The 57,280-nt window shown below is 73.1% G+C and carries 50 protein-coding genes (1 of these 50 cut by a window edge); 26 read left to right on the top strand and 24 right to left on the bottom strand.

Translation table 11 applies throughout. From position 1 onward, the window contains the following. The 3 genes from AC1C2V_RS17810 to AC1C2V_RS17800 all read left to right on the top strand — a co-directional run. A protein-coding gene (locus tag AC1C2V_RS17810; protein WP_495390977.1) for a DUF4192 domain-containing protein crosses the window boundary here: on the top strand, positions 1-338 show its 3' portion. Its footprint begins 904 nt before the window's first position; 338 of the gene's 1,242 nt are visible here — the last part of the coding sequence; its start codon lies beyond the left edge, outside the window; its stop codon occupies positions 336-338. A 9-nt stretch (positions 339-347) separates the two neighbouring features. Then, positions 348-722, top strand: a complete 375-nt coding sequence (locus AC1C2V_RS17805; protein WP_495390976.1) for a universal stress protein — start codon at positions 348-350, stop codon at positions 720-722. 333 nt (positions 723-1,055) lie between these two features. After that, complete coding sequence (locus AC1C2V_RS17800) at positions 1,056-2,633, top strand: RNA polymerase sigma factor (protein ID WP_495390975.1); 1,578 nt, start codon at positions 1,056-1,058, stop codon at positions 2,631-2,633. A gap of 79 nt (positions 2,634-2,712) precedes the next feature. Here AC1C2V_RS17800 and AC1C2V_RS17795 read toward each other — a convergent pair whose 3' ends face one another. Both AC1C2V_RS17795 and AC1C2V_RS17790 read right to left on the bottom strand, forming a co-directional pair. Beyond that, entirely contained in the window at positions 2,713-4,128 is a 1,416-nt protein-coding gene (locus AC1C2V_RS17795) for an FAD-binding oxidoreductase (protein WP_495390974.1), read from the bottom strand. A 189-nt stretch (positions 4,129-4,317) separates the two neighbouring features. After that, positions 4,318-4,566, bottom strand: coding sequence for a DUF7455 domain-containing protein (locus AC1C2V_RS17790; protein WP_495390973.1), 249 nt, complete (start codon positions 4,564-4,566; stop codon positions 4,318-4,320). 81 nt (positions 4,567-4,647) lie between these two features. Between AC1C2V_RS17790 and AC1C2V_RS17785 the strand changes: the two genes are divergently transcribed. From AC1C2V_RS17785 to AC1C2V_RS17735, 11 genes are all read left to right on the top strand, one after another. After that, entirely contained in the window at positions 4,648-6,774 is a 2,127-nt protein-coding gene (locus AC1C2V_RS17785) for a DNA gyrase/topoisomerase IV subunit B (RefSeq protein WP_495390972.1), read from the top strand. Between the two features lie 95 nt (positions 6,775-6,869). Beyond that, positions 6,870-7,289, top strand: coding sequence for a DUF4430 domain-containing protein (locus AC1C2V_RS17780; protein ID WP_495390971.1), 420 nt, complete (start codon positions 6,870-6,872; stop codon positions 7,287-7,289). Beyond that, a complete protein-coding gene (locus AC1C2V_RS17775) occupies positions 7,286-7,930 on the top strand; it encodes a DUF6580 family putative transport protein (RefSeq protein ID WP_495390970.1) in 645 nt (214 codons plus the stop codon). Before AC1C2V_RS17780 ends, AC1C2V_RS17775 begins: the two co-directional genes overlap by 4 nt. A 134-nt stretch (positions 7,931-8,064) precedes the next feature. Beyond that, a complete protein-coding gene (locus AC1C2V_RS17770; protein ID WP_495390969.1) occupies positions 8,065-8,361 on the top strand; it encodes a WXG100 family type VII secretion target in 297 nt (98 codons plus the stop codon). Positions 8,362-8,365: 4 nt separating this feature from the next. After that, on the top strand, positions 8,366-8,653 hold the full coding sequence (locus tag AC1C2V_RS17765) for a hypothetical protein (RefSeq protein ID WP_495390968.1): 288 nt from the start codon (positions 8,366-8,368) through the stop codon (positions 8,651-8,653). Positions 8,654-8,700: 47 nt separating this feature from the next. Continuing rightward, positions 8,701-10,128 (top strand): NfeD family protein, encoded by a 1,428-nt coding sequence (locus AC1C2V_RS17760; RefSeq protein ID WP_495390967.1) that lies wholly within the window; start codon positions 8,701-8,703, stop codon positions 10,126-10,128. A 71-nt stretch (positions 10,129-10,199) separates the two neighbouring features. Beyond that, the gene (locus tag AC1C2V_RS17755; protein WP_495390966.1) at positions 10,200-10,787 is read left to right on the top strand and encodes a hypothetical protein; all 588 of its coding nucleotides are present in this window, start codon (positions 10,200-10,202) and stop codon (positions 10,785-10,787) included. Beyond that, the gene (locus AC1C2V_RS17750; protein ID WP_495390965.1) at positions 10,784-11,494 is read left to right on the top strand and encodes a hypothetical protein; all 711 of its coding nucleotides are present in this window, start codon (positions 10,784-10,786) and stop codon (positions 11,492-11,494) included. The genes AC1C2V_RS17755 and AC1C2V_RS17750 overlap by 4 nt, the downstream gene beginning before the upstream one ends. An 84-nt stretch (positions 11,495-11,578) precedes the next feature. Then, on the top strand, positions 11,579-13,228 hold the full coding sequence (locus tag AC1C2V_RS17745; protein ID WP_495390964.1) for a hypothetical protein: 1,650 nt from the start codon (positions 11,579-11,581) through the stop codon (positions 13,226-13,228). Between the two features lies 1 nt (position 13,229). Further along, positions 13,230-17,597 (top strand): FtsK/SpoIIIE domain-containing protein, encoded by a 4,368-nt coding sequence (locus tag AC1C2V_RS17740; RefSeq protein WP_495390963.1) that lies wholly within the window; start codon positions 13,230-13,232, stop codon positions 17,595-17,597. Positions 17,598-17,606: 9 nt separating this feature from the next. Continuing rightward, positions 17,607-17,966, top strand: a complete 360-nt coding sequence (locus tag AC1C2V_RS17735; protein ID WP_495390962.1) for a DUF2200 domain-containing protein — start codon at positions 17,607-17,609, stop codon at positions 17,964-17,966. A gap of 26 nt (positions 17,967-17,992) precedes the next feature. On the opposite strand, the gene AC1C2V_RS17730 is transcribed toward AC1C2V_RS17735, so the two are convergent. The 10 genes from AC1C2V_RS17730 to AC1C2V_RS17685 form a co-directional block, all read right to left on the bottom strand. Beyond that, positions 17,993-18,868 (bottom strand): MurR/RpiR family transcriptional regulator, encoded by an 876-nt coding sequence (locus AC1C2V_RS17730; RefSeq protein WP_495390961.1) that lies wholly within the window; start codon positions 18,866-18,868, stop codon positions 17,993-17,995. 11 nt (positions 18,869-18,879) lie between these two features. Then, positions 18,880-19,812: an N-acetylmuramic acid 6-phosphate etherase gene (gene murQ, locus AC1C2V_RS17725; protein WP_495390960.1), complete on the bottom strand. Its 933-nt coding sequence runs from the start codon at positions 19,810-19,812 to the stop codon at positions 18,880-18,882. Beyond that, positions 19,809-20,681, bottom strand: a complete 873-nt coding sequence (locus AC1C2V_RS17720; RefSeq protein ID WP_495390959.1) for an ABC transporter ATP-binding protein — start codon at positions 20,679-20,681, stop codon at positions 19,809-19,811. Before AC1C2V_RS17720 ends, murQ begins: the two co-directional genes overlap by 4 nt. Beyond that, positions 20,678-22,504: a dipeptide/oligopeptide/nickel ABC transporter permease/ATP-binding protein gene (locus AC1C2V_RS17715; RefSeq protein WP_495390958.1), complete on the bottom strand. Its 1,827-nt coding sequence runs from the start codon at positions 22,502-22,504 to the stop codon at positions 20,678-20,680. Before AC1C2V_RS17715 ends, AC1C2V_RS17720 begins: the two co-directional genes overlap by 4 nt. A gap of 3 nt (positions 22,505-22,507) precedes the next feature. After that, positions 22,508-23,485, bottom strand: coding sequence for an ABC transporter permease (locus tag AC1C2V_RS17710; protein ID WP_495390957.1), 978 nt, complete (start codon positions 23,483-23,485; stop codon positions 22,508-22,510). 91 nt (positions 23,486-23,576) lie between these two features. Further along, complete coding sequence (locus tag AC1C2V_RS17705) at positions 23,577-25,235, bottom strand: ABC transporter substrate-binding protein (RefSeq protein WP_495390956.1); 1,659 nt, start codon at positions 25,233-25,235, stop codon at positions 23,577-23,579. A 34-nt stretch (positions 25,236-25,269) separates the two neighbouring features. Further along, a complete protein-coding gene (locus tag AC1C2V_RS17700; protein ID WP_495390955.1) occupies positions 25,270-26,232 on the bottom strand; it encodes a GNAT family N-acetyltransferase in 963 nt (320 codons plus the stop codon). Further along, on the bottom strand, positions 26,229-26,927 hold the full coding sequence (locus AC1C2V_RS17695; RefSeq protein ID WP_495390954.1) for a PIG-L deacetylase family protein: 699 nt from the start codon (positions 26,925-26,927) through the stop codon (positions 26,229-26,231). The genes AC1C2V_RS17700 and AC1C2V_RS17695 overlap by 4 nt, the downstream gene beginning before the upstream one ends. Beyond that, a complete protein-coding gene (locus AC1C2V_RS17690) occupies positions 26,924-28,108 on the bottom strand; it encodes an exo-beta-N-acetylmuramidase NamZ family protein (RefSeq protein ID WP_495390953.1) in 1,185 nt (394 codons plus the stop codon). Before AC1C2V_RS17690 ends, AC1C2V_RS17695 begins: the two co-directional genes overlap by 4 nt. A 146-nt stretch (positions 28,109-28,254) precedes the next feature. Further along, a complete protein-coding gene (locus tag AC1C2V_RS17685) occupies positions 28,255-28,938 on the bottom strand; it encodes a GNAT family N-acetyltransferase (RefSeq protein ID WP_495390952.1) in 684 nt (227 codons plus the stop codon). A 110-nt stretch (positions 28,939-29,048) separates the two neighbouring features. Between AC1C2V_RS17685 and AC1C2V_RS17680 the strand changes: the two genes are divergently transcribed. After that, positions 29,049-29,618, top strand: a complete 570-nt coding sequence (locus tag AC1C2V_RS17680; RefSeq protein ID WP_495390951.1) for a 3'-5' exonuclease — start codon at positions 29,049-29,051, stop codon at positions 29,616-29,618. 42 nt (positions 29,619-29,660) lie between these two features. Here AC1C2V_RS17680 and AC1C2V_RS17675 read toward each other — a convergent pair whose 3' ends face one another. From AC1C2V_RS17675 to AC1C2V_RS17650, 6 genes are all read right to left on the bottom strand, one after another. Further along, positions 29,661-30,122, bottom strand: a complete 462-nt coding sequence (locus AC1C2V_RS17675) for a hypothetical protein (RefSeq protein ID WP_495390950.1) — start codon at positions 30,120-30,122, stop codon at positions 29,661-29,663. 147 nt (positions 30,123-30,269) lie between these two features. Then, positions 30,270-30,929 carry a response regulator gene (locus tag AC1C2V_RS17670; RefSeq protein ID WP_495390949.1) on the bottom strand — a complete coding sequence of 220 codons (660 nt, stop codon included), beginning with the start codon at positions 30,927-30,929 and terminating at the stop codon, positions 30,270-30,272. After that, on the bottom strand, positions 30,926-32,137 hold the full coding sequence (locus AC1C2V_RS17665) for a sensor histidine kinase (RefSeq protein ID WP_495390948.1): 1,212 nt from the start codon (positions 32,135-32,137) through the stop codon (positions 30,926-30,928). Before AC1C2V_RS17665 ends, AC1C2V_RS17670 begins: the two co-directional genes overlap by 4 nt. Then, positions 32,134-32,973, bottom strand: coding sequence for a CPBP family intramembrane glutamic endopeptidase (locus AC1C2V_RS17660; protein WP_495390947.1), 840 nt, complete (start codon positions 32,971-32,973; stop codon positions 32,134-32,136). The genes AC1C2V_RS17665 and AC1C2V_RS17660 overlap by 4 nt, the downstream gene beginning before the upstream one ends. A 127-nt stretch (positions 32,974-33,100) precedes the next feature. Then, positions 33,101-33,769 (bottom strand): response regulator, encoded by a 669-nt coding sequence (locus tag AC1C2V_RS17655; RefSeq protein WP_495390946.1) that lies wholly within the window; start codon positions 33,767-33,769, stop codon positions 33,101-33,103. Continuing rightward, positions 33,766-35,001 (bottom strand): sensor histidine kinase, encoded by a 1,236-nt coding sequence (locus AC1C2V_RS17650; protein WP_495390945.1) that lies wholly within the window; start codon positions 34,999-35,001, stop codon positions 33,766-33,768. The genes AC1C2V_RS17655 and AC1C2V_RS17650 overlap by 4 nt, the downstream gene beginning before the upstream one ends. A gap of 215 nt (positions 35,002-35,216) precedes the next feature. Here AC1C2V_RS17650 and AC1C2V_RS17645 point away from each other — a divergent pair, with 215 nt between their 5' ends. Continuing rightward, positions 35,217-36,425: a serine hydrolase domain-containing protein gene (locus AC1C2V_RS17645; RefSeq protein ID WP_495390944.1), complete on the top strand. Its 1,209-nt coding sequence runs from the start codon at positions 35,217-35,219 to the stop codon at positions 36,423-36,425. 383 nt (positions 36,426-36,808) lie between these two features. Here AC1C2V_RS17645 and metH read toward each other — a convergent pair whose 3' ends face one another. Next, complete coding sequence (metH, locus tag AC1C2V_RS17640; RefSeq protein ID WP_495390943.1) at positions 36,809-40,381, bottom strand: methionine synthase; 3,573 nt, start codon at positions 40,379-40,381, stop codon at positions 36,809-36,811. A 75-nt stretch (positions 40,382-40,456) separates the two neighbouring features. Next, positions 40,457-41,350, bottom strand: a complete 894-nt coding sequence (locus AC1C2V_RS17635) for an SMP-30/gluconolactonase/LRE family protein (RefSeq protein WP_495390942.1) — start codon at positions 41,348-41,350, stop codon at positions 40,457-40,459. A 195-nt stretch (positions 41,351-41,545) separates the two neighbouring features. On the opposite strand from AC1C2V_RS17635, the gene AC1C2V_RS17630 reads away from it, so the two are divergent. After that, positions 41,546-42,688: a GNAT family N-acetyltransferase gene (locus AC1C2V_RS17630; protein WP_495390941.1), complete on the top strand. Its 1,143-nt coding sequence runs from the start codon at positions 41,546-41,548 to the stop codon at positions 42,686-42,688. A gap of 67 nt (positions 42,689-42,755) precedes the next feature. Further along, complete coding sequence (locus AC1C2V_RS17625) at positions 42,756-43,457, top strand: lysoplasmalogenase family protein (RefSeq protein ID WP_495390940.1); 702 nt, start codon at positions 42,756-42,758, stop codon at positions 43,455-43,457. A 9-nt stretch (positions 43,458-43,466) separates the two neighbouring features. Here AC1C2V_RS17625 and AC1C2V_RS17620 read toward each other — a convergent pair whose 3' ends face one another. Beyond that, positions 43,467-43,922: a GNAT family N-acetyltransferase gene (locus AC1C2V_RS17620; protein WP_495390939.1), complete on the bottom strand. Its 456-nt coding sequence runs from the start codon at positions 43,920-43,922 to the stop codon at positions 43,467-43,469. 83 nt (positions 43,923-44,005) lie between these two features. Between AC1C2V_RS17620 and AC1C2V_RS17615 the strand changes: the two genes are divergently transcribed. Beyond that, on the top strand, positions 44,006-44,707 hold the full coding sequence (locus AC1C2V_RS17615) for an alpha/beta fold hydrolase (protein ID WP_495390938.1): 702 nt from the start codon (positions 44,006-44,008) through the stop codon (positions 44,705-44,707). A 22-nt stretch (positions 44,708-44,729) separates the two neighbouring features. Here the strand turns inward: AC1C2V_RS17615 and sigJ are convergent, their stop codons facing one another. Next, positions 44,730-45,674, bottom strand: coding sequence for an RNA polymerase sigma factor SigJ (sigJ, locus tag AC1C2V_RS17610; RefSeq protein ID WP_495390937.1), 945 nt, complete (start codon positions 45,672-45,674; stop codon positions 44,730-44,732). A 242-nt stretch (positions 45,675-45,916) separates the two neighbouring features. On the opposite strand from sigJ, the gene AC1C2V_RS17605 reads away from it, so the two are divergent. After that, a complete protein-coding gene (locus tag AC1C2V_RS17605; protein WP_495390936.1) occupies positions 45,917-46,285 on the top strand; it encodes a DoxX family protein in 369 nt (122 codons plus the stop codon). Between the two features lie 15 nt (positions 46,286-46,300). On the opposite strand, the gene AC1C2V_RS17600 is transcribed toward AC1C2V_RS17605, so the two are convergent. Further along, entirely contained in the window at positions 46,301-48,784 is a 2,484-nt protein-coding gene (locus AC1C2V_RS17600; protein ID WP_495390935.1) for a DNA gyrase/topoisomerase IV subunit A, read from the bottom strand. A gap of 152 nt (positions 48,785-48,936) precedes the next feature. Here AC1C2V_RS17600 and AC1C2V_RS17595 point away from each other — a divergent pair, with 152 nt between their 5' ends. From AC1C2V_RS17595 to AC1C2V_RS17575, 5 genes are all read left to right on the top strand, one after another. Next, a complete protein-coding gene (locus AC1C2V_RS17595) occupies positions 48,937-51,708 on the top strand; it encodes a GNAT family N-acetyltransferase (protein WP_495390934.1) in 2,772 nt (923 codons plus the stop codon). An 82-nt stretch (positions 51,709-51,790) separates the two neighbouring features. Then, entirely contained in the window at positions 51,791-52,390 is a 600-nt protein-coding gene (locus tag AC1C2V_RS17590) for a DUF5998 family protein (protein WP_495390933.1), read from the top strand. Continuing rightward, the gene (locus AC1C2V_RS17585) at positions 52,387-53,607 is read left to right on the top strand and encodes an alkaline phosphatase family protein (protein WP_495390932.1); all 1,221 of its coding nucleotides are present in this window, start codon (positions 52,387-52,389) and stop codon (positions 53,605-53,607) included. The genes AC1C2V_RS17590 and AC1C2V_RS17585 overlap by 4 nt, the downstream gene beginning before the upstream one ends. A 53-nt stretch (positions 53,608-53,660) precedes the next feature. Continuing rightward, positions 53,661-54,296: a DinB family protein gene (locus tag AC1C2V_RS17580; protein WP_495390931.1), complete on the top strand. Its 636-nt coding sequence runs from the start codon at positions 53,661-53,663 to the stop codon at positions 54,294-54,296. Between the two features lie 66 nt (positions 54,297-54,362). Next, entirely contained in the window at positions 54,363-55,037 is a 675-nt protein-coding gene (locus AC1C2V_RS17575; protein ID WP_495390930.1) for a thymidine kinase, read from the top strand. Positions 55,038-55,183: 146 nt separating this feature from the next. On the opposite strand, the gene sepH is transcribed toward AC1C2V_RS17575, so the two are convergent. Beyond that, a complete protein-coding gene (gene sepH / locus AC1C2V_RS17570) occupies positions 55,184-56,422 on the bottom strand; it encodes a septation protein SepH (protein ID WP_495390929.1) in 1,239 nt (412 codons plus the stop codon). Between the two features lie 161 nt (positions 56,423-56,583). On the opposite strand from sepH, the gene AC1C2V_RS17565 reads away from it, so the two are divergent. After that, the gene (locus tag AC1C2V_RS17565; RefSeq protein WP_495390928.1) at positions 56,584-57,246 is read left to right on the top strand and encodes a trimeric intracellular cation channel family protein; all 663 of its coding nucleotides are present in this window, start codon (positions 56,584-56,586) and stop codon (positions 57,244-57,246) included. Positions 57,247-57,280: the final 34 nt, after the last annotated feature.

The raw sequence follows: 57,280 nt of genomic DNA, 5'->3' as shown, positions 1-57,280 counted from the left end.
CGACGGCCCGGGCGATCGCACGGGTCGTCGACCCCCGGGTCGCGGTGCCGCCGGAGGCCGCGACCGCGGAGGCCGCGCGGCTGGTGCTGGAGCAGGTGGTCGGTCACGTGCCACGTCGCCTGCACGCCCCGCCGCTGGCGCTGCTCGGGTTCCTAGCGTGGTGGCTGGGCGACGGCGGCCGCGCCGCGCGACGGGTGCGGGACGCGGCCCGGCAGGACCCGGAGCACCGGCTCGCCGCGCTGCTGGACGGCGTGCTCCGGGCCGCCGTGCCACCCGGCTGGGTCCGCGCCGGGGGCGTCCCGGAACCGGCCTCTGTGCCCGCCCGCGCGGTCGGGTAGCGTGCCCCCATGACGATCGTCGTCGGACTCCTGAGCACGGCCGAAGGACAGGCGGCGCTGGCCGCAGCGAAGCGCGAGGCGCAGGAGCGGTCCGTCCCGCTCACCGTCGTCGTGACCAGGGACGACGGAGGGGCCGGGAGGCAGGGCGTCGAGCAGGACCTGACCGCCGCAGGCATCACGTTCTCCGTCGTCGGGGGCACCGGCGACCTCGCCGATGACCTGGTGAGCACCGCGCGCGACGCCGGGGCCGAGCTGATCGTGGTCGGGCTGCGCCGGCGCAGCCCGGTCGGCAAGCTCATCCTCGGGTCGGGGGCGCAGCGCATCCTGCTCGAGGCGCCCTGTCCGGTGCTGGCGGTCAAACCGGTGCTGGCGGTCAAACCGTGACGTCGACGGCGCCGCATTCGCCCTGGTCCGTCGCGTCGAGTCCGACCGTCGTGCGACGCGCCCGGGTGGTGTGACGCTCGTGACCCCCGATCGCCCCCGTCGGTGCGGGGCGTCGTGCCCGCCGGAACGGCGCTGCGGCGCGGGACGACGGGAATCTTCCTGGCGCCCGGTGCGTTGTGCCAGCGTCGGTGAACGGACGACGCGGGTGCAGGGAACGGGCGCGGAAGCTTGTGGTGCCCCTCCGTCGCGGGTGTCGCCGTTACAATAGAGGTGTCCGCTTGAGCCACGACAGTCCGCGTCGGAGGCCTTGACGGCGGTGCACCGTCCCCTCGAATGCCGAAAGGTCGGTTTGTGGCGTCCACTGCGCAGAACCCCGCTCTTCCCCGCGAGTTCGAGCACCCCGCTCTCCAGGGGCTGCTCGCTCGAGGCACTGCCGACCGCCGGGTCGACGCCGAGAGCTTCCGCGCCGCCTGCGAGGATGCGGCGGTCGCTGACCCGAAGCGCCTGAAGGCCGTCCTGCGGGCGTTCGCGACCGCCGGCGTCGAGATCGGCGTGCCCACGGCCACCAAGGTCGCGGCCGCCTCGGCCGGCCGCAGCACCGCGACCCGTGCCAAGGCCCCTGCGACGCGATCGGCGTCCCCGGTGAAGACCTCGACGGTGAAGCCCGCCGAGGCGCCCGCGGACGACGCGGCGGAGTCCACGACCTCGTCGACCGCCAAGAAGGCCGCGACCAAGACCCCCGCGACCAAGAGCGCGGCGAAGCCGGCTCGTGGCCGCAAGGCCGCGGCGAAGGACGATCCCACGCCCGACGGCGTCGAGGAGCCCGAGGACGACGACGATGCCGAGGGCACCGGGCGCTCGGCCACCCGCCGGGGCCTGAAGGCCGGTGCGGGCAAGGACGACGAGCAGTCCGGCTTCGTCGTGTCCGACACCGACGACGACGACCAGCCCGCGCAGCAGGTCATCACGGCCGGCGCCACCGCGGACCCGGTCAAGGACTACCTGAAGCAGATCGGCAAGGTTGCGCTGCTGAACGCGGAGCAGGAGGTCGAGCTCGCCAAGCGCATCGAAGCCGGCCTGTTCGCGGAGGAGCGGCTCTCCAAGAACTACGCCGACTGGGACAAGACCAAGGCGAACGCCGACGGGCGCCGCATGTACCGCGACCTGCGGTGGATCGCGCACGACGGCAAGCGCGCCAAGAACCACCTGCTCGAGGCGAACCTGCGTCTCGTCGTCTCGCTCGCCAAGCGCTACACCGGCCGCGGCATGCTGTTCCTGGACCTGATCCAGGAGGGCAACCTCGGCCTGATCCGCGCGGTCGAGAAGTTCGACTACACCAAGGGCTACAAGTTCTCGACGTACGCCACCTGGTGGATCCGGCAGGCGATCACCCGCGCGATGGCCGACCAGGCCCGCACCATCCGTATCCCGGTGCACATGGTCGAGGTCATCAACAAGCTCGCCCGCGTGCAGCGCCAGATGCTCCAGGACCTGGGCCGCGAGCCCACGCCGGAGGAGCTGGCCAAGGAGCTAGACATGACGCCCGAGAAGGTCGTCGAGGTCCAGAAGTACGGCCGCGAGCCCATCTCGCTGCACACCCCGCTGGGCGAGGACGGCGACAGCGAGTTCGGCGACCTCATCGAGGACTCCGAGGCCGTCGTGCCCGCGGACGCCGTGTCGTTCACCCTGCTCCAGGAGCAGCTGCACCAGGTGCTCGACACCCTGTCCGAGCGCGAGGCCGGCGTGGTGTCCATGCGGTTCGGCCTGCAGGACGGTCAGCCCAAGACGCTGGACGAGATCGGCAAGGTCTACGGCGTCACACGCGAGCGGATCCGGCAGATCGAGTCCAAGACGATGTCGAAGCTGCGCCACCCGTCCCGTTCGCAGGTGCTCCGCGACTACCTCGACTGACCTCGCCTGACGGGAGAGCCCCGGTACCGGAGATCCGGTACCGGGGCTCTCGCGCGTCCGGGGGCGCTCGGCGGCGCGGTCAGGCGACGGGCACGCCGTCCACCACCGACCACCGGGCGGACGGGTCGAGCACGCCGCCCGGGTCGAGCCGCCGACGCAACGCCACCAGGCGGTCGTACGTCGCCGGGCCGAAGGCCTGGCTCACGAGGGACGCGGAGACCGCGTCGCGCGGCCCGGCGAAGTTGATCATCGCGCCGCCGGTGCTCCACGGCGCCAGCGCGTCGCACACCCGCTGGAGCTCGTCGGCGACGTTCGGTGGGCCGACGGGCGCGCCCAGGAACACCGTGTAGGCGGCATCCCTGCCGCCGGCGGCGTTCGGCACCACCGCCGGCCGGGCGACGGCGCCGCCCAGGAGGCGGATCTCGGCGGCGAGCAAGGGGGAGTCCGGCGGCACGGCGCCGAGGAACGTGTCGACAGTTTCTTCGGTGAGCTCGCGGAGCAGGCTGCCGCGGTCGACGAAGGGAATCGGTTCGTCCGGGTCGGCGTGGACCTCGCCGATCCGCGTGTACGGCAGGTCGCCGACGGTGTCCAGGACGGGCGTCGCCACCTGGCGCAGCGTCTCGACCAGCGGGTCCGGCGCGGCGAGGTCGCCGTGGCGCACGTAGCGGACGGCGAGCAAGGCACGGCCGCGCAGCGGCTCCGGCAACGTCGGAAGCGGCGGCAGGTTCAGCCGGGCCACGGAGGTCGAGATCTCCTCGGGGAGGTGCCCGGTCTCGACGCGCCACCGGTGCAGCACGGCAGGTGCGTCGTCGACGTCGAACCAGAGCGTGCCCGCCCGCACGGTACGCAGCGGGAACAGGTCGAAGGTCATCGCCACCACGACGCCGAACGCTCCGCCACCGCCGCGCAGCGCCCAGAAGAGCTCCTCGTGCTGCGTCGGCGTCGCGGTGACGAGCTCCCCGTCGGGAGTGACGACGTCGATCGCGCGGACGTGGTCGGCGGCGAGGCCGAAGGTGCGGGCCAGCGGGCCGAGGCCGCCGCCGAGGGTGTAGCCCACCACCCCGACGTGGGGCGACGACCCGCACAGGCCGCCGAGGCCGTGGGGTGCACCGGACGCGAGCACCGCCTGCCACGGCACGCCCGGCCCGACGGTCGCGGTACGTGCGACGGGGTCGATGTCGAGGCGGTCGAGGGCGGACACGTCGAGCAGTACGTCGCCGGCCCCCGTGGGGGCGGCGCTGTGGCCCGTCGAGCGGACGCCGACGCCGAACCCGTGCTCCGCGGCGGCGCGGACCGTGGCGACGACGTCCGCGGCGGACCGGGCGTGCACGACGAGCGCCGGCCGGTGGGCCACCGCGAGGTTGAAGCCGTGGAGCGCAGCGTCGTACGCCGGGTCCGGGGGCAGAGCCGCTCCACCATCGAGCGCGAGGGCGAGCCGGGCCGCGAACCCGGTAGCCCTCGCGAGGTCGTTGTCGGAGGGGATGGTGCTGGACATTGGGGTCTCCCTGGGTTTGCTTGGTGGTGCCGAGAAGAGGGAGGCGTGTGCGGGTCCTTTGTGACGCGCCGGCGGCGTCGACTTTGAGTGAGGCCGGGCGAGCGCCCGGGCGTCGACGCGCGAGAGCCCCGCACCGGACGGTGCGGGGCTCTCGTGTGGATTGTCGGTCGGGCCGAGGAGGTCGGAGCCTCAGCGGGCTCCGTGCTCGGCGTGGAGCCGGTCCGTCTCGTCCTGGACGTGGACGGCGACACCTTCGTAGGCGCCTGCGTGCGCACGTGCGTGGTGCCCGCAGAAGAGGAGCTCTCCGACGGGCAGGACCACTCGCACGTACGCCTGGGCGCCGCAGCGGTCGCAGCGGTCGGCGGCGGTCAGCGGCTGGGTGGGTTCGGCTGTCGTGGTGCTCACGTCTCTATCCAACCATCCCCCGCGGGGAAGCATCCCGGCAGGGCGCCGGGTTCGCTCCCGGCATAGCGGCGTGGGCCACATGAACATCCGTTCGAGTCGTCTACCCTCGTTCCCGTGACAGCCACTTCCGAGTCCGGGTACACCGCGCGCCATCTGACGGTCCTCGAGGGCCTCGAGGCGGTGCGCAAGCGCCCCGGGATGTACATCGGGTCGACGGACTCGCGCGGCCTCATGCACTGCCTGTGGGAGATCATCGACAACTCGGTCGACGAGGCCCTGGGCGGCCACGCGACCGCGATCCGGGTCGTGCTGCACGCCGACTCGTCGGTGACGGTCGAGGACGACGGACGCGGCATCCCGGTGGACAAGGAGCCCAAGACGGGGCTCTCGGGCGTCGAGGTGGTCTTCACCAAGCTGCACGCGGGCGGGAAGTTCGGCGGCGGCTCGTACACGGCCTCGGGCGGCCTGCACGGCGTGGGCGCCTCCGTCGTCAACGCGCTCTCCGCCCGCCTCGACGTCGACGTCGACCTCGGTGGCAAGACGCACCGCATGACGTTCCACCGCGGCGAGCCGGGCGTGTTCTCCGACTCGGCGGCCGGCCCGTCGCCGGAATCGCCGTTCGCGCCGTTCACCGACCACAGCGAGCTCACCGTGGTCGGCAAGGTCAAGCGGGGCGTCACGGGCACCCGCGTGCGGTACTGGGCGGACCGACAGGTCTTCCCGAAGACGGCGGTGTTCAGCTACGACGAGCTGGTCACGCGCGCCCGCCAGACGACGTTCCTCGTGCCGGGCCTGAAGCTCACGGTGCGCGACGAGCGGGGCCTGCCGGGGACGCCGGGGGAGACGGGGCCGCACGAGGAGGTCTTCCAGCACGACGGCGGGGCGGTCGACTTCGTCGAGTTCCTCGCCCCGGACACCCCGGTGACGGCGACCTGGCAGCTCCGCGGGAGCGGCCACTTCACCGAGACGGTGCCCGTGCTCGACTCGCGGGGGCACATGTCGCCCCAGGAGGTGCAGCGCGACTGCGAGGTCGACATCGCCCTGCGCTGGGGTGGCGGCTACGACACCGAGCTGCGCACGTTCGTCAACATCATCGCGACGCCCAAGGGCGGGGCGCATTTGTCCGGGTTCGAGCAGGGCCTGCTCAAGACGGTGCGCAAACAGATCGAGGCGAACGCGCGGCGGCTGAAGGTCTCGATGAAGGACGCAGCGGAGCGCATCGAGAAGGACGACGTCCTGGCCGGCCTGACCGCCGTGGTCACGGTGCGGTTCGCCGAGCCCCAGTTCGAGGGCCAGACCAAGGAGGTGCTGGGCACCGCGCCCGTGCGGGGCATCGTCTCCCGTGTCGTCGAGAAGGAGCTCGGCGCCCTGCTGACCTCGTCGAAGCGCGACGAGAAGGCGCAGGCGGCGCTGCTGCTCGACAAGGTGGTGGCCGAGATGCGCGCCCGCGTCACGGCGCGCAAGCAGAAGGAGATCTCCCGGCGCAAGAACGCCCTCGAGACGTCGTCGCTGCCGGCCAAGCTCGCCGACTGCCGCAGCGACGACGTGACCCGCAGCGAGCTCTTCATCGTCGAGGGCGACAGCGCGCTCGGCACGGCCAAGCTCGCGCGCTCGTCGGACTTTCAGGCGCTGCTGCCCATCCGCGGCAAGATCCTCAACGTCCAGAAGGCGTCGATCAGCGACATGCTGCGCAACGCCGAGTGCGCGGCGATCATCCAGGTGCTCGGCGCGGGCTCGGGCCGGTCCTTCGAGCTCGAGGCGGCGCGCTACGGCAAGGTCGTGCTCATGACCGACGCCGACGTCGACGGCGCGCACATCCGCACGCTCCTGCTCACGTTGTTCTACCGATACATGCGCCCGCTGGTCGAGGCGGGCCGGGTGTTCGCGGCCGTGCCGCCGCTGCACCGGGTCGAGGTGCTGGGCAGCGGCCGGCGCAAGAACGAGTACGTCTACACGTACTCGGAGGCGGAGCTGACCGCGACGCTGAAGCGGCTGGATCGCGCGGGCCGGCGCTACAAGGAGGACATCCAGCGCTACAAGGGCTTGGGCGAGATGGACGCCGACCAGCTCGCGGAGACCACGATGGACCCGCGGCACCGCACCCTGCGCCGCGTCACGGTGGAGGGCGCCGAGGCGGCGGAGCGGGTCTTCGAGCTGCTCATGGGCAGCGACGTCGCGCCCCGCAAGGAGTTCATCGTGGCGGGGGCCGGCACGCTGGACCAGTCGCGGATCGACGCCTGACGACGGCGATACCCCGGTCGGGCCGGTCGGGGTGGTCGCCGCCCGCATCCTGGCCCGTCGCGCGCGGCCGCGCCGCCTCTGGTTACCCTCGGGCGGTGAAGACCGCACCGCGCCCGAGCGCGCCCCGACTGCTCGCCCTCCTGCCCGCGGTGGCCCTGGCCGTCGGGCTCGTCGCCGGGTGCTCGGACGGCGGCTCGCCGGACGCAGGCGCGACCGCCTCCGCCTCCGCGTCGGTGGACCCCACCGAGCATGTGGCGGAGAACCTCAGCGAGTTCTCCTACGATGGCGAGGACGGCAGGACCGCCCTCGAGCTCCTCGTCGAGAAGGACCCGGACGCGGTCGTCCAGGGCGAGGGGGAGAACGCGTTCGTCACCAGCATCGGCGGGCGCGAGGCCGACCAGGGCAACGAGTTCTGGGGCCTGTACGTCGACGGCGAGGCGGCCCAGGTGGGCGCCGGGACGCTCGAGACCAAGGACGGCCAGACCATCACGTGGAAGCTCGAGGAGATCAAGTGACCGCGACATCCGCCGCCGCGCCGCGCGTGCAGCGGCCGCTGCCCGCCCGCGAGCTCGTGTACCGCTGGTGGCGCCCGGCACTCGCGGTGCTGCTCGTGGTCGGCGCCGTCGCGTGGCGGCTGGTGAAGAACGACCTCGGCGCGCCGCAGAACCTCGAGCTCTCGACCGCCGCGGCGTTCGCCGCGGCGGGCCTGCTGCGCCACCGCCTCGCGATGCTCGCGCCCCTGGCGGTCGTCGCGGCGAGCGACGTGCTGCTCGGCAATTCTTCGGTGCTGGTGTTCACCTGGACGGCGTGGGCCGTCGTCGGCGTCGGCGCCTGGTGGGCGGGCCGCGTGCGTGGCGGCGCCCGCTGGCTCAGCGCGCTCGGCTTCGGCGTCGCCGGCTCGCTGTTCTTCTACCTGTGGACCAACGCCGGCGTGTGGTGGATCGGCCGGGGCACGTTCTACCCCCAGGGTCTCGACGGACTGCTGGCGAGCTATGCCGCCGGCCTGCCGTTCCTGCGCACGATGCTGCTGGGCAACCTCGTGCTCGTCCCGCTCGCGGCCGGCGTCGTGGCGGTCGCAGAGCGCCTGGAGCGGCTGCCGCGCGACGCGTCTCGATCCGCCGATCTGGTCGGACGCCCTGCCGCCCCGGGAGCCTGACCTGCGGGGACGCACGTCGGCCAATTTTCCCGACGTTTCCGCGGATGCCGCCGCACGTTTGGTCCGGTTCGCGTTGATTGTCTAGAGGTCGTGTAGCCTCGATTGCTTCCACAGGCAACCGAGAGGACTGACCCATGGCCAACATCAAGGTGACCTTCCAGGAGATGGAAGATGCTTCGCAGCGGATGAAGCAGGAGTCGGACGACATGCGCGGGAAGCTCGACCAGCTGCGCTCGATGGTCGAGGCGCTGGTCCAGGACGGGTACGTCACGGACAAGTCGTCCAAGCGGTTCGACGAGTCGTACAAGGAGCTCGACAAGGGCGGCAAGCAGGTCCTCGAGGGCCTGACGGGCATCGGCGAATACCTGAAGCAGGCCGCCGAGGCGCTGCGCAAGACGGACGAAGAGCTCGCCAACGCGCTGAACAAGTAGTTCCGTGCCTGACCTCAAGGTCAGCTCGGTCGCAGTCGACGACGCCGCCACTCAGCTCAAGTCCATCCTGGAAGAGCTCAAGGGCATGGACGAGATGTGGGACGGCGGCGATATCTGGGGCCACGGGACGGTGAAGGGCGCGATGGACGACTTCATCAGCAGCTGGTGGGTCAAGCGGGAGAAGCTCGAGGAGAACCTCGAGGACCTGCAGAAGAAGATGGAGCAGGCCGCGGAGACCTGGAACAACACCGAGATCGAGCTGGCGAAGTCGCTGGAGGGCGACGAAGGCTGAGCCGGCGGGGCCTGAGGGCCCGGCGAGCACGAGCTAGAGGAGACTGGATGAGCGCCGCCCGCGTGGGTGAGTGGCACCTGCTGGACCACGACGACGACCCGGTGCCGGCCGAGGCGTCCGGCCTGGACGCGGTGATCAAGCACTACACGGAGATCGCCGACATGATGACCACGCAGGCGGCGCTCCTCAAGAAGATCGGCGCAGGCGACGAGACCCTGCTCAAGGGGCAGTCCGCGGACGCCATGCGTAAGCGCGCCGGCGAGAGCCACGAGCATCTGAGTGCTGCGGCGGGTCGGTACGAGGACGTGAAGGCGGCGTTGCTGGCGTACCAACCGGCCCTGGAGTCAGCGCGCTCGGAAACTGGAGTGGCTCTGGCTGCCGCGGAGAACGCCGCGGCCGCGCAGAAGGGTGCTGAGCGAATGCCCGACCCGGTGAATGCGGACCGGGCGGATGACGCGCCGCCCCTGAGCGAGAGCGACAAGCAGGATTCGCAGGACCGGTCGAGCAAGATCGAAGGCGCGAAGGCCGATCTGAACACGGCCAAGCGTAAGTGCCAGGCGGCGCTGGACGCTCTGGCCGCCGCGGCCGACCGGGCAGCGGCCAAGATCAAGGAGAACTGGGGCGACGACGGCCTGAAGCACACGGGCTGGGAAGCATTCATCCACAAGGCCCTCAAGATCTTCGTCGAGGTCCTCGGCTGGATCGGGATGGCGCTCGCGATCGTGGCGATGATCATCCCCGGGGTCGGGTTCATCGCGATGGCCGCGCTCGTTGTCGCCGTGATCGCGTTGGTCGGTAGCTTGACCCTTGCCATTACGGGTGAGTCGAGCTGGGTCAACGTCATCTTCGCCGTGCTCGGTGTGCTGACGCTCGGCGCGGGCGCCCTCGCGATGAGGCTCGCCAAGGCGGGCGAGGGGCTCATGAATCTGGTGAAGAACTTCATGAAGTTCGTTCCCCAGTTCGCCAAGGGGTTCGGTGCGGGACTTCGCGGACTGCCTGGACTCGCCAAGGCGCTGACCAACCTCAATATCGGGAAGTTCTTGCAGGGCTTCAAGCCGCAGTTCGTCCTCGGCGCAGGCCCTGGCGGGTTGCCTGCCATCACGACCAAAATCGGGTCTACCAACTGGGGGGCGTTCTTCGGGAAGATCTTCAAACCAGGGACGTGGTTCAGCCCGGGGAACCTGCAGATCCTGAAGAACCCGATTTCGTCCTGGAAGCTCACGAACATGGTTGGTCTTCCGGACCTGGCGGTCCTCAAGAACCTGAGCATCTTCGGACGACTCGGGCTTCCAGGGGGTGCGGCCATCAAGCCGTTCGTCTGGATCGCCGGCCCCCTGAACTTCTTCTGGGGCTTCGCGTCGGCCGCAATTCCATTGATCATGGCGCCGTCGGACACCTTCGCCGACACCGATTCGCGCGGTGACTGGGCCTGGGCGGAATGGGACTACCTCCACAACTACACGGAAGGTGTCTAGTGGGGCTACGTGCCGCCGGCGTCGGCGGAACAGACTGGAACTGGACCATCGACCCGCCCGAGGGGTGGCTGGTGGTGCCCGCGGCCGCCACCGAGACCCCGGACGCGATCAGTACGTGGGAGGAGGCGGTCACTGAGGCACTCGGCGCATCGTTCGAGCAGCAGGCGCCTGAGGGCGTCGACCTGTCGGACGACGACCGGGCGGCGATTCTCGAGACCGTCACAGCCTCGATAGCGAACCTCCGAGTTCTCGCGGACGGGGCGGCGGGCGACGGCGAGCGGGTAGTGGCAGCGTTCGGCGTCGCCGACCGAGCCCCGGTGCCCGTGCTCGTGGCGGTGGGTATGAGCGATCCGGGAGAGCCGGACGATGCGCTTCTCGACGCGCTCGGCGCCAAGGGCGGTGGTGCCCCCCTTTCGCCGCCGACAGTCGACTACCTCGACCTCCCTGACGGTGATGGAGTGCGGGTCAACCGGGTCGACATCGCCGAGGACGGTGGCGCTTGGATGAGCGTCGGGCTCGGGCGGCGAACTGAGTTCCCGGATTCCGTGGTCGACACGGTGCTTTTCTGGCGTAGCCAGGACCTCTTCGTGGCACCGCTCATGATGGAGCGGCTCGACGAACTGCTGCCGACCATCACGATCACACGGAGCGATTCATGAGCGAGGTATCCACCACGTCGTCGGGAGTGGACAGCAAGCAGGTGGGTGGTAGGGCGACCGACGCCTGGGCCATCCTCCTGCCACCCGGATGGGCACGGTTCCCCACGGGTGACGGGCGTGAACGGGAGTTGGACGACGCAATCGAGCAGGTGGTCGCCCGCGCTCTGCCGGACTCGATGCCCCGCGACAAGGCCGAGCCGTTTCGGCGCATGCTGCGCGATGAGCTGCACCAGACCCTCGCCGAGGCGCGCGACGCCGGCACCGGTGCGGTGTATCTCCCGACCGAGCCGATGGAAGGTGTGTTTGTCCCGGCGACCATCGCGGAGGTGGAGATCGTCAGCGATGTGGGTCAGGACCCGATGCGGGTCGTGACCAGCATTCTGTCCGACGATTACGAGCAGAGCGATCTGGTCGAGCTTGATGACCGTCCCGCGGTGCGCGTCGTGAGTACGCGGCACCAGATGCAGCGCCGCCCCGACTGGCCCGAGGTGTCGACTCGGCAGGTCCTGTATGTGGTCTCTCGCGACGAGGCAGTGGGGGAGTGGCTGGTCATCTCCTTCAGCACCCTCTGGAACAGCGAGAGGACCGAGCTGCTCGCCGAGGCACTGGTTCTCTTCTTCGACGCGGTCATGTCCACCTTTCGCTGGACTGGCCCCGGCACGAGCCTCGTGAACTTTCCGGAGCGGACGGTTCCCGGCTCCGCCTGAGCATTGGAACTCGCGGGCCACCCGGCCGCCACGAACCAGCCACGCCACGAACTATCTGGCACGACATCTGAAGACGGAGCAACAGTGCACCTCGCCCATCGCACCGCCGCCGCGTTCGCCGCGGTGGCCCTGTCCATCACCGCAACAGCGGGACTCTCGGCCGCCACAGTGGCTCCCGCGGCGGCCGAGCCCGTCCGGGCTGTCGTGGCAGCCACCCCCAGCACGGCGCTGAGCGGCGACACCACCGACAAGGGCGAGGACGTCAAGTACTACGTTGTCCAGGCCGCGGCGGACGGCTCGCCCGAATTCCTCTTCGAGCTGGCCGAGCGCTTCCTGGGCGACGGCAACCGGTACCTGGAGATCTTCGAGCTGAACGAGGGTCACCAGCAGGCCGACGGCAACACCGTGACGAAGCCGGAGATCCTGGCCCCGGGCTGGGTGTTGCAGATGCCCGACGACGCCGAGGGCGAGGGGATCGAGGTCGGCCCGCTGCCCGAGGTCGGCGGGGAGAACGGCGACGCCGAGGAGGCCGCGACGCCCGATGTGCCCTACTACGTGGTCGCGACCACCGAGGACGGCGAGCCGGAGTTCCTCTACGGGCTCGCCGAGAAGCTCCTGGGCGACGGCGAGCGGTACAGGGAGATCTTCGAGCTGAACGAGGGCCGCGAGCAGCCCGACGGCGGGAAGATGTCCACCGCCGAGAGCGTCGAGGTCGGCTGGGTGCTGCAGATGCCCGAGGACGCGGAGGGTGAGGGCCTGGAGCACGGCCCGCTGCCCGTGGCCGATGGGCCGCCGGCGTCGTCCGGCCCGTCGGGCAGGGCGTCGGACGGCCCGTCGGACAGCGCGGCCGCCGGCAGCCGGCAGGAGGCGTCGTCCAGCGTGCTGCCCGTGGTTCTGATCGTCGTGGGTGCACTGGTCGTGATCGGTGGTGCGGTGACCGCGTTCGTGCTGGTTCGCCGGCGCAAGCAGGGTCAGGAGCCGTTCGACGACAGCCTGTTGCGCACCGACACCTCGTCGGCCTGGATGGTGGATCGCGCGCTGCGCGTGCTGGTGGCCTCCTGCGAGCGGGACGGGCTGCCGCGGCCGGGGGTCATCGGCGTGTTCATCGAGGGCGGGGCGCTGCGGTTGCGGCTCTCCAACCCGGCGACGCCCGCTCCCGCGCCGTGGACGGCGAACGAGGACGGCGCGAGCTGGTCGGCGCCCCTGGGGAAGCTGCAGTCGGCGCCGGCATCGGAGGAGCCCACCGCGGCGTTCTCCCGCCTGGTGACCGTGGGCGTGGCCGACACAGGCCGGGTGCTCGTCGACTTCGCGCAGGCGCGCGGCCTCATCAGCCTGGACGGCCCCACCCGGGCGCGGCACGAGGTGCTGCGCCGCTGGCTGGGCGAGTTCACGGGAAACCCGTGGTCGGACGACCCGCGCGTGGTCATGGTGGGCAACGGCCTGCCGCAGCCTGAGCTGGCCGAGCACCTGAACACCGTGGAGCAGCTGGTCCCGGAGCTGGAGTCCGAGGCGGGCGGCGTGCTGGTGCTGTCCCAGGCCCCCGCTGCGGCGCAGCTGGACATGCTCGCCTCGCGGTTCAGTGACCCGCGGTTCGGCTGGGTGGTCGTGGTGCTCGGCCCGGTCCCCACTGCCAAGTGGCGCTTCACGGCCGACGACGCCGGGTTGCTGCGCAGCGGCTTCCTGCCCGACGTGCGGTACAACGACGCGACGTCGGTCCGTCGAGCGGGGGAGTGACATGCACGCCTTGATCACAGCGCGGTACGGCGAGCGCGAGGCGCTGCTCGCCGTGGACGTGGACGGGGCCACCGAGGCCGCGGTCCTCTCCGAACGGCTCGCCGCCGAGGTCGGCGCGCCCCGGGGCAGCACGCTGCACGTGGACGGGCTCCCCGTGGGTCTCGAGAAGGCCGGGCGACTCGTGGCCGGCACGCCCGTCCGGGACGGCGCGGTCATCACGTTCGCCGCAACCGCCGACCGTCCCGCGGCGGCCGGGCCCGTCGACCTGTGCGTTACCGGCGGCGTCGGTGCCGGCGCCGTGGTGCGCCTCGGCGTCGGCGAGTCGGTGCTGCAGGTCGGGCCCGACGGACGGGTCCGCGTGGACGAGCGCCGTGAGGGCGGACTGCCCGCAGTCGCCGTCGCCGTGGGGATGGACGGCGCCGTCCGGGCACGCCGGGTCCCGGACCCCCGGTCCGCCGGCCGCCTCGTCGAGCTCGACAGGTCGACGGATCCGCTCGGTGAGCAGGACGAGGTCTGGCCCACGGGCACGCAGATGCGGATCGGGCCGAGCGTGCTCACCGTGCAGCCCGCCACCCGGTCGGACGCCGACCTGCGCCCCGGGTCCGAGCCGGGCACGTTGGACTACAACCGGCCCCCGCGCCTGCTGCCGCCCATGCCGGCCACCCGCTTCAAGCTGCCGGCCGAGCCGCCGCCGCCCACCCGCAACGCGCTGCCCTGGCTGACCATGGCCATGCCGGCGGTGCTGGGCATCACGATGGCGATCATCTTCAAGTCGCCGTACTACCTGACGTTCGCCCTCGCCTCGCCGCTGATGGCTCTCGGCAACTGGTGGATGCAGAAGAAGAACGGCCGGAGCACGCATCGGGAGCGGGTCAAGCAGCACGCCGAGGAGCGCGCGAGCCTCGAGGCCGAGGTGCTCGATGCGGTGCAGCGTGAGCAGCACCGGCACCGGGTGTCCAGTCCCGGCGCCGCCGAGCTGAGCCTCATCGCCACCACCCCGACACGTCGCCTCTGGGAGCGGCGCTCCACCGACCCCGACCACCTGAACGTCCGCCTTGGTCTGGCCGACGTGACGAGCCAGGTCGAGGTCGAGGACATCGCCGAGCCGGAGCACCGGCGCAAGACGCGCGCGACCATGCGGTCGGTGCCGGTCACCGTGCCGCTGCGCGAGGCTGGCGTCGTGGGCGTGGCGGGGCCGGGCGACTGGCCGCGGCGCCGGGCGCGCTGGATGGTGGGCCAGCTCGGGGTGCTGCAGAGCCCTCGTGACGTCCAGGTGTACGTGCTGACCACCTCCGAGCACCTGCAGGAATGGGAGTGGGCGGCCTGGCTGCCGCACGTGCGCCCGTCCTTCGGGCAGGACGCCGTCGCCATGATCGGTACCACCACCGAGACCCTCGCGGCGCGAGTCGCCGAGGTGAACGCGTTCATCGCCGAGCGGCGAGCCGCGGTCCAGGAGTCCTACGGCAAGGCGGGCGGAGGCCCGCAGATCGTCGTGGTGCTCGACGGCGCCCGCCGGCTGCGTGCCCTGCCCGGCGTCGTCACCATCCTGCGGGACGGGCCAGGCGTCGGGGTGAGCGTGGTCTGCCTCGACGGCGACGAGCAGCTGCTGCCCGAGGAGTGCTCGGTGGTCGCGCTGGCGCGCGCCGAGGGCGGCATGCTCCTGCGTCGCCACGACGCCGACGACGTCCGCCGGATCACCGTCGACGAGGTCGCCGACGACTGGTACGAGCAGGTCGCGCGGTCCGTTGCCGCGGTCCGCGACGTCACGGCCACCGAGGGCGAGGGGCTCATCCCCGACTCGGCACGCCTCGTGGAGGTGCTCGGCATCGAGGAGCTCGACGGCCCCACGGCGTTGCAGCGCTGGAAGATGGGTTCCGGCACGACGGACGCCGTGGTCGGTGTCTCTCTGGACGGGCCGTTCCACCTGGACCTGGTCCGCGACGGGCCGCACGCTCTGGTCGCGGGCACCACCGGTTCCGGCAAGTCGGAGTTCCTGCAGACGGTCGTCGCCTCGCTTGCCGTGGCGAACACGCCGCAGACCATGAACTTCGTGCTCGTGGACTACAAGGGCGGTGCCGCGTTCAGCCAGTGCGAGCTGCTGCCGCACACCGTCGGCATGGTCACCGACCTCGACACGCACCTCGTGGAACGCGCCCTGGCGTCCTTGCGCGCCGAGCTGACCTACCGCGAGCACATCCTCGCGGAGGTCGGCGCGAAGGACCTCGAGGACTACCTCGACGCGCAGCGCCGCGGGCACACGGGGCCGACGCTGCCTCGGCTGCTGATCGTCATCGACGAGTTCGCCTCCATGGCGCGCGAGCTGCCCGACTTCGTCACCGGCCTGGTCAACATCGCCCAGCGCGGGCGGTCCCTCGGCATCCACCTGATCCTGGCCACGCAGCGCCCGTCCGGCGTGATCTCACCTGAGATCCGCGCGAACACGAACCTGCGGGTCGCCCTGCGGATGACCGACGCCGGCGAGTCCTCCGACGTCATCGACTCGCCCGAGGCCGCCCAGATCGCCAAGTCGCAGCCCGGCCGGGCCTACGCCCGTCTCGGGGCCGCGTCCCTGCTGCCGTTCCAGTCCGCGCGCGTCGGCGGGCGTCGGCTGTCGCTGCGGGAGAACGCCGAGATCGAGCCGCCGTACATCGCCCGGCTGAGCGTCGCCGACCTCGGTGCCTCGGTGCCCCGCCGACCCGTCGTCGCCCGCACGGAGAACGTCCAGACCGACCTGTCGGCCATCGTCGCCGCCCTGCGGGAGGCGGCGAGCCTCGGCGAGCTGCCCGAGCCGCGCCGGCCGTGGCTGCCCGCCCTGCCGGGGCTGCTGTCCCTGCACCAGGTCGCGCAGCCCTCGGCGCCCGCGGCGTTCGCCTGGGCGCTGGAGGACGAACCGGCCGCGCAGCGGCAGGGGCCCGCCGTCATCGACCTGGACGAGTTCTCCCACCGGTACGTCGTGGGTGCGCCCGGTTCCGGGCGGTCCACCGTGCTGCGCACGACGGCGTTCGCCGCCGCGGACCGTCTGCCGGTGGCCGACCTGCACCTGTACGGGATCGACTGCGGCAACGGGGCGCTCGCGGTGCTCGACGAGCTGCCGCACACGGGCGCCGTCGTGCAGCGCGGCCAGGAGGAGCGCGCCACGCGACTGCTGGGCCGCCTCAAGGCGGAGCTCGGGCGGCGCCAGCAGGTGCTGAGCGACGGCAGCTACGCCAACGTCACCGAGCAGCGCGAGCTGGCTCCCGCCGTCGAGCGGCTGCCGCGCGTCATGCTGCTGATCGACCGGTGGGAGAGCTTCGTGTCCACCTACGGCGAGGTCGACGGCGGCGCGCTCGTGGACGCGGTCCAGGAGCTGCTGCGCGACGGCGCGAGCGCGGGCATCCACCTGCTGATCGCCGGCGACAGGTCGCTGCTGTCCAGCCGGATGGGTGTGCTGACCGACGACACGGTGGTGCTGCGGCTCACCGACAAGTTCGACTACGGTATGGCCGGGATCGCGCACAAGACCATCCCGGACGAGATCCCACCGGGGCGCGGCTTCCGGTCGGGATCCGGACGCGAGGTGCAGGTGGCGGTCCTCGGCGACGATCCCGCCGGGCGTGCGCAGACGGCGGCCGCGCGTGCGACGGCCGCCGCGATCCGGGAGCGGGCGGACGTGGTGCCCGGCACGGGCCCGTTCCGTGTCGACGACCTGCCGTCCACGGTCCAGATCGACGCCGCGTACGCGTACGCCGGGCCCGAGGCCGCCCGGCCGATGTGGGCCATGCTCGGGGTCGGCGGCGACGACCTCACGGCCTTCGGCGCGGACCTCGCCGGCGACGCGCCGACGTTCGTCGTGGCGGGTCCGGCGAGATCCGGGCGGTCCACGATGCTGGCCGTCATGACCGAGTCGTTGCTGCGCGGCGGCACCCAGGTCGTGGTGCTCGCGCCGCGGCCGAGCATCCTGCGCAACTTCGAGGGGCGCGACGGCGTGCGTGCCGTGATCACCGACACGGAGGTCACGCAGGAGATGCTCGCGGCGCACCTCGACCCCGACGGCACTCCGGTGGTGCTGGTGGTCGACGACGGCGAGCAGGTGACCGACGCTCCGGCGAAGACCTGGCTGCGCGCCTACCTGCGCACCGCGGCCGACCACCGACGCGGGCTGATCCTCGGCGGCGACGCCTCCGAGGTGGCCGGCGGGTTCTCCGGCTGGCAGGTCGACGTCAAGAAGAGTCGGCGGGGAGCCCTCCTCAGCCCGGCGGACCGGTTCGACGGCGACCTGGTGGGCGTCAGCCTGCCGCGTTCGGCGGTGTCGAACCAGGTGAGCCCCGGCAAGGCGCTGGTGCACCTCGGGTCGGGCGAGCTGATGACGATCCTGGTGCCGACTCTCTAGGATCGGGGGATGGCACGACACCGGATCTTCGCCACGAGCTTCGCGAGCATCTACCCGCTCTACGTGCAGAAGGTGGAGCGCAAGGACCGCAGCCGGGACGACCTCGACCGTGTCGTCACCTGGCTCACCGGGTACGACGACGTCGGCCTGGAGAAGGCGATCGCCGACGAGGTGGACCTGGAGACCTTCTTCGCGCAGGCGCCCGGTATGAACCCGAACGCGTCCCTCATCACCGGCGTCATCTGCGGGGTCCGTGTTGAGGAGATCGAGGACCCCCTGATGCAGCAGATCCGCTGGATGGACAAGCTGGTCGACGAGGTCGCGAAGGGCAAGAAGATGACGTCCGTGCTGCGCGGGAGCGACGCGTAGGCAGGGCTTCTCGCAAGCCGGTCTCCTTAGAAGTCGGCGACGGCCCGGAAGCTCGCGTCCAGCGCCGCCTGCGTCGTCGTCATGTCGCGCATCGCGACGCCGACGAAGAGGCAGTCGACGACCATGAGCTGGGCGATGCGGCTCGCCATCGCCCCGGACCGGAACGTGGTCTCCCGGGACGCGGTGACCAGCGTGACGTCGGCCAGGGTGGCGAGGCGGGACTGCGGGTGGTTGGTGATCGCGATCGTGGTGGCACCCAGACCCTGCGCGAGCTCGGTGGGGGCGATGACGTCCGTCGTGCTGCCCGAGTGGGACATCGAGACGACGACGTCGCCCGCCGACCGCAGGGACACCGCCGTCATCGCCGAGTGCCGGTCGGTGTGGCACGCGGCGGTCAGCCCGACGCGGGCGAGCTTCTGCTCGAGGTCGATCGCGGGCACGGCGCTGGCGCCGACCCCGACGAGGTCGATGCGGCGGGCCCGCACGAGCGCGCTCACGGCGGCCTCCAGGGCCGCGACGTCCAGCAACGCGGCCGTGTCCTCGACCGCACGCGCGTCGGCGTACCCGATCTTCGCGACGACCTGGGCCAGGGAGTCGTCCGCGTCCAGCGTGCCGGAGAGCGGCTCCCGGGCGGTGCGCCCCTCCTCGAGGCCGGCGTCCTTGGCGAGGGCGAGGCGTAGCTGCGGGTAGCCGGGGAAGCCGACGCGCCGCGCGAAGCGCACCACGGTGGGGGCGGAGGTGTGGCACCGCTGGGCCAGGACCGTGATCGACTCGCGGGCCGCCTCCGCGGGGTCGGCGAGCACCGCGTCCGCGACGCGGCGCTCGGCCGGCCGGAGCTCGGGGAGCATGGCACGGATCCGTGCGACGAGGGCGACGCCCTCGGGGACCGGCGACGAGAGCACGGCATGCCTCCCTACTGCTGCATCTGCCCCCTGAGGATAGGTGCGATCCGATCCTCGTGACGCGCCAGCAGCGCCGTGGCGCCGGCCGCGTCGAGGCCGCGCTCGATCATCACGACGGCCGTCTTCACCCGGTCGCCGGCCGCGACCAGGGTCCGCGCGGCCGTCGCGCGGTCGACGCCGGTGATCCGCACGACGAGGCGCTCGGCCCGGTCGCGCAGCTTGGCGTTGGAGACGGTCACGTCGACCATGAGATTCCCGTAGGTCTTGCCGCCCCGCACCATCACGCCGGTCGAGATCATGTTGAGGATCTGCTTGGTGGCCGACCCGGCCTTGAGCCGGGTCGATCCTGCGACCACCTCGGGCCCGACCTCCACCTCGATGGGGTGGTCGACCGCCGACCCCAGCGCCGAGCCGGTGTTGCACGAGACCCCCGCCGTGAGCGCCCCGGCCTCGCGGGCGCGGCGGACCGCGCCGAGGACGTAGGGCGTGCGGCCGCTCGCCGCGATCCCCACGACGGTGTCCCGCGCGCCCAGGCCGAGCCCGTCGACCGCCGCGACGCCGGCCTCGGCGGAGTCCTCGACCGACTCCGTGGCGCCGACGAGCGCCGCGGGGCCGCCGGCCATCACCGCCTGCACGACGTGCGGGGGCACGTGGAACGTCGGGGGGACCTCGGCGGCGTCGAGGGTGCCCAGCCGCCCCGAGGTGCCCGCGCCCACGTAGACGAGGCGGCCGCCGTCGCGCAGCCGGTCCGCGACCTCCTCGACGAGCGCCGCGATCGCGGGCAGCACGCGGCGCACGGCGCCTGGGACCTCCTGCTCCGCCTCGTTGAGGGCGCGCAGCACCTCCACGGTGGGGCGGGAGTCGAGGTCGGCGTACCGGTCGTCGACCCGCTCGGTCGTGAGCCCGTCCAGGTCCGGCCGGGGCCCCGCGGCCGGCGCGGTCACGCGCGGCCCCCGTCGGGCGATCCGGTGTCGCGCCGTCGGCGGGGGTTCGGCGCGGCCGCGAGCAGGCGCCGGGTGTACTCGTGCTGCGGGTCGTCGATCACCTCGTGGCTGGGGCCGCGCTCGACGACCTCGCCGTGGTACATCACGATCGTCTCGTCGGAGTAGGTCCGTGCGGAGCCCAGGTCGTGGGTGATGTAGAGGACGGCGAGGTTCTCGGTGCGGCGCAGGTCGGCGAGCAGGTCGAGGATCTCCTTGCGGATGGTGACGTCGAGCATCGAGACCGGCTCGTCCGCAAGGAGCACCTGGGGCCGGGCCGCCAGGGCCCGGGCGAACGAGACCCGCTGCCGCTCGCCCCCGGACAGCTCGTGGGGGAAGCGCCGCAGGTACCGCTCGGCCGGAGTGAGGTTGACCCGGCGCAGAAGCTCGAGGCTCTGCTCCTCGACCTCCTCGGCGGTGCTGGCGTGTCGGTGGATCCGCAGCGAGCGCTCCAGCACGTGGTCGACGCGGTGCACGGGATTGAGGGACGCGAACGGGTCCTGCAGCGTCATCTGCACCGTGGAGGTGTACTCGACGAAGCGGCGCCCGTGGGTCGCCGTCACCGGCTGCCCCCGCAGCAGGATCTCGCCCGAGGTCGCGGGCACGAGCCGCGCGAGCAGCCGCCCGACCGTGCTCTTGCCCGATCCGGACTGGCCCACCAGCGCCGTCACCTGCCCGGTGCGCAGGGCCAGGGAGACGTGGTCGACCGCGCGGAACCGGTCGCGCCGGAGACCGGTGCGCCGTACCCGGAAGTCCTTGACCAGGTCGCGGGCCTCGAGCACGACCTGGCCCGTGGCGACGTCTTGCGGGCGTGCGGTCGTGCCGGCGGTCATACGAGTGCTCCCAGGTCGACGAGCGAGCGCAGCAGCGACCGCGTGTAGGGGTGGCGGGCGTCGGTGTAGACGTCGAGGGCGGGGCCGTACTCGACGAGCCGGCCGGACTGCATCACCGCGATCGTGTCCGCGATCTCGAGCAGCAGGGCGAGGTCGTGGGTGGTGAAGACGATGGCGAAGCCGAACTCCTCGCGCAGCGCCATCACCTGGTCCAGCACCTCCCGCTGGACGAGCAGGTCGAGCGCGGTGGTCGGCTCGTCCATGATGAGCACCTCGGGCTCGAGCACCAGGGCGATCGCGATCGCGACGCGCTGTTTCATCCCGCCCGACAGCTCGTGCGGGTACGCGTCGGCGCGGTCGGGCTCGATGCCGACCTTCTCCAGCATCCGCCGGGCGAGCGCCCGGCGGTCGGCGGCGGGCATCCCCGGCCGGTGCACGCGGACGACGTCGTCGAACTGCGCCGCGACCCGGGTGACCGGGTTGAGTGCGTTCATGGCGCTCTGGAACACGATCGCGAGCTCGCTCCACCGCAGGGTCCGCAGCTCGGCGTCCGGGAGGGTGAGGAGGTCGACGTCGCCGCCGACGTCGGCCGAGCGCGCGCCGTCGCGGGCGCGCCGGTGGTAGGTGATCGACCCGGACGTGACCTCCGCCGGGACGCGCAGCAGCCGGGTGACGGCGTTGGTGAGGGTCGACTTCCCGGAGCCCGACTCGCCGGCGAGCCCGAGGATCTCGCCGCGGTGCAGCGTCACGGACACGTCGTCGACCGCGCGCAGCCGGCCGTCCGGGGTGGCGTACTCGACGACGAGACTGCGGACCGAGACGACGGGCTCGCCCTGGACGTCCGCCGGTCGGAGCTGCGGGCCGGTCGCCGCCGGATCGAGCTCGCCGGGCTCCGGCACGTCGGGTTCCGGCAGAGCGGCGGCCGCCGCGGTCGCGCTCGTGGCGGCGGCGACCGGGCCGGACCGGCGCACGGGCTGGCGCCGGCTCTTGCCGGTGCGCAGGCGCGGGTTGCTGTACTCGTCGATACCGAAGTTGATGAGGGCGAGACCCGCGCCGAAGACGGCGATCGCGAGCCCGGGCGGCACGAACCACCACCAGGCGCCGAAGAGGAACGCCTGCGCGCTCTGCGCGAAGTAGAGCATCGACCCCCAGCTCGTGGTGGTCAGCGACCCGAGACCCAGGAACGACAGCCCCGCCTCGGACAGCACGGCGGTGATGACGGAGAACAGGAACCCCGAGGCCACGAGCGGCAGCGCGTTCGGCATGACCTCGGAGAAGATGATCCTGGTGCGCGACTCGCCGGTGGCGCGTGCGGCCTCCACGAAGTCCCGGCGTCGCAGCGACATCGTCTGGGCGCGCAGCACCCGCGCCGACCCGGCCCACGACGTGATGGCGATGACCAGGGAGACCGACACCATGCCGCGGGACGGCAGGTAGCCGGTGAGGACGATGAGCAGCGGCATGCCCGGCACGACGAGGAACACCGCGGTGACGACATAGAGCAGGTCGTCGGTGGCGCCGCGGAAGTAGCCGCCGATCATGCCGACCACCACGGAGATGACCTGCGAGACGACGCCGGCCACGACGCCGACGCCGAGCGAGACCCGCGCGCCGGAGACGAACTGGGCGAGCACGTCCTGCCCGGTCTGCGTGGTGCCGAGCCAGTGCGCGCCCGAGGGCGGCTGGAGGAGGTCCGGCCCGCTCTGCTGCGGGTCGTAGCTCGTCAGGAGCGGCCCGACGAGCGCGAGGAGCACGATGAAGAGCGTGATGGCGAGGCCGAGGCGGACCTTGCCGGACGCCGGGACCCATGATCGGGGTGACATGGTTCAGCCCTCCTGCCGGGTGCGGGGGTCGAGGAAGACGTAGACGACGTCCGCGACGAGGTTCGCCGCGATCACCGCGAGCGAGATGACGAGGAACAGCCCCTGCATGAGCGGGAAGTCCTGGTTCTGGACCGCGTCGAAGAGCTGGTACCCGATGCCGGGGTAGTTGAAGATGACCTCCGTCAGCAGGGAGCCGCCGACGACGGCGCCGAGGGAGAGCGCGAAGCCCGTGACCGACGGGAGGATAGCGTTGCGGGCCGCGTAGTCGAGCCGGATCATCCGCTTCGGGAGGCCCTTCGCCTCGGCCATCGTCACGTAGTCCTCGCCGAGCACGGTGACCGTCATGTTGCGCATGCTCAGCACCCAGCCGGCGAACGACGCGATGATGATCGTGATCGACGGGAGCACGGCGTGGTACAGCACCGAGCCGATGAACTCGCCGGAGAAGCCGGGCGTCAGGCCGGGCGTGTACGCCTGGGAGACGGGGAACCAGCCGAGGTTGACCGCGAAGACGAGCACCAGGATCAGCGCCATCCAGAAGTACGGCACCGCGTTGAGGAAGGTCAGGCCGGGCAGGAGCATGTCCGTACGCTTGCCGCGCCGCCAGGCGAGGACGACGCCGAGGGCGGTGCCGATCACGAAGCTGATCACCGTCGTCGTCCCGACGAGGCCGATCGTCCACGGCAGGGCGCCCATGACGATGTCGGCCACCGGGACGGGATAGAAGCCGATCGAGAGGCCGAGGTCGCCGTGCGCGAGGTTGCGCAGGTAGTCGCCGTACTGGGCCAGGAGCGGGGCGTCGGTGATGCCGTAGCTCTCGGCGATCGCCGACATCGCGGCGGGGTCGACGCGGCCGTTGAGGCGCTCCACGAGCAACGAGATCGGGTCGCCCGGCATCAGGCGGGGGATGAGGAAGTTCATCGTCAGCGCGGCCCATGCGATGAACACATAGAGCAGCACCTTGCGCAGCAGGTACTTCACGCGGGCTCCTTCTTGGGGCGCGTCGAGTGGCGCGTCGAGGCGCCGGGCGGACGCCGGCGCGCGTTCGCGAGGGCGCGCGCCGGCGTCGTGATCAGTCCCGCGTCGGGGTCAGGTGCGTGACGACGAGGAGGTTGTCGGGGAACTGGTACGGCGCGCCGAGCGCGTACGGGTCCTTGTCGCTGGGGAACCCCTCCCAGCGGACGGTGTTGAACTGCGCCCAGTTGGGGGACTGGAGCATGGGGATGGTCGGCAGCTCCTCGACCATGATCTTCTCGAGGCCGTCGAGCGCCGCCTGCTGCTCGGCGGCGTCATCCGTCGCGGCGTAGTCCTTGAGGAAGCCGTCGGCGTCGTCGTCGTAGAACCGCGCGTAGTTCGAGATGACCGACCCCTCGTCGACCTCGTACTCCGAGCTCATGAGCGCCCGGTACAGCTGGTACGGCGACAGACCCATGGGCACCGAGGTGATCGTCATGTCGTACGTGCCCGCGCCGCGGGACTCGAGCCACGCGTCGAACGACACGCCCTGCGGCTCGAGCTCGATCCCCACCTCGGCCAGCTGCTCCTTGAGGAGCTGCGACATCGTCACCCAGTCCACGTAGTCCGACGGGATCTGCAGCGTGAAGGAGAGCCGCTCGCCGTCGGGGGTCGTGCGGACCCCGTCGGAGCCCTTCGGGAAGCCGGCGTCGTCGAGCAGCTCGTTGGCCTGGTTCACGTCGCGGGTGAACGACGCGTCGGTGTACGCGTCGTTCAGGACGCCCTCGAAGGCGGGCAGGGGGAGCCCGGTCGGGTGCGCGGGCGGCGTGTAGCCCTGCATCGCGACCTCGGACAGCCGGTTGCGGTCGATCGCGGCCGACAGGGCCTGCCGCACGTCGACGTCGTCGAACGGCGCCTTCTGGTCGTTGACGAGGAGGTTGACGAGGCCGTCGCCGGGGTACCAGTACGAGCGGTGCTCCTTGTCGGGGCTGAGGAAGATCTGGTCGATGTTCGCGACGAAGCCGCCCGCCCAGTCGAGCTCGCCGGACCGGAGCGAGGTGTTGAACGTCTGGTCCGTTGCCGCCGGGTACCGGATCTCGGGGACCTGGACCTCGTCCGCGTTCCAGTAGGTCTCGTTGCGTGTGAGCGTGTACAGCTGCTGCGAGAAGTCGCCGAGGACGAAGGGTCCCGTCCCGACGGGCTTCTCGTTCGTGAACTCGAGCGGGTCGATGTCGGCGAACACGTGCTCGGGGACCACGACCGCGTTCTCGATCGCCTCCTTCGACGCGAAGGAGGTGCTGCCGAAGCGCACCTCGACCGTGCTCGGGTCGGCGGCGGTGGCCTCGGCGATGTCGAGGGCCGAGGCGTTGGCGGCGGGGTTGTCGCGCATGAGGTTGAACGTGAAGGCGACGTCGTCGGCGTCGAACGTCTCGCCGTCCGACCACGTCACGCCCTCGCGGAGCACGAACGTGGCCACGGTGCCGTCGTCGTTGAACTCCATCGACTCGGCGAGCCAGGGGATGGACTCGCCGGGGGTCATCGGCGTGTTGAGCAGGAGGGGCTCGTAGATCATGCCCTTCGTGCCCTGGTTGGCCGACGGCGAGTACGGGTTGAAGTTGCGCTCGTAGGTGTTGGCGGTGTTGGCGTGGATCGTCAGCGGCTGGGCGGCGCCGTCGCCGGACGTGGACGGCGAGCCGCCGCCGCTGGTGCAACCGACCAGGGCGAGCGACGCAGCGACCACGGCCGCGGCCGCTCGGGGGATCGTCGTCGTTCTCATCAGGGACCTTTCGTGGTGCGGGTCGTGGGGGCGGTCAGGGGCGGGCGTCGAGCGGCGCCTGCAGGACGGCGAACCGCCGCACGACGTCGAACCCGGTGGAGCGGTACAGGTGCCCGGCGGGGGAGTTCTCGCCGGTCCACAGGAACCAGGCGGAGTGGGCCCCTTCGGACCGCATCCGCGTGAGGGTGAGGTGCAGCAGCGCCCGGCCGAGGCCCGCGCCGCGGCGGCTCTCGTCGACGCCGATCGGCCCGAAGCGTTCGCGCAGCCCGCGGTAGGCGCCGTAGGTCGAGACACCGACCACCGCGCCGTCGGGGTCGCGGGCGAGCAGCACCCGTCGGGGGCCCTGGCCGTGCCGCAGCACCGACTCGCGCAGCGCGTGGCCCCAGTCGGGCGCGAGGCGCTCGGCGGCGAACGCGATGGCCTCGGGCAGGTCGTCGTAGGTCGCCGTGCCGAGCACGTAGCCCTCGTCGGCCCGGGCGCGCAGCAGCTCGCGCACCCGGTCCGGCATGACGTACGCGTCGAGGTCGAGCGTCATGGCCGCGGCGGTGTAGCGCGTGGCGAACCCGTGGGCGGCGAGGAGGGACGCCGCCTCCGGGTAGGCCTCGACGTCCAGCCCGGGCACGAAGTACGCCTGCGGGTAGCCGGCGTAGGTGACGGTGGTCGCGCCCCGCGAAGCGAGGTGCTCCGTCGCCCGGCGCAGCAGCTCGGTGCCGACGCCGCGGCGCCGGTGCGCGGGGTGGACGCACCCGATCGTGACGAAGCCCGCGGCGGGGTCGGCGGGGATCCCCTGCTGCGCGACGACCGCGTAGACGAAGCCGACCGGCCGGCCGGCCTCGTCCTCGGCGACGACGAGCCCGGCCGGGTCGAAGTTGACGTCCAGGAGGACGTTCTCGGCGAGCCACTCCTCGCCGACGACGTCGCGCGGCATGGCGACGGCGGTGAGCTCGGCGAGGGCGGGCAGGTCGCCGGGCCGGTGGCCCCGGTAGGTGACGGTCACGGGAGCCTCCGCAGGGACGGGAGGTCCCCGCCGGAGAACGCGACGGCGTGCGGCACCCCGGCCAAGCAGCCGCGCATGACCATCTGCGCCGAGTAGTAGTCGATGTAGCGGAACCCGTAGGTCTCGCCGCGGGCGAATGCCTGCCCGCCGATCGCCTCCGTCCAGCTCGCGTGCGCCTCGTCGGAGACCTCGACGAACGTGTCGGCCTCGAAGCCGAGGGCGTCCTCCCAGTTCTCCGTGTACAGCAGCCGCGCGACGCCGTGCCGCGGGCGGTCGTCCTCGCGGTGGCCCGGCAGGCCGGAGAGGAACCGCGCCCGCTCGGCGAGCACCGAGGCGTGCGTGTGGTCGGAGTGGATGCCGCGGGGCCAGTGGGCGAGCATCAGCTGGGGCCGCACCTCCCGCACGAGCATGGCCAGCCGGTCCGCGACCTCGTCGTCGGTGGGCAGGAACCCGTCGGAGAGGTCGTCGAAGACGACCACCTCCGCGCCGATGTGCGCGGCGAACGCCTCGGCCTCGGCGATCTTCTGCTCCTTGTACCGCGCGGCGTCGAGCCGCGGGTGGCCGCGCTCGCCGGGCGTCAGGGCGACGAGCACGGACCGGCCGCCGTCGAGCACGTTCTGGGCCAGCACGGGGCCGGCCGCGAGGTCCATGTCGCCGATGTGCGCGCCGACGGCCATGACGGTCTGGGGTGTCATGCGGGAACCTCCGCAGGTGGGGTCGGGTAGAGCAGGGTGCCCGCGGGGGGTGCGGGCGGGCGGGGCGCCGCGGCGAGGATCTCTCGCAGCGGTGCGCGGGTGTCGACGCCCTCGCGCAGCGACGACGAGCCCCACAGCAGGTCGACGAAGGGCGGGCGCCCGTCGGAGCGCTCGCGCCACAGGGGTCGGTCGGGGTAGAGGTCGGCGACGGTCTGCAGGAGCGCGTGGCCCGTGGCGACGGGGTCGACGGCCTCGGGGTCGAGGAGGTGGAGCTGGGCGCCGTGCACCGTCTCGCCCGACCACTTCGAGAACATCGGTCGGAAGACGGCCTCGCGCACCGCGACCCCCGGCAGCGCCTGCTCGCGCAGCGCCGCGGCGAGGCGACCGTCGGTCCACGCCGCGCCGAGGAGCTCGAAGGGGCGCGTGGTACCGCGACCCTCGGACAGCGTGCTGCCCTCGAGGAGCCCCGTCGCCGGGTAGAGCACGGCGGCGTCGCGGGTGGGCATGTTGGGGGAGGGCATGACCCAGGGCTCCCCGGCGCCCGCCCGCCCGTCCCAGCCCTCGACCGCGACGACCTCGAGGTCGGCGGCGCGGCCGGTGGCGGCCGGGACGTGCTCGGCGTTGAACCAACGCGCGAGCTCCCCGAGGGTCAGCCCGTGCCGCAGCGGCACGGATACCCGGCCCACGAAGCTCGCGCAGGCGGGGTCGAGGCCCGGCCCGGCGGGCCGCCGACCGAGCGGGTTGGGCCGGTCCAGGACCGTGACGCGCCGCCCGGTCCGGGCCGCGGAGCACAGGAGGTCGAACAGCGTCCACGTGTAGGTGTAGAACCGCGTGCCGATGTCCTGCAGGTCGACGACGACGTGGTCGGCGCCGGTCCGGCCCACGAGCGCGTCCAGGTCGGCCCCGGCGAGGGTGTAGGTGTCCAGGACCGGCAGGCCGCTCCCGGCGTCGGTGCCGTCGCCATCGCTGGCGCCTGCCTGGGCGGCGCCCCAGTAGCCGTGCTCGGGGGTGAGCAGCGCGGCGACGTCGACGCCCGCGGCGCGGAGCGCGTCGACGCCGCGGGCGAGGTCGTCCGCGACCGCGGTGTAGTTGGTACAGAGCGCGACGGGCCCGCCGGACAGCAGGCCTGGTTCGTTGACGACCCTGGTCAGACCGGTCCGTGGCAGCACTGCCGTGGTCACGAGTGACTCCTCTCACACCGGGTATGCCAATAAGTTACGTAGGAGTGCTCGCCCACGTCAATTATTTCCGCGAATTGGCATCGTCCGAGGTGGCAGCGGTGCGGAGGGTCTCGGCCGGGAACGGTGAGAGGGAGGTGCGGGAGAGGTCAGCGGGAGGTCAGGGGCATCCCCATGGTCCGGCCCCACGGCTGGAGCTCGAGGGTGCGGAAGCCCAGGTGCTCGTAGAAGCCGATGGCGCGGATGTTGCGCCCGCCGACGCCCAGGTGGATCCCGGGGGCGCCCGCGGCGGCGACGGCGTCCAGGACGGCGCCGAGGACGCGGCGGCCCGAGCCCGCCCCCTGGGCCTCGGGCAGCAGGTCGACGTGCAGGTGCGCCGGGTACTCCGCGAGCCACGGCGCGGCCGTGCGCGACGGGGTGTGGATCGCCCGCAGCAGGCGGGCGTCCGGCGACTCGTCGTCGTCGGCGGGCACGGGGTACCGCGCGCGCAGCTCCGGCCACCAGCTCTCCTCGCACCGGCGCTCGAAGTCGAGCGTGCTCGCGGTCGCCACGCAGTAGCCGACGGCGACGCCGTCCGGGCGGCGCAGCACGCGGGCGAGGTCCGGCTCGAGCGCGAGGTACGCGCCGAGGTACATGTGGCCGAGCAGGTCGCCGTCGGCGTACAGGGCGGTGGCGTCCTCGCCCGAGTCGCCGGTGCGCAGGCACACCTCGTACAGCGCGTCGCGGTCCGCGGGGCGGTAACGGTCCACCGTGAGCTCCGGGCGAGGGGTGGTGGGTGTCGGGACGGCGCGGCCGTCCTGGCCGTCCTGGCCGTGGTGGGGGTGCGTAGTCATGGCAGCATCGTGCACTGCCCGGACGCCCGTGGCTCACCCGTGCGCCGCGAGTCCGGGAGGGCTGTTCGGACCGCTCAGCGCCGTGCCGGATCTCGCCTAGTATGCCCGGCATGCTCCACGCTGCGGTTCCCGGCCTGTCGTTCACCGCGATCGACTTCGAGACCGCCAACCCGAAGCGGGCGTCGGTCTGCTCCGTCGGCGTCGTCAAGGTCAGGGACGGCCTCGTCGTGGACTCCCTCGAGACCCTGGTCGAGCCGCCGCCCGGCCACCAGGAGTTCAGCAGCTACAACGTGGCGGTTCACGGGATCACGGAGCGCGACGTCGTCGGTGCGCCGCCGTGGGACGTCGTCTATGCCAAGTTCGCGGAGTTCGTCGGCACTGACGCCCTCATCGCGCACAACGCCTCGTTCGACCGCTCGGTGCTCACGCAGGCCAGCACGGCGTACGGGATCGACCTGCCACGGTCGCGTTGGCTCTGCACGCGGGACACAGCGAAGGCGTTTCTGGACCTCGCCTCGTACCGGTTGCCCGTCGTCTCGGCGGCACTGAACATCCCCGCCCACGACCACCACGACGCCGGCGCGGACGCACGCCAGTGCGCGCTGGTCCTCGTGGAGCTGTGCCGACGACTCGGCCCGGACGGGGTGCTCGCGGTGGGGCAGCACGTCCGCGCGTGGTGAGTGCGGATCGGGCCGGCCGTACGGGTGGGCATCACCGGAGGCTCAGTCCCACCACAGCCTGACCCACCGGCCGTCGTCCGGCACCACCTCGTCCGGCGACCAGACGGCGGGCGCGGGGTGCATCTCGTCGGGCCAGTGCTCGTGGTCGAGGCCCAGGTCGGTCCGCACGAACGCCATCAGCTCGGAGCACTCGCACCACGCGGGATGCTGGAAGTCGTCGTCGGACGGCGACTGCTCGCTGAACTGGCTGGGCCCGACGGAGATCCGCATCGCGCGAGGAGGCTTGACGTACACCGTCGAGGTCGCGGCGCAGTGGGCATCGACGTCCAGTCGCCGCAGGTCGCACCGGACCCGATCAGGGTGTGCGGCAACCGCGGCAAGGATCGAGCCCGTCGTGGGGCCGAAGTTCCACCGGGAAGCACGCTTCTCGGCGCTCAGTCTCGTCAGCAGTGCGCTCGCCTCGGCGCGCGCGTCCTCCGACCTCACCTGTGATGGGTACTGCACCGTTCCTCCTCGAGTTGGACTGCACGGAGGAGACGCAGTGTGTCGAAGATCGGAGGCCGTGCGCTTTGGCCCTGTGGACAAGTGCATGCCGCATGCTCTGCCCGTGCCCGATGCCCCGCCGGCGATCAGCCGACGGGCCCGGGGCGCTCAGGTCACCAGTCCGCTCCGGTAGGCGTGGACCACCGCCTGCACGCGGTCCCGCAGGCCGAGCTTGGCCAGGATGCGCGACACGTACGTCTTGACGGTCTCCTGGCTGATCACCAGCGTCGCGGCGATCTCGCTGTTCGACAGGCCACCCGCGATGAGCCGCAGCACCTCCAGCTCGCGCGGCGTCAGCACGGTGTCGGCGGCTTTCCTCTCGGCGGGGCGGATCCGCGCCGCGTACCTGCCGACGAGCTGCCGTGTCACCTCGGGCGCCAGCAGCGCGGCCCCGGCCGCGACCGTGCGGATGCCGTGCAGCAGCTGCGCCGCGGGGGCGTCCTTGAGCAGGAACCCGCTGGCCCCCGCGCGCAGCGCCTCGTAGACGTACTCGTCGAGGTTGAACGTCGTCACGACGAGCACCTTGACGGGGTGCGCCACCCCGGCGCCGGCGAGCAGGCGGGTCGCCTCGATGCCGTCGAGCACCGGCATCCGCACGTCCATCACCACGAGGTCCGGGTCGAGCCGCCCGGCGAGGTCGACGGCGGCCCGCCCGTCCCCGCACTCGCCGACCACCTCGAGGTCGGGCTGCGCGTCGATGATCGTCGTGAACCCGGTGCGGATCAGCGCCTGGTCGTCGCACACCAGTACCCGGGTCGGCGGGTTCATACTCGGCTCTCGGTGGGGACGCGCTTGGGGACGTGCTCGGTGGGGATGTGCCCGGTGGGGATGCGCGCCCGGACGACGAATCCGCCGTCGGCCTGCCGGTCCGCGCCGAACTCGCCGCCCAGGGCGTCCACCCGGTCGCGGAGCCCGACGAGGCCCCGACCGCTCCCGCCCGGTGACCGAGGGCCGGCCCCGGCCTGCCCGCCTCGTGCCCCGGCGGTGCTGACCTCCACGGTGATCTCCCTCTCGTCGTAGCGCACGTCGACCGCCGTCGGGCTGCCCAGGGCATGCTTGAGGGCGTTCGTCAGGGCCTCCTGCACCACCCGGTGGGCGACCAGCTCGGCGCTCCCGGCCGACTCCGTCGGCGTGCCCTCCTCGGTGAGCTCCACCGGCTGGCCGGCCCGGCGGGTCTGCTCGACGAGCGTGCGCAGCTCCCGGAGAGACGGCGTCCCGGCGGCGCCGTCGTGGCCCGGGTCCAGCAGGTCCAGGAGATGCCGGAGGTCGCCGATGGCCCGCCGGCCCGTGTCCGTGATCGCGTCCAGGGTCTCGTCGAGGCGGTCGGGGGCTCCCGTCAGGTACCGGGCGGCCTCCGTCTGCACCACCATCGCCGTCACGTGGTGGGTCACGACGTCGTGCAGCTCGCGGGCGATGCGGGTGCGTTCGGCGGCGCGGGTGTACTCGGCGATCCGGCGGCGGTGCTCGGCCTCGGCGGCCCGGGTGGAACGCAGCCACGCGCCGGCGCCCCAGATCAAGATCAGGGCCAGGTAGAACGTGGCGTACCCGTCGGGCCGCTCGGCCCCGCCGGCCCGGAAGAGCGCGACCGCCAGCACGAGGTAGGCGCCCGTCAGGAGGGCCACGACGGTGCGGCGTCGGTGTTCCAGCTGGGAGCCCGCGCTCAGCAACGCGATGACGAGCGCCAGGCCCGCGAACGTGTGGTAGCCCCGGAGCTGGTCGAGGGCGAAGCCGAGCGACACCAGGACGAGGCAGGCGGCCGGCCACCGCCGACGCACGATGAGCGGGGCGCACAGGAAGACGACCGCCACGACGGTGAGCGCGTCGAAAGGACGGGACGGCAGCTCGCCGACCTCCGTCCCCAGCCCGTGGAACGCGGGCACGAACGTCGCGACGGCCGGCACCAGCGCGAGCGGCAGGTCCCGGGCCGTGACGTCGAGCTGGCGCCATCGGTCCGGGACCTGCCGGAGTTCGATCACCGAGAGATCGTAGCGGCCGCGGCTGCGTCCGCCCGGGCCCGGCGGCGGCGGGGGATCACGTGACCGCGACGGTAGGCCAGCCACATGAAGACGCCGGTGGCCAGCGCGCAGAGCACCACGGCGAAGATGCTGCCCTCCGGTCCGAAGTCACCGCCCGTGACCGTCGTGGGGCCGGACATCGCGGCGTCCAGCAGGCCCTGCGAGGTGTCGTTGCCGGAGACGGCGGTGCTGAAGATGGCGCTCCCGCCGATGTTCCACCCGAAGTGCAGGCCGATGGGCACCCACAGCTTGCGGGTGGCGACGTACGCGGCCGTCAGCATCCCGCCGGCCTCGATGGCGATGGCGAGGGCGCCCCACGGCGTGGCGTTCGGGTTGAGCAGGTGGATGAGGCCGAACAGCGCGCCGGTCACGGTGAGCGCGATCCACGTGCCGGTCCAGCCCTCGACGATCCGGAACAGGACGCCGCGGAACATCAGCTCCTCGGTCACGGCGGCGGCCGCCATGATGCCGAGGAGCCCGACGGCGCCCGTCGGCGAGCCGAGTCCGTCGACCGTGTAGTCGCCGAGGAGCGCGATGATCGCGATGACGGCGGCGAACAGCCCGGCCCCGAGCAGCGTGCCCCAGCCGATCGAGCGCGCGGCACCCGGCAGCGCCACCTCCACCGGGTCGCGACGTTCGGTGCGCCGGACCACCCAGGCGTAGACCACCACCGCCAGTACCGCGGTGGCCAGGCCGACGACGAGCGTCAGCCACGGGTTGTCCTCAACCGCGGCGCTGGCCTGACCACAGACGAACACCACTGCCACCACGGCCAAGAGCTGCCACACCAGACGCACGTTCACTCCTTCGCAAGACGCCGCGGCCGAGCGCCGCGGGCTGCTCAGAACGCTATGGACTCCCCGAGGCGGAGTCGTCACCGTACGGAGGGCATTCGCGGGTAGCTCGCACGGGGGACACGCCGGCTCAGGGCACCGGTGGGGGCTCGACCACCCCGTGGCGGAACGCCCACACGACCGCCTGCAGGCGGTCGCGCGATACGGTCTTGGTCAGCACGCCGGCGACGTGGTACTTGACCGTGGTCTGCTCGATGAAGAGCTCGTCCGCGATCTCCTGGTTCGACATCCCGCGGGCGAGCAGGGCGAGGATCTCGAGCTCACGGGTGGTCAGCGGCGAGGGCAGATCGGCCGGCGGTCGCGGCGCAGCCGGGCGCCGGGCGGCGAACTCGGCGAGCACCCGGCGTGTCAGCCGCTGATCGAGCGTCCCGTCTCCGGCGGAGACCGAGCGGATGGCGCCGAGCAGGGTGTCCTCGTCGGCGCCCTTGAGGAGGAAGCCCGCCGCTCCGGCCTCCAGGGCGCCGAAGACGTAGTCGTCGACGTCGAAGGTGGTCACGACGAGCACGCGAGCGTCGAGCGTGGCGTCGGTGGTGATCCGGCGGGTGGCGGCGATGCCGTCCAGGCCCGGCATGCGGACGTCCATGCAGACGACGTCCGGGCGCAGCTCGCGGGTGAGTGCCACCGCCTCGTACCCGTCTCGCGCCTCGCCGACGACGCGGATGTCGCCGGGGGCCTGCAGGATCACCGAGAGGCCCGCTCGGACGACGGCCTGGTCGTCGGCGATGAGCACGTCGATCATGAGGGGTCGTCTCCGTACGGGATGGTGAGGGTGTTCGTCCAGCCGCCGTCCGCGGCGGGCCCCGTCACGAGCGTGGCGCCGACCAGCTCCGCGCGTTCGGCCATGCCGATCAGGCCGTAGCCGTCACGCGGTGGGTACGGCCTGATCGCCTCCCGGCCCGGAGCGTTGCGCACGGTGAGGACGACGGAGTCCCGGCCGTAGTCCGCCCGCACCTCGCGCGGGGCACCTGCCGCGTGCAGAGACGTGTTCGCGAGCGACTCCTGGACCATCCGGTAGGCCGCCGCCGCGGCGAGCGGCCCGAGCTCGACCGGGTCCCCCGTGGTGGTGAACGCCACCGGGGACCCCGTCGCGGAGGCCGAGGCGACCAGCGCGGGCAGCTGGTCCACCGCCGCGGCGGGGGCCAGCTCCCCCCGCTCGTCGGTGCGCAGCAGCCCCACGACCTGGCGGAGGTTGGCGAGGGTGGCCTGCCCCTCCCGCTTGACGACGCCGAGGTACTCGCTCGCGCGATCCGGCTCGCTGCGCAGCAGCGCGTCCGCGGCCTGGGCGCTGACGACGATGCCGCTGAGGTGGTGCCCGGCGATGTCGTGCAGCTCGCGGGCCATGAGCGACCGCTCCCGCTGCACGGCCTCCGACGCCCGGAGCTCGCGTTCGCGCTCGGCCGCCTCGGCCCGCTCGCGCAGCGCCTCGACCAGGCGCTCGCGGCCGGTGACGATCTCGGCGACGAGGACCGGCGTGCCGAACACCAGGATGCCGCGCAGCAGGGCGTAGGGGATCGTCAACGGCCCGGCGATCTCGGTACTCGACTGCAGGGCGATGCCCTCCGCGACCTTCGCGACGAGAGCGACGACCAGCACCACCCGGTACCGACGCGGTCGGTCCCGGGCGCGGGCGGCGGCGTACGCCGCGAACATCACGCCCGGAGCCCCCGTGCCCAGCTCGCCCGACGACATCGCGAGCACGAGGGCGTCGAGGCCGGCGACGACGCCGAGCGTGATCAGAGGAGCGCGGTGTCGCGCCAGGAGGGCGGCGGCTTGCGCCAGCACCGGGAGAGCGGGGAGCCAGCCGTCCAGGATCGCGTCGGCGTCGGCGTCGGCGTCGGCGTCGGTCGCGGGCCGAGCGGCGAGCACGGCGTAGGCCACCAGATGGCCGATCCCCACCAGGGCGGTCACCACGACGGGCACCGCTTGCCCGAGCCGGTCCTGGAGGGGGCGCGGGCGAGGGGGCGGCGTCACGGAGTCATTGTCCTTCAGGTCGAGGTCCTTCCAGCTCGAGCACGAGGGCGTCGAGCACGTGGTGCGGTCATGCCCCCAGCGTCGTCGCGTCGTCGAGGCGGCGCCCCCTCCGCAAGGACAGTCCCGATCCCGTCTGCCCGGAGGGTGTCACGGCGGCCGCAGCCGGGTGGGGTGGAGGCACGTCCGGCCCCGGACGTGTCGAGAAGGGGAAGCACATGTTGACCAGGACCACCCGAACCCTGACGATCGGCGCCGTCGGCCTCGTCGTCGCCGGCGCGGCCACCGCCGGCATCTGGGCAGACGTCGCGACGAGCGACCCGAGCGTCGCCCCGCACGAGCCCTCCGCCACGCATCAGGTCGTGCAGGAGAGGCTGGACGGACTGGTCGAGACCGGCTTCCCGGCCGCCCTCGCCTCGATCACGTCTCCCCACGGCGACCACGACGACCTGGTCTCGGGCGTCGGGGACCTCGACACCGGCGGGCCCGTCCCCGTCGACGGCGAGGTCCGCGCCGGCAGCAACACGAAGACCTACACCGCAGTCGTCGTGATGCAGTTCGTGGAGGAGGGGCTCGTCGAGCTCGACGAGCCGATCGAGACCTACCTTCCCGGCCTCGTCCACGGCGACGGCATCGACGGGAAGGACATCACGGTGCGCCAGCTGCTGCAGCACACCAGCGGCCTGCCCGACTACACGGCCGGGATCGCCGCCGACCTCGAGAGCGTCCAGCGTGCGTACAGGTCACCCCGCGATCTTCTCGACCTCGCCCTCGCCGAGCCGGCCCGCTTCGCACCGGGCGAGAGCTGGGAGTACAGCAACACGAACTACCTCCTCCTGGGCGTCGTCGTCGAGCGGCTGACCGAGCGGCCGCTGTTCGAGGTCGTCACCGACCGCATCATCGAGCCGCTCGCCCTCGAGCACACCTACTTCCCCGGGGTGGGCGAGCAGGAGCTCCGCGGCGACCACCCGCACGGCTACCACGGGGACGAGACAGGGGAGGGCGGCGGGGAGCCTGCCGACGTGTCCACCCTCGACCCGTCCTTCGGCTGGGCGGCCGGCGCAGTCGTGGCGAGCCCGAGCGACCTCAACGAGTTCTTCCGCGCCGTGCTCGACGGCCGCCTGCTGGAGGACGAGAGCATCGCCGAGATGAAGAAGAGCGTGCCGGCCGACGACGAGCTGTGGCCCGGATCGGCCTACGGCCTGGGCATCCAGAGCTACCCGCTCAGCTGCGGCGGGGTCGTCTGGGGTCACGGCGGCGACATCCACGGGTACGAGACCCGCAACGGCGTGGCGGACGACGGCACCGCCTTCACCGTGGCCGTCACCTCCCTCCCGTGGGGGTTCGGCGACCCGACCGACGAGGAGCGGCTCCTGGACACCTACCGGGCCGTCACCGAGACCGTCGACGCGGCGTTCTGCGACTGAGGAACGTGTCTGAGCCTGTCAGCGGTCCGCTCGCCGGGCGGACCGCTGACAGGGTGGGCGGATCCGCTGCATGCAGTCGTGCCACGAGTGCGCGTCACGCCGCGCGAGGTCGCGCTCCCGGTCGAAAGCCGGGCTCTGGGTTGGGCCGAGCGTGCGGCCAGGGTGCCCTGAGGGTCCGACGTTCACCCGCACGAGCTTGTCGCCATCGGCGTACCGTCGAACCCTGGGAAGCATCGTCGGCGGGCGAGTATCGCTCGTGGTTCGGACGGGATGCGACGGAGATGGCAAGCCAGTGTTCGAGACTGCCGCTCGTTATTGATTAGTTGCGCATCGATCGACGGCCACGTCGAGCCGATGTCCAGGATCCCTTCTAGATACCTGTCTCACACGCTGTAATATTTCGCGTCGGGATGATGCAGGATAAATGCGTCGGTGGACTGCTCCGGATGCAGCTGCAGCTCGTCGGAGAGGATGACGCCCACGCGCTCGGGGCGCAGCAGCTCCACGACCTTGCGACGGTCCTCCATGTCGGGGCACGCGGGGTAGCCGAGGGACATCCGGGCGCCGCGGTACTTGAGCTTGAACAGCCCCTCGACGTCGTCGGGCTCCTCGGCCGCGAAGCCGAGCTCGTCGCGCACGCGGGAGTGCCAGAACTCCGCCAGCGCCTCGGTGAGCTGCACGGACAGGCCGTGCAACTCCATGTACTCGCGGTACCTGTTCGCCTCGAACAGCTTCGCCGTGTGGCCCGACACCGTGTCGCCGACGGTCACGAGCTGCACGGGCAGCACGTCGAACCGGCCCGTCTCCTCGACGAACGACCGCGGCCGCACGAAGTCGGCCAGGCACAGGTGCCGGTCGCGGCGCTGGCGGGGGAAGTGGAACCGCAGGCGCTCGGTGCCCGGCTCGCCGCCGGAGCCGCCGTCCGGGCCGTCGTGGTGCGCGACCACGATGTCGTCGCCGTCGGACCACACGGGGAAGTAGCCGTAGACGACCGTGGGGTCCATGATCTGGTCGGTGCGGATGCGCTCCAGCCACTCGGCCAGGCGCGGGCGGCCCTCGGTCTCGACGAGCTCCTCGTAGCTCTGCCCATCGTCGCCACGGCCCGGCTTGAGCCCCCACTGCCCCATGAACGTGGCGCGCTCGTCGAGGAACGCCGCGTAGTCGGCGAGCTGGACGCCCTTGACGACGCGCGTGCCCCAGAAGGGCGGGTCGGGCACGGGGTTGTCGGCGGCGACGTCGGAGCGCGCGGGCAGGTCGGCCTCGGGGGTCTCGACGAGCTCGACCAGCGCGTGGCGACGCTTGCGCAGCGCGGGCAGCCCCACGGACTCCGGGTCGGCGCCGCGCGCGACGGCCACGAGCGGCTCCATGAGCCGCAGCCCCTCGAAAGCGTCCTTGGCGTACCGGACGGTGCCGGGGAACGCCGACGCGAGGTCGTCCTCGACGAAGGCGCGGGTCAGCGCCGCGCCGCCCAGGAGCACGGGCCACCGGTCGGCGTGCCCGCGCGAGGCGAGCTCGGCGAGGTTCTCCTTCATCACCACGGTCGACTTCACGAGCAGGCCCGACATGCCGATGACGTCGGCGTCGTGCTCCTGCGCGGCCTCGATCATGGCCGCCACCGGCTGCTTGATGCCGATGTTCACCACCGTGTAGCCGTTGTTGGTGAGGATGATGTCCACGAGGTTCTTGCCGATGTCGTGCACGTCGCCGCGCACGGTGGCGAGCACGATGGTGCCCTTGGTGGCGGTGTCGCCCTCGACCTTCTCCATGTGCGGCTCGAGGAGGGCGACGGCGGACTTCATCACCTCGGCGGACTGCAGCACGAACGGCAGCTGCATCTGCCCGGAGCCGAAGAGCTCGCCCACCACCTTCATGCCGCCCAACAGGTGGGTGTTGACGATGTCGAGCGCCTTCGTGCCGTTCGCCAGCGCCTCGTCGATGTCGTCCTCGAGACCCTTGCGCGCGCCGTCGATGATCCGGCGCTCGAGCCGCTCGCTCACGGGCAGGGCGGCGAGCTCGGCGGCGCGCTGGTCGCGCAGCGCCGTGGCGTCGACGCCCGAGAAGAGCTCGAGCAGGTGCGACAGCGGGTCGTGGGTGGGGTTGCCCTCGTCGTCGTAGCGGCGCCGGTCCCACACGAGGTCCTCGGCGGCCTCCCACTGCTCGTCGGGGATCGCGGTGCGCGGCAGGATCTTCGCGGCGTGCACGATCGCGGAGTCGAGCCCCGCCTGGGTCGCCTCGTGCAGGAAGACGGAGTTGAGCACGGCGCGCGCCGCCGGGTTGAGCCCGAACGACACGTTGGAGACCCCGAGCGTGGTGTGCACGCCGGGGAAGCGCCGGGTGATCTCCGTGATGGCCGCGATCGTCTCGATGGCGTCGCGCCGCGTCTCCTCCTGCCCGGTGGCGATGGGGAACGTGAGGGCGTCGACGATGATGTCGTCGACGCGCATGCCCCAGTCGCCCGTGAGCTGCTCGATCAGGCGGGTCGCGATCGCGACCTTGTGGTCGGCGGTGCGGGCCTGGCCCTCCTCGTCGATCGTCAGGGCGACGACGGCGGTGCCGTGCTCGCGCACCAGCGGCATGATCCGCGCGAACCGGGACGTGGGTCCGTCGCCGTCCTCGAAGTTCACCGAGTTCACGACGGCGCGCCCGCCCACGAGCTCCAGGCCGGCCTGCAGCACGGCCGGCTCCGTGGAGTCGATGACGAGCGGCAGCGTGGACGCCGACGCGAGCCGCGACACCACCTCGCGCACGTCCGCCACGCCGTCGCGCCCCACGTAGTCGACGCAGACGTCCAGCAGGTGCGCCCCGTCGCGGGTCTGGGCGCGGGCGATGTCGACGATGTCGTCCCACCGGCCCTCGAGCAGCGCCTCGCGGAACGCCTTGGAGCCGTTGGCGTTGGTGCGCTCGCCGATCGCGAGGTACGACGTGTCCTGGCGCAGGTCCGTGTGCGCGTACAGGGACGCGACGCCGTTCTCCCGCACGGGGTGCCGCTCGGGCAGCGCCTTGCCGCGAACCGCCTCGACCACCTGGCGCAGGTGCTCCGGCGTCGTGCCGCAGCAGCCGCCCACGAGCCCCAGCCCGAACTCGCCCACGAACTGCGTGTGCGCGGCGGCGAGCTCGGCGGGGGACAGGGGGTAGACCGCGCCGTCCGGGCCGAGCTCGGGCAGGCCGGCGTTGGGCATGCACGTGACCGGCACCTCGGAGTGCTGCGCGAGGTGGCGCAGGTGCTCGCTCATCTGCTCCGGTCCGGTGGCGCAGTTCAGCCCGATGGCGTCGACGCCGATCGCCTGCAGCGCGGTGAGCGCGGCGCCGATCTCCGAGCCCATGAGCATCGTGCCGGTGGTCTCGACCGTCACCGACGCGATGACGGGCACCGTCCGGCCGAGTTCGGCCAGCGCGTCGTGGCAGCCCGTGACGGCGGCCTTGGTCTGCAGCAGGTCCTGGCTGGTCTCGACCAGGAGGGCGTCTGCGCCGCCCTCGAGGAGCCCGGCCGCCTGCTCGGCGAACGTGGTGCGCAGGTGCGCGTAGGTGGTGTGCCCGAGGCTGGGCAGCTTGGTGCCCGGGCCCATCGAGCCGAGCACCCAGCGCGGGTGGTCGTCGGTGGCGAACGCGTCGGCGCGTCCGCGGGCGAGGGTCGCCCCGGCGCGGGCCAGCTCGCGGATGCGGTCGTCGATCCCGTAGTCGGACAGGTTGGACCAGTTGGCGCCGAACGTGTTGGTCTCGATCGCGTCCACGCCGACCTCGAGGTAGGCGTCGTGCACGCTCGCGATGATGTCCGGGCGGGAGACGTTGAGGACCTCGTTGCAGCCCTCGTGCCCCTCGTAGTCCTCCAGGGTCGGGTCCGCGGCCTGGATCATCGTGCCCATCGCGCCGTCGGCGACGACGACGCGCGTGCGCAGGGCCTCGCCCAGGGCGGAGGCGCGGGAGTCGGCGGCAGCGAGGTCGAGCGTGGTCGTCACCCGTGCAGCGTAGCCGCGGGCGCGGGGCGTGCCACCGGTCTGTCCAGGGGGCGTCCACCCACGCGGGGGGCGGGATCAGAGCGTGGGCACGCCGTTGACGTTCAGCAGGATGGAGTACACCGAGGTGGTGGCGGTGACGAACAGCCGGTTGCCCTTGCGGCCGCCGAACGCGAGGTTCGACACCTCCTCGGGCACCAGGACCCGGCCGACGAGGGTGCCGTCGGGGTCGAAGACGTGGATCGCCTCGCCGGCGGCCACCCAGACCCGGCCCGTGGTGTCGAGCCGCACGCCGTCCGGCCGGCCGTCGAGGTCCGCGAAGACCTCCCCGCCCGCGAGCCGCGCGCCGTCGACGTCGAGCACCCGCACGTGCTGACGGTGCGTGTCCGCGACGAACAGGCGGCTCCCGTCGGCCGAGAGGGCCAGCCCGTTGGGGCGCACGAAGTCGGTCGCGACGGCGGCCACCTCGGCGGTGCCGGGGTCGACCCGGTACACGTGGCACCCGTCGATCTCCGGCTCCGCGCGCTCGCCCTCGTAGTCGCTCGTGATGCCGTACGGCGGGTCGGTGAACCACACGGCGTCGTCGCGCGACACCACGACGTCGTTGGGGCTGTTGAGCCGCTTGCCGTCCCACCGGTCGGCGAGCACCGTCGTCGAGCCGTCGTGCTCGGTGCGCACCACCCGTCGCATGCCCTGCTGGCAGGTGACGACGCGCCCCTGGCGGTCGAGCGTACGGCCGTTGGAGTACCCGGCCGGGGACTCGAAGACGCTCACCGAGCCGTCGGTCTCGTCCCAGCGCAGCACGCGGTCGTTCGGGATGTCGCTGAACAGCAGGTACCGGCCGGCGGGCACGTAGACGGGACCCTCCGTCCACCGCCCGCCGGTCCAGATCCGTTCGAGGCGCGCGTCGCCGTTCACGGCGTCGAAGCGCTCGTCGAGGCGTTCGAGCACGGCGGGCGTCAGGTCGGTCATCACACGCTCCGGAGGTGGGGGCCGAGGCCCCTCGGCTGGTCAGGACGCTGCACGGTACAGGACGCTGCACCGCGCCACACAGCGCCAGGGGCGGGCAAAAGGGCGCGCAGGGCGCCCGACCCGCGGTGTGGCGGCCGCCGGGCGGGCCGAAAATCTCCGTGCGCACGGCGCGGTGCCGGGCCTAGCGTGAGAGGCATGTCGACCCCTGCCCAGACCGATGTCCCGGCCCTCGCGCCGATCGCGGAGCGCGCCGCCGCGCCGTCCGTCCTGCCGCCGCTCGTCGCCGGCGGGCTGACGTGGCGCCCGGCCACGCGCGCCGACGCACCCGCCCTGCTGGAGCTGCGGAACACGGTCGCGGAGGCCGACCACGAGCCGTACCGGGAGGCGCTCGGGGAGCTCGTCGAGATCCTCGAGGCCCCCTGGCGGCACTTCGACACCGACTCCGTCCTCGGGTTCGACGACGACGGCGCGCTGCGTGCCTACGGGTACGTCGAGACGATGCCCGGCGACGTGAGCCGCGTGCGGGCGTTCCTGTGGGGCGGGGTGCACCCGGCCCGCCGCGGCGAGGGCATCGGGCGCGAGCTGTTCGCCTGGCAGGTGGCGCGGGGCCGCCAGGTGCTGGCGGCCTCGGGCACGAGGTCGGGCCGGGAGCTCCCTGCGCGGCTCGCCGCCTTCCTGGAGGACGACGCGCCGGCGGCGAAGGTCCGCCTGCACGAGCGCGGGGGCTTCACGCCCCGGCGCTTCTACTCGGACCTGGAGCGCGACCTGCGCGACCTGGTCGCGCGCCCCCTGCCCACCGTGGAGCTGGACGGCGGCCTGCGCCTCGTCCCGCTGCGCGACGAGCTCGACGAGCCCACCCGGCTCGCGCACAACGACGCCTTCCGGGACCACTGGGGGAGCGAGCCGCAGACGCCCGAGCAGTGGGGTTCCGCGCGCAGCACGTACGCCCCCGAGTGGTCGTTCGCGGTCGTCGACGCCGCCCCCGACGTGGCCGCGCTGCTGGCCGATCCGGCCACCGACGCGGACACGGCCGCCGCGCTCCGCGAGGGCCTGCCCCTCGTCGCGGGCTACCACGTGGCGGCGCGCTACACCGAGGACTTCGCGGTGCGCGGGTACCCGTTCGGCTACACGGAGATCCTCGGGGTCCGCCGCGCGTACCGGGGCCGCAAGGTCGCCGTCGCGCTGCTCGCGGCGGGCATGCGCGCCTTCGCCGACGACGGGATGGCGGCCGCGGCGCTCGACGTGGACACCCAGAACCCGAGCGGCGCGCACGGGCTGTACGCGAGCCTGGGATACGTCAAGCGGCACGGCTCGCGGCTGCTCACGATCGAGCTCTGAGCGCCGGCCCCGGATCACCCCGTCCGGAGGTTTCGGCAGGGGCCGGGTGGGGCCTAGGCTGCCTCGCGTGACCGACGCCGTTCATCCCGGGCTGCTCCACGCATCGCCGCACCGGCTCCTGCCCACCGCCACCTCGCGCGCCGCCGCGGTCACGCTGGCCATGCTCACCGTGCTGCACCTCGCCGCCCAGGCGGCCGAGGCGAGCACCTGGGCGCGCGTCACGCAGGGGTGCCTGATGCCGCTGCTCGCCGTGACCCTCTGGTGCGCCGTGCCGGCGCCACGGTCCCGGCTGGTCCGGCTGGTGCTGGCGGCGCTCGCGTTCTCCTGGCTCGGGGACACGCTCCCCGCGGCATTCGACGGCGACGCGGCGTTCCTCGTGATGGTCGGGCTCTTCCTGGCCGCGCAGGTCGTCTACGCGGTCGCCTTCTGGCCGTACCGGCGCGAGAGTCTCGCCGGGCGGCCCCTCCTGCTGCTGCCGTACGTGGTGGCCGCCGCGGCCCTCGTCGTGGCGTGCGCCGCGGGGGCGCCCGGTGTGCTGCTCGCGGCCGTCGTGGTGTACGGGCTGTGCCTGGTCGTGATGGCCGTGCTCGCCACCGGGGTGCACCCGCTCGCCGGGGTCGGCGGGGCGGTCTTCCTCGCGTCGGACGCGATGATCGCCCTCGGCGCGTTCACCGACTGGTTCGCGCCGCCGGCATCCGGGTTCTGGGTGATGCTCACCTACGTCGCCGGGCAGGCGCTGATCGTCGCGGGAGTGCTCGCGCGCCGCTGAACCTGCGCGTCAGGCGAGGGTGCTGGGGCGCGCGCTGCGGTGCTCCATCCAGGTCCCTGGCTCGGGCACCGGGGTGAAACCCAGGCGCTCGTAGATGCCGCGGCCCTCGTCGGAGGCCTTGAGCAGCACCCGCTTCAGGCCGAGCGGCTCCACGTCCGCGACCGCCCCGGCGACGACGGCCGTGCCGAGGCCCAGGCCGCGGTGGGCCGGGTCGACGACGACGTCCGCGAGCCAGGCGAAGATGGCCCCGTCGGTGACGAGCCGGGCGTAGGCGACCAGCTTGCCCGTGGCGCCCAGGAGCACGCCGTAGCTGCGGGACCCGGCGAGCGCCCTGTCCAGCTTCTCGCGCGTGCGGCCGGCGGCCCAGGAGGCGTGCGTGGCCAGGAGCTCGTGCACGCGGGCGGCGTCGATCCGGGTCGGGTCGGCGGAGAACTCGTAGCCGTCGGGGAGGTCGGGGTCGGGCATGGCGGCCATCCAAGCAGGTCCGGGCCGTGGTTCCCCCGGGATTTCCCCGGAGAGTGTCGGTGGTCACACCTAGGCTCGCGGGCATGGACATCATCCTGGTACCCGGGTTCTGGCTGAACGGCTCGGCGTGGGACGGGGTCGTCCCGTCCCTCACCGTGGCGGGGCACACGGTGCACCCGATCACGCTGCCGGGCATGGGATCGCCCGACGAGGACCGGTCCGGCATCCACCTCGCCGACCACGTCGCCGCCGTCGTCGAGGCGATCGACGCCGTGCCGGGTGGCGCGCCGGTCGCGCTGGTGGGCCACTCGGCCTCCGGCGGTCTCGTGTACGCGGCGTCCGACGCGAGGCCGGAGCGGGTCGCGCACGTCGTGTACGTGGACTCGGGCCCGGTGGCGGACGGGCAGGCGATGAACGCCGACCTGCCGGCCGACGTCGTCGAGGTGCCGCTCGACTGGAGCGAGTTCGAGGAGGACTCGCTGCGCGACATGACCGACGAGATCCGAGCCGACGTCCTGGCCGGGTCCACCACCCAGCCGGGCGGTACGGTCCGCGAGGCGCACCGGCTGAGCGACGACGAGCGCCGACTCGACATCCCGTCGACCGTCATCGCGTCGGAGATGCCGGGCGAGGTGCTGCGCGGCCTCATGTCCGAGGGGCACCCGTTCGTCGCCGAGCTCTCGCGGCTGCACGACTACGAGATCGTCGACCTGCCCACGGGCCACTGGCCCATGTTCACGCGGCCGGGGGACCTGGGCGCGGCGATCACCGCGGCGATCGGCTAGGTCCGGGGCGGCGTCGACGCCGTCACGCGGGTGCTCCCGTCGTCCACGGCCGGAGCTTCTCGGGGTTGCGCACCGTCCAGATGCGCGTGATCCGGTCGTCCGCGACGTCGAAGGCCGCCACCGTGACGGTGACGCCGCCGCGCTGGGCCACCAGGCCGGGCAGGCCGTTGACCGTGCGCTCCACGAGCGTCAGGCCGGGCACCCTGCCGGCGATCTCGAGGGCGTAGCGCGCGATCTGCTCGCGCCCCACGATCGGGCGGAGCGCGGCGCTGGCACGCCCGCCGCCGTCGGCGACCGCGACGGCGTCGGGGTCGAGCAGGCCGACGAGGGCGCCGATGTCCTGGGCTTCCCACGCCTTCTTGAAGTCGCGGACGACGGCGGCCCGCTGCGTCGCCGGGGTGGCGGGCGCCCGAGAGCCGCGGATGCGGCGGCGCGCCGACGTGGCCAGCTGGCGGCAGGCGGCCGGTGAACGGCCGACGATCTCGGACACCTCGGCGAACGGATAGCCGTAGACGTCGTGCAGGACGAACGACACCCGCTCGGCCGGCGTCATCGACTCGAGCACCACGAGAAATGCCATCGTGATCGACTCGTCGAGGGTGGCACGGTCGGCCGGGTCGTGCGTCGCGGCGCCGGGCCGTTCGTCGTCCCAGACGGCGCGGCCGGGCAGCGGCTCCGGGATCCATTCGCCCACGTAGTGCTCGCGCCGTGCCCGTGCAGAGCCGAGCACGTCGAGGCAGATGCGGCTGGCGACCTTGGTCAGCCAGGCGCCGGGCGACCTGATGGCCTGCCGCTGCTCGGGCGCCAGGCCGTACCAGCGGGCGTAGGTCTCCTGGACGACGTCCTCGGCGTCGGCCAGAGAGCCGAGGAGCCGGTAGGCGACGGCGACCAGCTGGCGCCGTTCGCTCATGACCGCCCTCAGGGCGGGATCCGGCTGGTCGCGTCCCGGCTCGGTCGGAGTGGTCATGTCTCGGCATCTCCTTCGGTGGCATCAGCCCGTACCCGTACCGACGAGACACCGCGACGACCTGTGAGGTCGGCGCGCCACCTCACATTTCTCGTGGTCACGTCGTCGGACCATCGAGCCGCCTTCTGGTGGAAGGCCGGCGTCGAGCCCGAGAGACAGGAAGACCACATGATGTCCCAGCACAGGACGACGGACCGGGGCGGACGCGCCGGCGTCTCCTCGCGTGACGAAGGCGCCGCCTCGTGACGACCTGGGGGTTGGCGGTCGTGCTCGCGACCGTCGTGATGAACGCGATCTCCGGCGTGCTGTGGGTGGCGCGCCCCCGGAGGATCGTGCCGGGCCTGCGGAAGAACCTCGCCACGATCGGCGTCCCGGAGTCATGGGCGGTCTTCCCCATCGGGACGCTGAAGCTCGCGGGGGCGGCCGGCCTGCTCGCGGGCGTCCTCGGCGTGCCGTACGTCGGGACGGCCGCGGCCACCGGGCTGATCCTGTTCTGGATCTGCGCCATCTTCAGCCACGTCCGCGTCGAGGACTGGTCGACGCAGTTCTTCGCCACGTCGTGCCTCTTCCTGCCCCTTGCGGCGGGGTCGCTCCTGGCCACGGTGGTGTGACCGCCGCCGCCCCGGTCAGCCGACGGCGGTGACCGGCGCGGCGAGCGGCTGGCCCGACCCGTCCCGACGGTCGGTGCTGTCGGGCAGCTCGACGGGCTGCCCGGCGGAGCCGACGCCGCGGGCCGGGCCCTCGCCCACCCAGGCCAGGACGAGACCGTCCTCGCCCTTGAGGAAGCGGTGCGCGCGCACCCCACCGGTGCCGCGGCCCTTGCCGGGGTACAGCTCGTACGGCGTGACCTTGGCCGACCCGCCGCCCGTCCCCGGCAGCGCGCCCGACGTGCCGGCGACGGTCACCACCATGTGCAGGTCGCGGGTGGCGGCCCGCGCGACGCCGAAGAAGACCACCTTTTCCCCGGCGGTCAGGCGGATTCCGGCCATGCCGGCGGCGGACCGGCCCTGCGGGCGCACGTTCGACGCGTCGAAGTGGAGCAGGCTGGCGTCGGAGGCGACGAAGACCAGCTCGTCGTCGTCGCCCACCGGGGCCGCGCCCACCACCCGGTCGCCCTCCTTGAGGGAGACGACGTCCCACTCGTCCCGGTTGGCGGGCACGTCACCGGCCAGGACGCGCTTGACGATGCCGTTCGCGGTGCCGAGGGCGAGGGTCGGGGCGTCCGGGTCGAGCGACGCGATGGCGAGCGCGGACTCGCCCGGCGCCAGCGCGACCAGCTCGCTGACCGGGATGCCCCCGGACAGCGACGGCGGCCCGTCGACCGGGGGGAGCGCGGGCAGGTCGAGGACGGATACGCGCAGCAGCCGGCCCGCCGTCGTGACGAGGCCGATGTCGCCGCGGGTGGACGTGGCGACGTCGCTGCGCAGCGCGTCGTGGGCGTGGCGCCGGCCGGCCCGCTCCACCGGGGCGTCGGGGGTGTCTCCCGACGTGCGCGCGAGCAGCCCCGTGGCGGACAGCAGCGCCCGCGTCGGGGAGTCGGCGATCTCGAGCGAGATCGCGGGCGCCTTGCTCCTGCCGTTGGTCGCGGCCGGGGCGGTGGCGCCGCCCGCGGAGTCGAGCAGCACGGTGCGGCGCGGCGTCCCGTAGGTCGACGCGACCTCGGCCATCTCGGCCTTCACCACGGCGCGCAGGCGGGCGTCGTCCGCGAGGATCTCCTTGAGCTCGGCGATCTCGCGCTCCAGCTCGGACTGCTCCTTCTCGAGCTCGATCCGGGAGAACTTGGTCAGGCGGCGCAGCTGGAGGTCGAGGATGTAGGTGGCCTGCGGCTCCGAGAGGTCGAAGACGCTCATCAGGCGCTCGCGGGCGCCGCCCGCGTCGTCGGAGGTGCGGATCACCTGGATGACCTCGTCGATGTCGACGATCGCCAGCAACAGCCCCTCGACCAGGTGCAGGCGCTCCTGGCGCTTGGCGAGCCGGTACTCCGTGCGGCGGCGCACGACGTTGATGCGGTGGCCCACCCACACGCGCAGCAGCTCGAGCAGCCCGAGCGTGCGCGGCTGGCCGTCGACGAGCGCCACGTTGTTGATGCCGAACGAGTCCTCGAGCGGGGTGGTGCGGTAGAGCTGCTCCAGCACCGCGTCCGGGTCGAAGCCCGTCTTGACCTCGACGACCAGGCGCAGGCCGTGGCTGCGGTCGGTGAGGTCCTGGACGTTCGTGACGCCCTGGATCTTCTTGGCCTTCACGCCGTCGGCGATCTTCTCGATCACCTTCTCAGGGCCCACCCCGTAGGGGAGCTCCGTGACGACGAGCCCCTTGCGGCGCGGGGTGACGTTCTCGACCCGCACCGTCGCCCGCGTGCGGAACGATCCGCGCCCGGTGCGGTAGGCGTCGCGGACGCCGTCCAGGCCAACGATCTTGCCGCCCGAGGGCAGGTCGGGCCCGGGCACGAAGCGCACGACGTCCTCGAGCGTGGCCTCGGGGTGGGAGACCAGGTGCTGCGCCGCGGCCACGACCTCGACGAGGTTGTGCGGGGCCATGTTGGTGGCCATCCCCACCGCGATGCCCGACGCGCCGTTGACCAGCAGGTTCGGTACCGCGGACGGCAGCACCGCCGGCTGGGTGAGCTTGTTGTCGTAGTTCGGGACGAAGTCGACGACGTCCTCGTCCAGGCCCGCCGTCATGGCCATCGACGGCGGGGCGAGGCGTGCCTCCGTGTACCGGGGGGCGGCGGGGCCGTCGTCGAGCGAGCCGAAGTTGCCGTGCCCGTCGACCAGCGGCAGGCGCATGGAGAAGTCCTGGGCGAGGCGCACGAGCGCGTCGTAGATCGCGGTGTCGCCGTGCGGGTGCAGCTTGCCCATGACCTCGCCGACGACGCGGGAGGACTTCACGTGCGCGCGGTCGGGCCGCAGGCCCATGTCGGCCATCATGTACAGGATCCGGCGGTGCACGGGCTTGAGCCCGTCGCGGGCGTCGGGCAGCGCGCGGGAGTAGATGACGGAGTACGCGTACTCGAGGAAGGACGCCTCCATCTCCGCCGCGACGTCGATGTCGACGATCTTCTCGTCGAACGGCTCGTCGGTGACGGATGCGCTGCTGCTCTTGCGCGCCATGCGGTGCGGCTCCTGAGGTCGGCTGATGCGGGTTCGGTCTACGGGCGGTCGACCGGTCGTCGGGACGGCACCAGACTCTAGTCGCCGGCGCCCACAAGGCCGCGCAGGCGCGGCGGGCGGCCCCTGTCCCAGGGCCCGGATAGCCTGCACGGGTGGACGGACCCGACCAGCCCGCCGATCGGACCCCCGGCTCCGAGGTGCCCGCATACCCGCTCGCGTGGGAGGCGGACGTCGTGCTGCGCGACGGCTCCACGATGCACCTGCGACCCCTGCGTCCCGAGGACGCCGACGCGATCCAGCGGTTCCAGGAGGCGCAGTCGGAGCGCTCCGCATACTTCCGCTTCTTCGCGCCGGTGCGGCGGCTCACCGAGCGGGAGCTGAACCGGCTCACGCACCTGGACCACCACGACCGCGTCGCGCTCATCGCCGTGCGCCCCGGGGTCGACGACGAGGGGCGGCCGCGCGAGGACGTGCTCGGCGTCGCGCGGTACGACAAGGTCTCCGACACCGAGGCGGAGGTCGCGTTCAACATCGCGGACGCGATGCAGGGCAAGGGCCTGGGCTCGGTGCTGCTGGAGCACGTGGCGGCCGCCGCCCGCGAGCGCGGCGTGCGGCGCTTCACCGCCGACGTGCTGCCGCAGAACTCCTCCATGCTGGCCGTGTTCCGCGACGCCGGGTACGCGATCAGCCAGCACCTGGACGACGGCGTGGTCATGGTCGCCTTCGACCTGGACCCCACCGAGCGGTCGCGCGAGGTCATGGCCGACCGCGAGCACCGCGCCGAGGCCCGCTCGATGCAGGCGCTGCTGACGGCGCGCCGGGTGCTGCTGGTGGGGCCCGGCCCCGCCGGGTCGGCGCCGCCGACGACCGAGCACCACCTCGCGCAGCGCGTCGTCGACGCCGCGGTGGCCGACCCGGGGGACACCGAGCTGACGGTGCTTCGCGCGCCCGGCGCGGTCCCGGCGGCGCCGGGCGTGGCGGCCGTGGAGTCCTGGGACCAGGTGGCCGAGGTCGACCTCGCGCTGCTCGCCGTCCCCCCGTCAAAGGCGGTCGAGGCGGTGCGCCGGCTGGCGGATCGCGGGGCGCGGGGCGTGGTCGTGCTCTCCGCCGGGTACGCGGAGACGGGGCCCGACGGGCTGGCGCGCCAGCGCGAGCTGGTGCGCGCCGCGCACGCCGGCGGGATGCGCGTCGTCGGGCCGGCGTCCTTCGGCCTGCTCACCACCACGCCCGGGGCCCGGCTGCACGCCAGCCTCGCCGTCCGCCCGCCGCGTCCCGGGGTGGTCGGGATGTTCTGCCAGTCGGCACCCGCCGCCGTCACGCTCACCGCGACGCTGGCCCGGCGCGGGCTCGGCGTCTCGGCGCTCCTGTCCGCCGGCCACCGCGCCGACGTCTCCGGCAACGACCTCATGCAGTACTGGCACGACGACCCGCGCTCCGCGGTCGTCTGCCTGTACCTGGAGTCCATCGGCAACCCGCGCAAGTTCTCCCGGATCGCGCGCCGGCTGGCCGCGGTCAAGCCCGTCGTGGTGGTCGTGGCGGGGCGCTCCGGTCAGGTCGTGCCGCCAGGCCACGCCGTGCGTGCCACGCAGGCCCCGCGCCGGCTGCTCGACGAGATGCTGCGCCAGTCCGGCGTGATCCGGGCGGAGAACACGCACCAGCTGATGGACGTCGCGCAGGTGCTGGCGCACCAGCCCCTGCCGACCGGCGAGCGCGTCGGGATCCTCGCCTCCTCGGCCGCCCTCGCAGCCCTCGTGGCTGAGGCCGCGGCCGCGGCGGGGCTCGTCGTCGCCGCGTCGTCCGACTTCCTGCCGCCGGACGCGACGGACGAGCAGATCGCCCAGGTGACGGGCGCGCTGTACGCGCCGGGCGCCTGCGACGTGGTGGTCGCCGTCGACGTGCCGGTGGTGGTGCCTCGCACGGGCGCGGTGGCGCGCGCCGTCGCCGAGGCGGCGGCGCGCACTGGCCGCACGACCGTGGCCTCCATGCTCGGGCTCAGCGGGCTGCCGGACGAGCTCGCGGCGACGGGCCCCGACGGCACGTCGGTGCGCATCCCCGCGTTCTCCACGCCCGAGGACGCCGTCACGGCGCTCGGCAAGGTGGTCACCTACGCGCGGTGGCGCACGGAGGACCGCGGCACGCACGTGCGGCCCGACGGCATCGACGCCCGCGGCGCCCGCCGGCTCGTGGAGGGCTGGCTCGCCCCGGAGGGCGGGGACCCGGCCGCGGCCGACGGGCGCACCCTCACGCAGGACGAGACCGCCCGGCTGCTCGCGTGCTACGGCCTGCGCCTGTGGCGCTCGCGGACGGTGCGGACGGCCGACGAGGCCGTGGCGGCGGCCGACGAGCTCGGCTGGCCCGTAGCGCTGAAGACGGCCTCGACCGCGCTGCGGCACCGCACGGACCTCGGCGGCGTGCGCCTCGACATCGCGGACGCGGCGGAGCTGCGGGCGGACGTGCAGCGCATGCGGGAGGTCGCCACCGGGGTGCTGGGGGAGGCCGACCCGGCGATGGAGGTGCAGGCGATGGCCCCGGCCGGCGTCCCGTGCGTGATCCGCTCGGGCGAGGACCCGCTCTTCGGCCCCAAGGTCTCGTTCGGGCTCGCCGGCGACGCGACCGACCTGCTGGACGACGTCGCCTACGGCATCCCGCCGCTCACCGACGTGGACGTCGCGGCGATGGTCCGCACCGTCCGTGCCGTGCCGCGGCTTTTCGGGTACGGGGGCGCGCCGCCCGCCGACATCGACGCGCTCGAGGACGTGCTGGCGCGCGTGTCGGTGCTGGCGGACGACCTGCCGGAGCTCGCGTCGCTGGAGCTGTACCCGGTGGTGGCGGGCTCCGAGGGGGTCAGCGTGCTGCACGCCGGCGTGCGGCTGCGCTCCGTGCCGCAGCGCGCGGACGCCCCGCGCCGGGCGCTGCCGGCCTGACGGTGATCCGGGCGTCGACGGCCTGACGACGGGCTGGGGACGACGGTGGCCACGGCGGCCGCAGCGGTGGGAGAATGCGCGGGTGCCGCATGCCACCGCCTCTGAGAACCTCCGTGCCGACCTGTCCGTCCACGTACGCCGGGCCGGGTACTACCCGGACCTCGTGGAGGACGTCCTGGACGTCGCGATCGCCGACGAGGACGTGCTCGCTCACCTCGTGCAGGCCGAGACCACTTTCGACGACACCGTGCGCCGGCACCTGACGGTGCTGGCGCTCACCCCCACGCGACTGGTGACCGCGCACGTCGACGACCACGAGGGCGACGCCGCCCACCCGTCGTCGGCCGCGGCGACCACGGAGGCCGTGCCGTTGAGCGAGATCCGTTCGGTGGCCCTCACCCACGTCGTGGACGAGCCCGCCCAGCACGCTCCCGGCGACAGTGCCTCGGAGCTGACGCTCGCGATCGGCTGGGGCGCCGTGTCCCGCATCGACCTCGAGCCGGTGCAGTGCCCGGACCCGGCCTGCGAGGCGGACCACGGCCTCACCGGCCAGCTCACGCCGGACGACGTCGTCGTGCGGGTCAGCGGCGCGGCGGAGGGCCGCGACGCGTTGCGCCGGGCGACCTCCTTCTCGCGCGCGCTGTCCGCCGCCACCGGGGTGAGCGGGCGCGCCGCCCGATGACGACCTCGGTCGCGCTGCCGGACGGCCTGCTGGCGCCGTCGTACGGCACGGGCTCGCTCGCGGCAGTCCTGCCCGGGGTGGCGGGCGCCCTGGGGGTGGACCTCACGACGGCCACCGGCCTCCGCTCGGCGGACTGTCGCGGCACGCTCGGGCTGCCGCGCAGGCTGCAGCGGGTGGTCGTGGTGCTGGTGGACGGGCTGGGGCAGGCCAACCTCGCCGAGCGCGGCGGGCACGCCCCCTTCCTGCGCTCGCTCCAGGCGGACGGCAGGTCGGTGCGCTCCAGCTTCCCGTCGACGACGGCGGCCGCGCTCGCGACGTTCGGCACGGGCACCTCGCCGGGGCGCACCGGGCTGCTCGGGTACACGCAGCGCAACCCGGACACGGGCGGTCTCGCCACGACGGTCTCCTGGACGGAGCAGTCCGACCCCTACCGCCCGGGCGCCAAGCTCTCCGGCCCGCTGCGGGCGGAGCCGGAGGCGCTGCAGCGGGAGCCGACCGTCCTGGAGACGCTCGTCGCGCGGGGGGTGCGGGTCGTGTCGCCGGGTCCGGCCAAGTTCGCCCGGTCGGGGATGACGCGCGCGGCGCTGCGCGGCCCCCGGTACGTCGCGGCCGAGAGCCTCGGCGAGCAGGTGGACGCCGCGGTGCGCGAGCTGCGCGAGCCCGGCGTGGTGTACCTGTACCACGGCGCGGTGGACAAGACCGGGCACCGGTTCGGACCGGGATCGTGGCAGTGGGGGGACGCGCTCGAGGCGACGGACGCCGAGCTGCGCCGGCTGGTGCGGTCCGTACCGCGCGGCACCCTGGTGCTCGTCACGGCCGACCACGGGCAGATCACGGCGGACCCGGCGCACCAGCACGACGTGGCGTCCTCCCCGGAGCTCGCGCGCGACGTCGCCCTGCTGGGCGGCGAACCGCGCGCGGTGCACGTGTACGTGGACCCCGGCGCCGACCCTCGTGACGTCGCCGCCCGCTGGGCGGGCGTGCTGGGCGACGACGCGCTCGTGACGCTTCGCGACGACGCGGTCGCCGCGGGCTGGCTGGGTCCGATGGCCGACCACGTGCTGCCCGCCGTCGGCGACGTCCTGGTCGCGGCCCGCGGGGCGGCGACGGTGGTCGACTCGCGCCTGCACCCCGCGGCGGCGCGGGAGATGCCCGGGGTGCACGGGTCGCTGACGCCCACCGAGATGGTGGTGCCGGTGCTCCTCGCGCAGGCGTAGGGGCCGCCCAGATTCTCTGGCGTGCGACGGGGTGCCGATGGCACGATGCCCGGATGGAGCCGAGCCAGGAGACCAGTGGGAAGACCAGCGAGCAGACCCCCGAGCCGACGACGTCCCGGTGGACGCGGGCGACCGTCTACGCGGACATGTGGGTGGACCCGGACGACGACCCTCGCGAGTCCGACGCGGAGCTGGTCGACGAGCGCGACATCCTGCTCGAGTCCCTGCGCGCCAACCGGCTCACGATCGAGCTGAAGTGCGCCGACCTGGACGCCGAGCAGCTCGCCCGCCGGTCCGTGCCGCCGTCCACGATGTCCCTGCTGGGGCTGGTGCGGCACCTCACCGAGGACGAGCGGCACGTGCGCCGCATCATGGCCGGCGAGGACGCGCCGTGGCTCTACCGCAGCGAGCAGAACCGCGACGGCGACTGGGACGGCGCCGTCGCCGACCCGTCCGTCGTCGAGGAGGCCTTCCGGCGGTGGCGGGCCGAGATGGCCGAGACGGACCGGATGGTGGCCGGCATCGACGACCTGGGCGCCACGAACGCGGGTCTGTCCGACCTCGGCGCCGAGCCCGGCGGCGCGCTGCAGCTCCGCGAGCTGCTGCTGAGCCACATCGAGGAGTACGCGCGGCACTGCGGCCACGCCGACCTCCTGCGCGAGCGCGTCGACGGCCGCGTAGGTCAGTGATGCGCCCGGCAGCGACGTGCCGACTGATGTGCCGACCTGGGCCCGGCGTCTGACAGGATCTGGCCCATGGCCGAGCTCGTCTTCTTCTCCGGGACCATGGACAGCGGCAAGTCGACGCTGGCCCTGCAGACCGACCACAACCACGCGGCGCGCGGCCGCTCCGGGCTGATCTTCACGCGGGACGACCGCGCCGGCGCGGCGCGCCTGTCCTCGCGCCTGGGGCTCGAGGTCGACGCCCGGGAGGTCACCGACGGCACGGACTTCTGGGACGTCGTGGTCGCCGAGCGGCAGGCCGGCCGGCTCGTGGACTACCTCGTGTGCGACGAGGCGCAGTTCTACTCCCCGGCGCAGGTCGAGCAGCTGGCCCGCCTGGTCGACGAGGTCGAGCTCGACGTGTTCGCCTTCGGGATCACCACCGACTTCCGCACCCGGCTCTTCCCCGGGGCGGCGCGTTTCATCGAGCTGGCCGACCGCGTCGAGGAGCTACAGGTCCGGTCGCTGTGCTGGTGCGGCGCCCGGGCCACGCACAATGCGCGCACCGTGGGCGGCGTCATGGTGGTCGAGGGCGACCAGGTGGTGGTGGGCGACGTCCTGGCCGGCGAGGCCGGCGCGCCCGACGGCGGCCCCGTCTCCTACGAGGTGCTGTGCCGGCGCCACCACATGCGACGCATGACCGCCTCGGACGCCAGGCGGCGGTCGGCGACCACCGGCCAGCTGGACCTGGGTCACGCCGCCGGTTGAGCGTGCGCCGTCCTGAGCTTGTCGAAGGGTCGAAACCTGGTCGACCAGCACGCACGCTGGTTAAGCCTGTCGAAACCTGCTCAACCAGCGGGTTTCGACAAGTTCAACCAGCGGGTTCCGAAAAGCTCAACCAGCGGGCGGGCCGTTCAGGACGAGGGGCGGCCGCCGCCGAAGACGATCTCGTCCCAGCTGGGCACCTGCGCCCGGCCCTTGCGCCCGGCCCGGCGTACGGGCTTGTCGTTGCGCGGCGCCGGCGCGGCCGGCTGCGGCCCCTGTGCTCCCTGGCCGGGAGGACCGCTGGGCGGCGGCGCGTCGTCGACGACGTCGTCCGAGCTCGGCTCGCGCGCCTCGCGCTCGGTGGCGCCCGCGGGGCGACCGTCGCCGTCGTCGGACGGGGGGAGCGTGGAGGGCACGGGGCTTCGTCCGCCCGCGGGATGGCCGGACCGTTCCGGGGGTGAGGTGCGCAGGCCCGCACGGCGCGACCCGAGGTCGACGACGCTCGCCCCGGAGGGTTCGGCCGTCCCCTCGGTCTCGTCGGTGCCCCCGGCAGGGGCGGTCGGGCGGCCGGGGGACGGTGCGGTGACGAAGCCGAGGGGCACCTCCGGTATCGCCTCGCTGCGGTCGTCGTGGTCGCGGGATGCGGCAGGGGAGCGGGGACGGTCGGCCGAACGCTGTCCGCGTCGGCCCGCGAGGTCGTCGAGCAGGAGGGCCGTGGTGTCGTCCCCGACATGCCGGCGCGGCGAGGAGGCCCGTGCGCCCGGGCCGGGGTACCCGCCCCGGCCGTTTGCGGAGGGCACGCCGAGCACGTCGGGCGAGACGGGGTCGTCCGGCTGGCCGAGCCAGCGTGCCTCGTCGTCGAGCGGCGTGACGACGCGCCCCTTGGGGTCGTACGTCCAGCGAGCGGATCGGTCGCGGTCGCCGGCGGAGAACCGCACCTCGACGACCCACGGCGCGGTGCCCTCCCGCCGGGCGGACCAGCGGGCCTCCGCGGTGGGCACCCCGCGCGCGGCGAGCCGCGTGTCGGCGACCTCGCCCAGCGTCGTCGTCTCGTCGTCGCCCGGGAGCCGGTGCGCCCGCACCTGCCCGACGGCGTACTCGCGCTCGGCCACGACGGGCCACTCGTAGCGCTGCACGTGCTCGACGGACAGGCCGGACTCCTCCGCCAGCTCCTCGGCCGACGCGCCCGCGCGCAGGCGTACCTGCATGTCGCGCGGGCGCATGGTCGTCGGGGCCTGGGCGCGCAGCGCCTCCGTGCGCGGGCGGTCCCTGCGCACCGCGGCACGCAGCGCGTCCGTGACGGGCAGCGTGCTCTGGGCGCCGTCGGGTCCGCGCAGAACCAGCCGCTCACCGTCCTCGTGCAGCCTCACGAGCTCCAGCTCGGCCATGCTTCCTCCCTCAGGGTCACACCTGCGGGTCGCAGCTCCCGCGCCTCCGCCTGTTCGAGAGTGCCACCGGCATAGGGACGCGGGACGCAGGCGCGTCGGTGTGCCGCCGATTGACGCGCTGCGCGGGCCCGGCCGCCGTGAGCCTGGGAGGATGACGTCCCGTGGACGCGTTCGCCTCCGGGCCGGTCTCCCTGCTCGAGCTCGTCGCGGTGTTCGTCGCCGCGGTCTCCGGCGGGCTCGCCGCTGTGCGCAAGCGGTTCGACGCGTTCGGGGTGCTCGTCCTCGCGTGGGTCACCGGCCTCGGCGGCGGGATCCTGCGCGACGTCCTCATCGGCGACACCCCGCCGGTCGGTATCGCGAGCTGGCGGCTCGTCACCGCGGCGCTCGCGGCGGGCGTGATCATCTTCTTATTCCATCCAGGCCTGGAGCGCATGCGCCGGTCGGTCCTGGTGCTCGACGCCGCGGCCCTCGCGCTGTTCGTGCTGCAGGGCACCACGAAGTCGCTCGAGCTCGGGGTGGGTGTCCTCGCCTCCGTCGTGGTGGGCGTCCTCACGGCGGTGGGCGGCGGGGTCCTGCGCGACGTGCTCGTGGGCGAGGTGCCGCTGGTCTTCGCCGGCCGTCAGCTGTACGCCGTGCCGGCGCTGGTCGGGGCGGGTATCACGGCCGCGCTGTGGAAGCTGGACGCGCTCCAGCTCTGGACGGCGCTCGGGGTGGTGGCTCTGGTTTTCGGCTTCCGGCTGTTGTCCCTCGCCCGTGGGTGGACGGTGCCGCCCGCCGGCCCTGGCTGGACCGCCCGGTGGGGGCGAGGGTCAGGCAGGATGTAGGCGTGGAACAACGAGCGGGCGCCCCGACCAGCGA

Source organism: Isoptericola sp. Y541, from assembly GCF_059445465.1.
This window is presented reverse-complemented; position numbering and strand designations above follow the sequence as displayed.

What these genes read in the sequence shown, in the direction of transcription:
- AC1C2V_RS17805 (WP_495390976.1), top strand. Translation starts at nt 348, where the DNA reads ATGACGATCGTCGTCGGACTCCTGAGCACGGCCGAAGGACAGGCGGCG.
- AC1C2V_RS17800 (WP_495390975.1), top strand. Translation starts at nt 1,056, where the DNA reads ATGCCGAAAGGTCGGTTTGTGGCGTCCACTGCGCAGAACCCCGCTCTT.
- AC1C2V_RS17795 (WP_495390974.1), bottom strand. Translation starts at nt 4,128, where the DNA reads ATGTCCAGCACCATCCCCTCCGACAACGACCTCGCGAGGGCTACCGGG.
- AC1C2V_RS17790 (WP_495390973.1), bottom strand. Translation starts at nt 4,566, where the DNA reads ATGCTTCCCCGCGGGGGATGGTTGGATAGAGACGTGAGCACCACGACA.
- AC1C2V_RS17770 (WP_495390969.1), top strand. Translation starts at nt 8,065, where the DNA reads ATGGCCAACATCAAGGTGACCTTCCAGGAGATGGAAGATGCTTCGCAG.
- AC1C2V_RS17760 (WP_495390967.1), top strand. Translation starts at nt 8,701, where the DNA reads ATGAGCGCCGCCCGCGTGGGTGAGTGGCACCTGCTGGACCACGACGAC.
- AC1C2V_RS17750 (WP_495390965.1), top strand. Translation starts at nt 10,784, where the DNA reads ATGAGCGAGGTATCCACCACGTCGTCGGGAGTGGACAGCAAGCAGGTG.
- AC1C2V_RS17740 (WP_495390963.1), top strand. Translation starts at nt 13,230, where the DNA reads ATGCACGCCTTGATCACAGCGCGGTACGGCGAGCGCGAGGCGCTGCTC.
- AC1C2V_RS17735 (WP_495390962.1), top strand. Translation starts at nt 17,607, where the DNA reads ATGGCACGACACCGGATCTTCGCCACGAGCTTCGCGAGCATCTACCCG.
- AC1C2V_RS17720 (WP_495390959.1), bottom strand. Translation starts at nt 20,681, where the DNA reads ATGACCGCCGGCACGACCGCACGCCCGCAAGACGTCGCCACGGGCCAG.
- AC1C2V_RS17715 (WP_495390958.1), bottom strand. Translation starts at nt 22,504, where the DNA reads ATGTCACCCCGATCATGGGTCCCGGCGTCCGGCAAGGTCCGCCTCGGC.
- AC1C2V_RS17705 (WP_495390956.1), bottom strand. Translation starts at nt 25,235, where the DNA reads ATGAGAACGACGACGATCCCCCGAGCGGCCGCGGCCGTGGTCGCTGCG.
- AC1C2V_RS17695 (WP_495390954.1), bottom strand. Translation starts at nt 26,927, where the DNA reads ATGACACCCCAGACCGTCATGGCCGTCGGCGCGCACATCGGCGACATG.
- AC1C2V_RS17685 (WP_495390952.1), bottom strand. Translation starts at nt 28,938, where the DNA reads ATGACTACGCACCCCCACCACGGCCAGGACGGCCAGGACGGCCGCGCC.
- AC1C2V_RS17680 (WP_495390951.1), top strand. Translation starts at nt 29,049, where the DNA reads ATGCTCCACGCTGCGGTTCCCGGCCTGTCGTTCACCGCGATCGACTTC.
- AC1C2V_RS17670 (WP_495390949.1), bottom strand. Translation starts at nt 30,929, where the DNA reads ATGAACCCGCCGACCCGGGTACTGGTGTGCGACGACCAGGCGCTGATC.
- AC1C2V_RS17655 (WP_495390946.1), bottom strand. Translation starts at nt 33,769, where the DNA reads ATGATCGACGTGCTCATCGCCGACGACCAGGCCGTCGTCCGAGCGGGC.
- AC1C2V_RS17645 (WP_495390944.1), top strand. Translation starts at nt 35,217, where the DNA reads ATGTTGACCAGGACCACCCGAACCCTGACGATCGGCGCCGTCGGCCTC.
- AC1C2V_RS17635 (WP_495390942.1), bottom strand. Translation starts at nt 41,350, where the DNA reads ATGACCGACCTGACGCCCGCCGTGCTCGAACGCCTCGACGAGCGCTTC.
- AC1C2V_RS17630 (WP_495390941.1), top strand. Translation starts at nt 41,546, where the DNA reads ATGTCGACCCCTGCCCAGACCGATGTCCCGGCCCTCGCGCCGATCGCG.
- AC1C2V_RS17620 (WP_495390939.1), bottom strand. Translation starts at nt 43,922, where the DNA reads ATGCCCGACCCCGACCTCCCCGACGGCTACGAGTTCTCCGCCGACCCG.
- AC1C2V_RS17615 (WP_495390938.1), top strand. Translation starts at nt 44,006, where the DNA reads ATGGACATCATCCTGGTACCCGGGTTCTGGCTGAACGGCTCGGCGTGG.
- sigJ (WP_495390937.1), bottom strand. Translation starts at nt 45,674, where the DNA reads ATGACCACTCCGACCGAGCCGGGACGCGACCAGCCGGATCCCGCCCTG.
- AC1C2V_RS17600 (WP_495390935.1), bottom strand. Translation starts at nt 48,784, where the DNA reads ATGGCGCGCAAGAGCAGCAGCGCATCCGTCACCGACGAGCCGTTCGAC.
- AC1C2V_RS17585 (WP_495390932.1), top strand. Translation starts at nt 52,387, where the DNA reads ATGACGACCTCGGTCGCGCTGCCGGACGGCCTGCTGGCGCCGTCGTAC.
- AC1C2V_RS17580 (WP_495390931.1), top strand. Translation starts at nt 53,661, where the DNA reads ATGGAGCCGAGCCAGGAGACCAGTGGGAAGACCAGCGAGCAGACCCCC.
- AC1C2V_RS17575 (WP_495390930.1), top strand. Translation starts at nt 54,363, where the DNA reads ATGGCCGAGCTCGTCTTCTTCTCCGGGACCATGGACAGCGGCAAGTCG.
- sepH (WP_495390929.1), bottom strand. Translation starts at nt 56,422, where the DNA reads ATGGCCGAGCTGGAGCTCGTGAGGCTGCACGAGGACGGTGAGCGGCTG.